Below are 42,940 nucleotides of genomic sequence, written 5' to 3'. Positions count from 1 at the left end.
GTGGACGACGTTGACCCGGATGCCCTTCGGCGCGAGCTGCGGCGCCAGCCAGTTGGCGTACATCGCGAGCCGCGCACCACGCGCGGGGCGGGCCGCGGCCGTCCACAGATCCTAGGACGCGTCCGCCTCGGAGAAGAGGAAGATCCCGGCCAGCACCAGCGCGGCCCCGCCGTACTGCCAGGCGTCGATGCGCTCGCCCAGCAGCCCCACCGCGAAGGCGAGCCCGAACACCGGGACGACGTTCAGCAGCACGCCCGCGGTGGTCACCGGGGTGCGGGTCACTGCGCGGTTGTACATCAGGAACGCGAGGGCCAGCCCGCCGCCGCAGACCCCGGCCGCGACCAGCCAGTGCAGCGGCCGGGCCCCGCCGGTGGTCAGCCCGCCGCCCAGCAGCCACTGACCGGCGATCAGCGGCAGGGTGAACAGCAGCCCGAAGCCGAACTGGTAGGCCGTGGCGACCAGCGGATCGGTGTCCCGGACGATCCGCCCGGTGAGGATGGTCGCGGCCGCGGCGGCCACCGTGCCGAGCAGCACCAGGAGGTCTCCCGTGCCGAGCCCGAACACGGCATGGCTGCCGCCCAGCGCGGCGACGCCCACCGCGCCCAGCAGCACGCCGCCGACGGCGCGCGGCGTGGGCGCCCGGCGGTGGACCAGCGCGGCCAGCGCCACCACGAAGCAGGCCTCGGAGCCGCGCAGGATCGAGGCCTGGGTCGCGTCGATGTGCGCCATCCCCAGCCCGATCGCCCCGTACCCCACCATCGGCTCGAACAGCCCGAGCAGGGCGAGCCGGCCCAACTGGGCGCGCGGCGGGCGCCGGTGGCCCCGGAACAGCAGGACGGCCCAGGGCAGGGCGGCGGCGGTGGACAGGGAGACGGCGAGCACCGTCAGGACGGGCAGCCCCCGGAGCGCGTACTTCTCCGCGGTGGTCCACAGGCCCCAGATCGCCGAGGCACCGAGCAGGGTCAGCGTCCCGCCGGGGTGGCGGACGGCGTTGCCGACCACCCCGGTGGCGGAGCCCCGGGGCCGGGTCGGGCGGGCGGAGTCCGGCGGGCGCGGGGAGGGCTCGGTGGCCATGGGCCGGCGGTTCCCTTCGGCGTCGGGCGGTGCGGTGGGGTGCGGTGCGGTACGCGTCGGGCCGGGCGCCGGTGGACGGTCAGTCCGTGCTGCTCCGGGGCGGGTAGGTGTGGGTGACGCCCCACGGGTCGGTCACGGTCCCGTCGCCGTTCAGGTAGGACGGCCCGATCGGCACCTTGCCGTGGCCGCCGGGGATGTCCAGCACGTAGGTGGGCTGGCACATGCCCGAGACCCGGCCGCGCAGCTGCCGGACGAGCGCCTGGCCCTCTTCGATGGTGGTGCGGAAGTGGCTGGTGCCGACCGCGAGGTCGCCGTGGTGGAGGTAGTAGGGCTTGACCCGGTTCACGATCAGGGTGCGGAACAGGTCCTCCAGCGCCTCGGGGGTGTCGTTGACGCCCTTGAGCAGCACCGTCTGGCTGACCAGCGGGACGCCGGAGCGGGCCAGCAGGCCGAGCGCCCGCCGGGCACCGGGGCCGATCTCCTGGCTGTGGTTGGTGTGCACGACGACCCACACCGGGGTGTCCAGGGTGAGCGCCGCGACCAGGTCCTCGGTCACCCGGTCCGGGTCCACCACCGGCACCCGGGTGTGGAAGCGGATCACCTTGACGTGCTCGATCGCGTCGAGCGCCGCCAGGATCGGCCGCAGCCGGTTCGGGGACATGATCAGCGGGTCGCCCCCGGTGAAGATCACCTCCCAGATCCGCGGGTGGTCGCGGATGTAGTCCAGCGCGGCCGCGAGCTGGTCCTCCTTCAGCATCGCGTCGCCGGGGCCGACCACCTCCCGGCGGAAGCAGAACCGGCAGTACACCGGGCACACCAGCACCGGCTTGAGGAGCACCCGGTCCGGGTAGCGGTGGGTGACGCCCTTGACGGGGGTGAACGGATCGTCGCCGATCGGGTCCAGCCGCTCCTCCGGGTAGGAGGTCAGTTCGGCTCCGGTGGGCACGAACTGACGGGCCACCGGATCGTCCACGTCGACGATCCGTCCGTGCATGGCGGGGGTGATGCTGAGGGCGTACCGCTTGGCGACGTCGGTGATCGTCGCGAATTCGTCCTCCGGGATCAGTTGCTGGGCGAGCAGTTCCTTGGGCGTGCGAATCGGGCGCGAGGCGACCATGTCTTCAGCTCCTGGGGAAACCGATGAGGATCGTTCGGCGGGCGGCGTCCTGCCGCGTTTCGACGGACGGCGAAATTCCCGCGAGCGACATCATCACGGGATTTGAGGAGGGCTTCGGAAAGCGATTCGGCGGTGACGCGAGAAGGCCGACGAATGACGACGCTAGTCCGGTGGCATAAACGCGTCAAGTTTGGATTGTGACAATATCCGGGAGGTCGCGTCACCGGTTGTTAACGATCCCGGTACGACGCGCTCCGGGCGTCCGCCGTTCAGGCGGAGAGCGCCTCGTCGTCCTCCGCGGGGGCGCACGCGGCCGCCAGCTCGTCCAGTGAGAGGTCGAGCGCGAAGGCCAGTGCGGCGATGGTGAAGAAGGACGGCGTCGGGGCCCGGCCCGTCTCGATCTTGCGCAGCGTCTCGGCCGAGACGCCGGCCACCGCCGCCACCTCGACCATGCTGCGCCCGCCGCGCGCCTCGCGCAGCAGCACCCCGAAGCGCTCGCCGCGCTCGCGCTCCCACGGGGTCAGCGGAGTCCTCACCATGCCCCCGAGTCTAGGGCCTCCCCCTGCCGGGCGGTCCACACCCCTCGACCGTGATACAAATACCGGTATAAGAATTGGTTCAGGGGAGAGATGTGCCATGGTCGAACTCAAGTCGGACACCGGGCTGGCCGCGATGCGCGAGGCCGGGCGGGTGGTGGCCCGAGCGCTGGCGGCCGTCCGCGAGCAGGCCGCCGTGGGCGTGAGCCTGCTGGAACTGGACGAGGTGGCGCGCGGTGTGCTCAAGGCCGCCGGGGCCACCTCGCCGTTCCTCGGCTACCGCCCCGCCTTCGCGCCCGTCCCGTTCCCCGCCGTCATCTGCGCCTCGGTGAACGACGCGGTGGTGCACGGCATCCCGACCGGCTACCGGCTGCGCGACGGCGACCTGGTCAGCATCGACTGCGGCGCCGTCCTGGACGGCTGGGCCGGGGACTCGGCGGTCAGCTTCACCGTCGGCACCGCCCGCCCCGAGGACACCGCCCTGATCGAGACCACCCGGCGCGCCCTGGAGGCGGGCATCGCCGCCGCCGTGGCCGGCAACCGGACCGGGGACATCTCCCACGCCATCGGCACCGTCGCCCGCGCGGGCCGGTACGGCCTGCTGGACGGCTACGGCGGCCACGGCATCGGCCGCCGGATGCACGAGGACCCGCACGTGGCCAACGAGGGCCGCCCGGGCCGGGGCTACCCGCTGCGCCCCGGCCTGGTGCTGGCGATCGAGCCGATGCTGCTGGCCGGCGGCCGGGACGACCACCGCACCGACCCCGACGGCTGGACCCTGCGCACCGTCGACGGCCGCCGGGCCGCCCACATCGAGCACACCGTCGCCGTCACCGAGGACGGCCCGCGCATCCTCACCCTGCTCTGATCCGGCGGGCGGCGGGCGGCGGGCGGCGGGCTGTCGGCGGCCGGGCGGCCGGGCGGCCGGACCCGGAGAGCGGTGCGGCCGGGGTGACGGAGGACACGCGGTGGGGCCACCGGGGCCGGGAGTACCGTGCGGGGCATGAGTGATCAGGACTTCACCACGCACATCACCGTCCGCGGGTACGAGACCGACTCCCAGGGGCACCTGAACCAGGCGGTCTACCTCCAGTACGCCGAGCACGCCCGCTGGGAGTACCTCCGGGCGGCCGGGATCCGCCAGGCGGACCTGGTCGCCGCGGGGATCGGCCCGGTGGTGCTGGAGACCACGGTCAAGTACCTGCGGGAGCTGCGCGCGGGCGACGCGGTGGCGGTCAGCTGCTCGTTCACCTGGCGGGACGGCAAGACCTTCCAGGTGGTGCAGCGGCTGGTCCGCGAGGACGGCGTGCTGGCCGCGGAGATCACCGGGGTCGGCGGCATCCTCGACCTGACGGAGCGCAGGCTGGTCGCGGACCCGCGCGAGCCGCTGCGCGCCCTGGCCGCTGACCCGGGCCTGCTCGGCCTCTGAGCCGGCGTCCGGTCCCTTCCCCCACCACACCCTCCCCGACCGGAGACCGCGGCCACCCGGAAGCGGTCTCCACCCCCTCGCCGGGGGGATATCCCCACCCCGGACCGGCCCGCTGCCCGCATGGGCCCAAGTGCCCTGCCCCAGCAGACTCTTGGGCATGTCGAAACCCACCAGCGCACCCACCGGCAGGACCGCCCGCACACCCACCCGCACGATCACCGCCGCGTTCACCGCGGCCGCCGCGCTCGCCGTCACCGCGCTGAGCGCCGTGCCCGCCGACGCGGCCGACTCCCAGCGGCCCGGACGGGACCGCCTCGCCTGGACCGACTGCGCGGGCGAGGCGAAACGGGGCCAGAAGTGCGCCGACCTCACCGTCCCGCTGGACTACCGTGATCCGCACGGCCCGCGGATCACGCTCGCCGTCTCCCGGATCGCCACCGCCAAGCCCGCCCTGCGCCGGGGCGTCCTGCTGATCATCCCGGGCGGCCCCGGCGACACCGGCGTGGACCGCCCGTCCACCCAGTTCGACCAGATCCCGGAGCCGGTCCGGGACCGCTACGACCTGGTCGGCTTCGACCCGCGCGGGGTCGGCCGCTCCACCCCGGTCAGCTGCGGCGTGGACCACGCGGACCTGGCCTGGGTCAAACTCCGGCCCTGGCCCGCCGCCGACGGCTCGATCGACGAGAGCGTCTCCACCGGACGCCGGTTCGCCGAGACCTGCGCCCGCAACGGCGGCCCGGTGATGCGCAGCATCTCCACCGCGAACGAGGCCCGTGACATCGACAGCATCCGGCGCGCGCTCGGCGAACCCCGCCTCTCCGCCTGGGGCACCTCGTACGGCACGTACGCGGGCGCGGTCTACGCCAGCCTGTTCCCCGAGCGGACCGACCGGATCGTGCTGGACAGCAACGACGACCCGGACCCGACCCGGGTCGGGCGCGGCTGGCTGGCCGCCTTCGGCCAGGGTGTCGAGGACCGCTTCCCCGACTTCGCCACGTGGGCCGCCGCACCGGGCAATCCGGACCGGGTCGCGGACACTCCCGAGGAGGTCCGCTCGGTCTTCCTCGACCTCGCCGCCCGCCTGGACCGCGCGCCGATCCCCTGGCAGGGGGCCAATCCGGCAGAGCTGAACGGCAACGTCCTGCGCGAGACCATGGTGCAGTCCATGATCGCGGACAAGCGGTTCCCCGGCCTCGCCCGGCTGATGCTGGCCGGGCTGGGCCGCCGTCCGCTGCCCGCGGCGCCGGCCCAGCTGCCCGACGAGGTGATGCAGAACCACATCGCGGCCTCGGCCGCCACCCTCTGCAACGACGTGAGCTGGCCCGCCGACCCGGCCGGCTACGCCCGGGCCGTCGCCGCCGACCGCGCCGCCCGTCCGCTCACCGCGGGCATGCCGGTGAACGTGATGGCCTGCGCGTTCTGGCCGTTCGCGCCCGCCGAGCCGCCGGTGCGGGTCACCGACCGGGGCCCGGCGAACGTCCTGCTGGCGCAGAACCTTCGTGACCCCGCCAGCCCGTACTCCGGCGCGCTCAAGCTGCGTGCGGCGTTCGGGGACCGGGCCCGGATGGTGACGGTGGATTCGGGCGGCCACGACGTGTACCGGGCCAACGGGAACGCCTGCGGCGACCGGGTGGTGACGGACTACCTGGTGACCGGCGAGCGCCCGGCCCGGGACGTCTTCTGCCCGGCCGGCTAGGGAGGGGGCACCGGGGCAAGGGTCGTGAGCGAACGGCCCGTGTCCCGGTGCGCCGGCCCCGGGGACCCTCGGGAATGAGGCGAATCCGTCGCGATTTTGTGACAATCCTTCGCCAACACCCGCTCCCCAGGGCCTGTTCACGGCCGTAATGTTCGATCTATGTCACCGAAGAGCCGCAAAGCCGCCTCGGACCCGGGCGACACCTGGGTGCCGCGACCGAGGCGCCGCGAGACCCCGTTCGGCATGCTGCGCCACGCGGCCACCTTCCTCGGCGCCAGCGTGCTGGGCGGCGTCCTGCTGGCGGGCGTGATCCTCCCGGCGGCGGGCGCGGTCGGACTCGGCGCGAAGAACGGCGCCGAGGGTTTCCAGAACATCCCCGACGACTTCAGGACCCCGCCGCTGAGCCAGGCGACGCAGATCTTCGACGCCAACGGCGGCCTGATAGCCAAGGTGTACGAGCGCGACCGCACCGTCATACCCGCCGACCAGATGTCCCCGCTGATCCGCACGGCGCAGGTGGACATCGAGGACGCCCGCTTCTACGAGCACGGCGCCGTCGACCTCAAGGGCGTCCTGCGCGCGATCACCAAGAACGCGGAGAGCGGGGCGGCCGTCCAGGGCGCCTCGACGCTGACCCAGCAGTACGTGAAGAACGTCAACGTGGAGAAGGCCGGCGACGACCAGGCGGCCGTCCTGGAGGCCCAGCGCAAGACCCTGGGCCGCAAGATCCAGGAACTCCGGTACGCCATCAAGCTGGAGGAGGACCTGACCAAGGACCAGATCCTCACCAACTACCTCAACATCACCTTCTACGGCCACCAGGCGTACGGCATCCAGGCCGCCTCCCGGCGCTACTTCGGCAAGGACGCCAAGGACCTCAGCCTGCCCGAGGCGGCGATGCTCGCGGGGCTGGTGCAGAACCCGTCCCAGTACGATCCGAAGCTGCACCCGGTGGCCGCCCAGAAGCGCCGCGACACCGTCATCGACAAGATGGTGGAGAACAAGCACATCACCGCGGACCAGGCCAAGGAGGCCAAGGCCGCCCCGCTCGGCCTCAACTACCAGGACCCGCGCAACGGTTGCATCACCGCGCAGGCCGGCATGGGCTTCTTCTGCGACTACGTGCGCCACGTCGTCAAGCAGGACCCGGCCTTCGGCAAGAGCGCGGCCGAGCGCAAGAAGCTGTGGGACACCGGCGGTCTGAACATCTACACCACGCTGGACCCGGACAAGCAGGCCGCCGCCCAGAACGCCGTCTCCACCAAGGTGTACGTCACCGACCCGGTCTCGGCGGCGATGACGATGGTCGAGCCCGGCAGCGGCAAGATCCTGGCGATGGCGCAGACCCGGCCGTACGGCCTGGCCAAGGACAAGAACGAGACCGTCGTCAACTACAACGTGGACGCGGCGATGGGCGGCGGCATGGGCTTCCAGCCCGGCTCCAACTTCAAGCCGATCGTGGCCGCGGCCGCCCTGGAGGCCGGTCTGTCGTCCACCCAGCGGTACGACTCGCCCAACCGGATGGACTGGCCGACGATGAAGACCTGCGACGGCACCTGGAAGAACCTCAGCAAGGGCAAGAAGGAGGGCACCATCCCCAACGAGAGCGCCTCCGAGACGGGCCCGTACGAGCTCAAGCAGGCCATGGCGCTCTCGGTGAACACCTACTTCGTGCAGATGGAGCAGGAGATCGGCCTCTGCGCGGTCAAGCAGATGGCCAACAAGCTGGGCATGCCGGGCAAGGCGGACGGCTCACCGCTCCAGGAGGTGCCCGCGCTCGGCCTCGGCACCCAGGAGGTCAGCCCGCTGACCATGGCCAACGTGTACGCGACCTTCGCCGCGCGGGGCACCTACTGCGCGCCGATGGCGATCAACCGGATCACCACGGTGGACGGCGCCGACGTCCCGGTGCCCCCGGCCCGGTGCGGCGAGGCGATGTCCGAGGACACCGCCGACGTGATCAACAGCGTGCTGCTCGGGGTGACGGAGAAGGGCGGTACCGCGCGCGACCTCGGCCTGGACGACCGCCGCCAGATCGCCGGCAAGACCGGGACGACGGACGAGAAGAAGTCGGCCTGGTTCACCGGCTACACGGGCAACCTGGCCGGCTCGGTCTGGCTGGGCAGCCCGGGCACCAAGGTGCCGATGCGCAACATCCGGATCGGCGGCGCCTACCAGGCCGAGGTCTACGGCGCCACCGGCCCCGGACCGATCTGGCAGAAGGCGATGAGCGACGCGGTGCGGACGATGCCGGAGAAGGACTTCACCACCGTCCACATCCCGGACCCGGTGCGCCGCGACCCCGCCTGCGCCACCCCCACGGCCTCGCCGGGCTCGGCGAGCTGCACCGGCGCCCCCGCCACCGGCGGCCCGGGGAACGGCGTCCGGCCGCGCGGCGTCAACCCGGCGCCCAGCCGCGGCGGTCCGTCCGTCCCGCCCGGCGCCACCGACCCCGAGGACCAGTGAACCGTCCGCCCCCGGCGCCGCCCGGCGCGCACCACCGGTGAGACGCCCGGCCCCGCATGAGTACCCGTACTCATGCGGGGCCGCGTCCGTTCGCGGACGATGGCCGCATGCCGCACAGCATCCTCGGCGTGCCCGCCGTCCTCTGCCCCTCGATCGGCTACCTGGCCGGCTACCTGGTGATCGGCCTCGCCGCCGCCCACGAGCTGCGCGCCGAGCCGCGCACGGGGGCGGGTGCGACAACGGGTGCGACAGCGGGTGTGACAGCGGGTGCGGCGACGGGCGCCGGGCCGGGCGCCGTGCGGCGGTGGGTCGCGGTCGTGTGGACGATGCCGGGGTTCCTGCACGCGAACACCCTCAGCCCGCTCCCGGACGGCACACCGGCCCGCTTCCTGTCCGCCACCGCCGCGGGGGCGGCCGGCAACGCGGTCCTGCTGGTGCTCGGCGCCCACGCCCTGGGGCTGGGCTGAGCGGCCGCCGGGGCCGGTCCGCCGCGGTCTACCGCGCCTCGACCGGTTCCCCGCTGTCCTGGTCGAGGTTGAACACCCGCCGGTAGGAGTCGGTCACCACGGTGATCTGCGAGCGCCCGGTCCAACTCGCCGTCACCAGCCGGGCGTCGCCCCGGCTCCCGCCGATGTCCGCCAGCGACCAGCGCCGGGCCGACCAGCCCTCGCCGCTCTCCAGCAGCACCTGCCAGCGCTCGTCCGTCCCCGGCCCGGTGGCGTACGAGCGGTGCACCACCACCAGGGCGCACTCGGCCCCGGCCGGGGCGTCCTCCCGGCTGCGCGTCTCGGCCGCCGACACCTTGTGCGCGGCCAGCACGCCGAGCAGGAACACCACCCCGGCGGTCACCGTGACGGTGCGGGTGGCCGTCCGTACGGCGGCGCGCAGATCGCCCAGCCAGGCGGCCGCGATCAGCGCCGCCAGCGCCCCGCCGAGCAGCAGCTCCGGCCGGTTGAGCAGGTCGGCGACCAGCATCCGCCCGCCCGAGCGGCTCTCCCACTGCCCCTCGGTGTAGAGCAGGACGGCGGCCAGCCCGCCGAGCGCCAGCAGCCGGACCAGGACGCGCCTGCGCCGGGAGGTCCGCCGGCCCGGCGCCCCCCGGTCGGTCCTTCCCCGGTTCATCGTCCCCCCGTCCCCCCGTTCCCCCGTGGTCGCGGTCACAGTTCGGCGAGCAGTTCGCGGCCCTCCGGCCAGTCGCCCAGTCCGGAGTCGGAGTTGAGGTGCCCGTACGCGCCCGGCTCGACGTACCGGGCGCCCCAGGCGGCGGCGAACGCGCGGGCCCGCTCGGCGGAGACCCACGGGTCGTCGGTCGAGGAGACCACGACGGTCGGGAACGGGAAGCGCTCCAGGGCCACCGGGCGGAAGCCCGTCAGCTCCGGCACCTCGGCGGTGTCGACGTCCGCCGGGGCGACCAGCAGCGCGCCCCGGACGGCGGCGGTGCGCTCGGCGGAGGCGGTGGCCACCCAGTGGGCCGCCGTGACGCAGCCCAGGCTGTGGGCGACCAGCACCACCGGGCCCGCGGCGGCGGCCGCGGCCACCGCCGCGTCCACCCGGGCCACCCAGTCCGTCCGGTCCGGGCGGTCCCAGTCCGCCTGCTCGACCCGGCGGAAGGACTCGGGCTCGGCCGCCTCCCAGCGGGACTGCCAGTGCCCCGGGCCGGAATTCTGGTAGCCGGGGAGGACGAGGTGGGTGGTGCGGTCGGGCATGGGCTCCTCCGGGAGCGGTCGGGCCGGGCAGCAGGAGTCTAGGCCGCGGGCCGGCGGCACCCGCAGCCGGGCGGGCCGCCGGGCGCGCACTCCCCGCAACCGGCGCGCGAACGTCCGGATGCGCCGTCGTGCGCCCGGTGCGCCCCGTTGCCAACGGTGTCCGCGGTACGGGAGGTTGGACCGGGCCCGGGCCGGCCCGCCGCCGCCCCGCGCCGCCACCGGACCTGAGTCTCGACCACGTGGAGGGATGTCGGCGATGACATCGAAGATCCTGCTCGTCACCGGGGACGCCGCCGAGTCACTGGAGGTGTTCTACCCCTACCAGCGACTGCGCGAGGAGGGCTACCTGGTCGACATCGCGGCCCCGACGAAGAAGCTCCTCCAGTTCGTGGTGCACGACTTCGTCGAGGGCTTCGACACCTACACCGAGAAGCCCGGCTACACCTGGCCCGCGGACCTGGCCCTCGCCGACGTCGACCCGGCCCACTACGCGGCCCTGGTCATCCCCGGCGGCCGCGCCCCCGAGTACCTGCGCAACGACCCCGACGTCCAACGGATCGCCCGGCACTTCTTCGCCGAGGACAAGCCCGTCGCCCAGATCTGCCACGGCCCGCTGATCAGCGCCGCGGCCGGCGTGCTGGACGGCCGCCGCACCTCCGCCTACCCGGCGCTGGCCCCGGACATCACGGCGGCGGGCGCCGAGTTCGTGGACGGCGAGGCGGTGGTGGACGGCACGGTCGTCTCGGCCCGGGCCTGGCCCGACCACCCGGCGTGGCTGCGGGCCTTCATCGAGGTCCTGCGCACCAAGGCGCCGCTCTCCTGAGGCCCGCCGCCGGAGCCGGACCCCGACACGTCCCCGGGGTCCGGCTCCGGGATCCCTCGGGGTCGGGACCCCCTCCCCAGGGGGACGACCCGGCGTGGCCGATCCGGCAGGGTGCCAAGTGAGCACCATCCAGCAGGAGTCGACCACACCGCAGACCCCGGAACAGGGAGGACGGCATGACCGCCGACCCGACCGCCCCCGCCCGCCGCCGGCCCCTGCTGCGCGCGGCCCTCGCCGCCGCCGTGGGCGCGGGACTGCTCACCGCCCTCTCCCCGGCCGCCTTCGCCGGACCGGGCGACCGGTCGTCGGCGGCGGGTTGCCGCGGCGCCGTACACCTCGCGGTGACCCGCGCGGACGGCACCGCCGCCGACGGGCCGACCGCCGACGGGCCGACCACTGACAGGACGGCCGCCGAGGGCACCACCGATCCGACGGCCGCCGAGGGCGCCGCCGCCGAACGCCGGACCGGCGACTGGACGGCCGCCGACGCCGCCCTCGCCGGGATGACCGACCCCGGCTACTCCGTCTCCGCCCTCGGCGCCGTCCGCGAGAACGGCCGGCTGGGCTGGCGCCACGCCACCGGCGTCGCCGAACTCGGCACCGACGAGCCCGCCGACCCCCGGGGCTCCTTCCGGATCGGCAGCGCCACCAAGACCTTCGTCGCCACCACGCTGCTCCAGCTCGTCGGCGAGCACCGGCTGGACCTCGACGACCGCCTGGAGTGCCTGCTGCCCGGCGTCGTCCCGAACAGCGCCGCGATCACCGTCCGGCAACTCCTCGACCACACCAGCGGCGTCGCCGAGTACGCCCAGGACCAGGCCTTCGACTTCCAGCGGCCGCAATGGCTCGACGGCGGCCGCTTCAGGCACTACGGCCTCCAGGACCTGGTGGACATCGCCAACCGCTACCCGCCCGACTTCCCGCCCGGCCAGGACTGGCGGTACTCCAACACCAACTACGTCCTGATCGGGATGGTCGTCGAGAAGCTCACCGGCCGCAGCTGGAACGAGGAGGTGACCCGCAGAATCATCCGCCCGCTCGGCCTCTCCGGCACCCGGATGCCCGGCGACTCGCCCGTCCTCCCCGGCCCGCACGCCCACGGCTACCTCAAGACCGCCACCGGCCCGGTCGACGTCACCCTGCTCAACCCCTCGATGGCCGGCCCGGCCGGCGCCGGCGTCTCCACCACGGCGGACCTGACCGCCTTCCTCGACGCCCTGCTCGGCGGCCGCCTGCTGCGCCCGGCCGAACTCGCCGCGATGAAACGGACCACCGCCCACGGCGAGGGCCGGACGTACGGCCTCGGCCTGCAGCGCCTCGACACCCCCTGCGGCTCCTTCTGGGGCCACGCGGGCGGCGTCCCCGGCTACAGCACGATGATGCTCGGCGCCCCGGACGGCGGGCGGGCGTTCGCCGGGAGCACCACCGTCCACGACGCCCCGGAGGCGCCCGCCAACGCCGCCTGGAACACGGTGATCGTGACGGCGCTCTGCGGCGCCCGGCCCGCGGCCCCCGCGACCGCCCCCGGCGCGGCCGGACCCGACCTCGCCCGCACGGCACCCTGACCGACCCCCTACGCTGACCGGCGACCCAACGGCCCACCGTCACCAGGAGGACGAGCCATGGCAGAGCCGCTGATCGCCGCAGTCGGGGGCAGGGAGCCCGCCGTCGACCCGGGAGCCTTCGTGGCGCCCAACGCCGTCGTGGTCGGGGACGTGACCGTCGCCGCCGGTGCCGGCGTCTGGTACGGCGCGGTGCTGCGCGGCGACGCCGAGTCGATCAGCGTCGGCGCGGGCAGCAACATCCAGGACAACTGCACCCTGCACGCCGACCCCGGCTTCCCGCTGGTGGTCGGCGAACGGGTATCGGTCGGCCACAACGCCGTGCTGCACGGCTGCACGGTCGAGGACGACGTCCTGGTGGGCATGAACGCCACCGTGCTCAACGGCGCCCGGATCGGCACCGGCTCGCTGGTCGCGGCCGGCGCGGTGGTGCCCCAGGGCATGGCCGTCCCGCCCGGCTCGCTGGTCGCCGGCGTCCCGGCCAGGGTCCGGCGCGAGCTGACCGAGGACGAGAGGGCGGGCATCAAGGCCAACGGCGCCGGCTACCAGCTGCTCGCCGAGGCCCACCGGGAGATCTAGACCGCCGTCACCTTCCCGTCGACGGCCACCGCGGTCACCCCGGCCGCCGCCGGTTCCGTCGCCACGGGGGCGGGCCGGCGCCGGTCGGCCGCCCAGGCGAGCACCGCGATCAGCGTTCCCGCGGCGGCCAGGCCCGCGCCGACCAGCGTCGGCGCGGTCCAGCCGAACCCGGCGGCCAGCGCCAGCCCGCCGAAGTACGCGCCCTGGGCGTTGGCCAGGTTGAAGGCGCCCTGCACCGTCGCCGAGGCCAGGGTCGGGGCGCTGCGCGCCTTCTGGAGCACCAGGGTCTGCACGGCCGGCACGATCGCGAAGCCGAACAGCCCGATCAGCACCACGGTGACGGCCGCCGACCAGCGGGCGTGAGCCGTCACCGCGAACAGCGCCAGGGTGGCGGAGAGCAGCACGAAGGCCGCGCAGACGGTCGGCCGCAGCGCCCGGTCGGCGGCGAACCCGCCCAGGACGTTGCCGATCGTCATGCCGACCCCGAACAGCGCCAGCACCAGCGTCACCGAGCCGGTGGCGTACCCGGAGACCTCGGTGAGCAGCGGCGCGATGTAGCTGTAGCAGGCGAAGAAGCCGCCGCAGCCGAACACCACGGTGGCCAGCGCCAGCCAGAGCTGCCCGCTGCGGAAGGCCCGCAGCTCGTGTCGGAGCCCGGACTGGCCGGGGGAGGGGAGCGCGGGCACCAGCCGGGCGATGGCGGCCGTCCCGGCGGCCGCGATCAGCACGACCACCAGCATGGTCGCCCGCCAGCCCAGGTGCTGGCCGAGCAGGGTCGCGGCCGGGACGCCGACGATGTTGGCGACGGTCAGTCCGGAGAACATCACGGCCACCGCCCGGGCCCGCCGGTGCGGCGCGACCAGCTCGGCCGCCGCCACCGCGCCGGCCCCGAAGAAGGCCCCGTGCGGCAGCCCGGTGACCAGCCGGGCGGCGGCCAGGGTCCAGAAGTCGGGGGCCAGTGCGCACAGCAGGTTGCCGGTCGCGAACAGGCCGGCCAGCGCCACCAGGACGGCCTTGCGCGGCCGTCCGGAGGCCAGCGCGGTCAGCAGCGGCGCACCGACCACCACCCCCAGCGCGTACGCCGAGATCAGCCAGCCCGCCTGCGGGATGGAGACGTGGAGGCTGTCGGCGACCTGGGGGAGCAGGCCCATGGCGGCGAATTCGGTGGTTCCGATGGCGAACGCGGTGACGGCCAGCGCGAGCAGCGCGAGAGGCAAGGGGGGACTCCGGAGTGATGCCGACGGACCGGGGAAGCGCGCGGCGGGGCGAAGGGCGGGGCGGGGCGAAGGGCGGGGACGACGGGTGGAACGGGCGGCCGGACGAAGCGGGACGAATTCGTTCGTCCGGCATCCTAATCCGGCCGGGTGACGGCGTCGTGAGGTGCGTGTGACGAACGGGGGTCGCCGACCCGGCCGAGGCGCGCGAGACTGGGAGCATGTGCCGCAACATCAAGACCCTGCGACCTCCCGTCACGCCCGACGCCGACGAGGAGGACTTCCACGCCGCGGCCCTCCAGTACGTCCGCAAGGTGTCCGGGTTCCGGGCCCCCGCGGCGCACAACCGGGAGGCCTTCGACCGGGCCGTCGAGGCGGTCGCGGAGGCCACCGGGCGGCTGCTCGCCGAGCTGGAGGTCCGCGGCCCGCACGCCCGGGCCGCCGTGCCGGCCGAGGCCGCCGGGTAGGCGGGAGCCGGTGTGATGAACCGTGCCGAGCGCTACGCCCTGACCTTCCCCGGTACCCCCGGCACCCAGGCCCCGCAGGACGTCGTGGTGGTGACCCGCACCGACGCGACCGGCCCGGGCGGCCACCCCGTGTACGAGGACGAGACCGGCATCGTCCGGGCCGAGATCAGCGCCGCCGGCGAGGTCCGGATGCTGGCCAGCGGCGGCCACCAGGAGCCGAACGGGCCGGTGCACGCCCACCCGCTGTCCTGACCGGAAGCAGCGGCGCGGAACACCTCCGTCAGGCACAATCGCGTTATGACCACAGCGAGTTGGCAGGGCGTCGTCATCGCCGAGAGCGACGACACCGTCGTCGTCGAGGGCAACCACTACTTCCCGGCCGAGGCGGTGCGCACCGAGTACCTGCGCCCCTCGGAGACCACCACGGTGTGCGGCTGGAAGGGCACCGCCGGCTACTGGACGGTGGAGGTCGAGGGGCGGACCAACCCGGACGCCGCCTGGTTCTACGCCGACCCGATGCCCGGAGCCGAGCACGTGCGCGACCGGGTGGCCTTCTGGCGTGGGGTGGAGATCGTCGAGTAGGCGGCCCCGGCCCCCGGGCCGTGCCGCCGCCCAGCGAAAGGGGCACCGGATTCCCATGGCAGTCTTCCGCAGGCCCGGCCGCTCCCGGCCGGCCGTCGAACCGGATCCCGCCGGCTCCGGCCCGACCGAGCCCGACCGGGCCGGAGCCGAGCTGACCGAGCGGCTCGCCGAACTGGTCGAGGAGTCCGAGCGGCCCGTCGGCGAGGGCCCGGTCGCCGCGTACACGGCACGGCGGCGCGGCCGCGGCCGCGCCCTGGTGCTGCACACCGCCCGACTGCTGGGCCAGGGCGGCCGGGCCGCCGCCAGGGGAGCGGCCAAGGGCGCCGCGTACGGCGGGAAGGCGCTGACCGAGCAGCTGGTGCGGACCGCGCCGCGGATCCCGGTGCGCGACCTCGCCACCCTGCGGGCGCAGCACCCGGACGCCGCCTTCCCCGAGCAGCTGGCCGATCTGCTGGTGGCCGGCGCCGTCCGGGCCTCCGGCGCGCTCGGCGCGGGCGTCGGCGCGGCGGCGATGCTGCCGGTGCCGCCCGCGATGCCGGCGGAGATCGCGGCCGAGACGCTCGCGGTGGCGGCCGTGGAGGTCAAGCTGATCGCCGAGCTGCACGAGGTGTACGGCACCCCGGCCGTGGGCACCGCCACCCAGCGGGCCGGCGCCTACCTCGGGGCCTGGGCCGACCGCCGGGGGATCGACGCGAGCCTGCTGGTGCGGCCCGCCGGCTTCGCCGCGCTGGCGATCGGCTCGGAGGTGCGCCGGAAGCTCGGCCGCCGGCTGACCCGCAGCTCGCTGCGCCACCTGCCGGCGGTGACGCCGCTGCTGGTCGGCGCGGGAATCGGCGCCACCATGAACCGCCGCGACACCCGCCGGCTGGCCGACGAGGTGCGGGAGGACCTGCGCGGGCGGCGGCCGGTGGACGGCGACTACTGGGCCGCGACCGCCCCGGCGCCGGTGGGCGGGACGGCCCAGCCGGGGGAGCGGGGGAAGGCCCGGTAGCCGCGGGGGAGCAGCAGGACGGCGCGCCCGGGACCGGTCACCGGCCCCGGGCGTGCCGTCGTCGCGCGGGCTTCCTAATGCCTCGGCGGCGCCGGGGCGCCCGCGCCCCGGCCCTCCTTGACGCCGTTCACCATCGCCTGGTGGATGGCCCGCGCGGTGGTCTCGTCGTGCGCCGGCACCGGGCTGCCGGCGACCGTGTACCAGTCCAGCGCGCCGGTGTACTGGACGGTCAGCCTGGCCTCACCGTCCACCCAGGTGGTGTGCACGGTGAGGTCGCCGGAGATCGGACCGACCTCGGCGGTGGTCACTCCTCCGGGGCCGCTGATGATCGATTGAGTGGTCCAGGTCGCCCACGACGTGCGCGGGTCCGCGGGCGGCCGGGCCTGGCGGTTGCCTTGGTCGTGTTCGGTCATGCGCCTATCCTCCCCCGCGGGTGGCTCGCCGCCGGAGCAGCGACACCCGCGGTCGCGGCGACCGCCCGGTTCCACCGGGCGGTCGAGTCGGTACGGCGGACGGTCAGCCGGGCTGGCCGGGCTCGTCCAGCATGGGGGCGCCCTCCGCCCGGGAGGTGTCCTGCGCGTGCAGGTTCTGCATCGAGGGGATGCCCTCCTCGGGGTCCGCGGCGCGGATGTCCTCGTCCTCCTCGGTGCTCGGCTTGGACCGGTCGCTCATGTCGGTCATCGCGGGCTCCGTCTCCTCGGCCGGTCCTGGCGCGCCGAGTCGCGGGGCGCCAGGACCGGTGGTGTCTCTTCGCCCCTCCAGCCTGCCTCCGCCCCGGGGTTGCGGCCAGCCGAGTGACCGGGGAGGAGCCCGCGGACCGCACCAGGACCCCGTACCGGCGTCACCAGGTGACGGGCAGTGACCGCATGCCGTAGATGAACGAGTCGGTGCGGAACGCCAGCTCGTCGCGCGGGACGGTCAGGCGCAGCCCGGGCAGCCGCCGGAACAGGGTGGCCAGCGCGATCTGCAGCTCGGCGCGGGCCAGCGGCTGGCCCAGGCACTGGTGCACGCCGAAGCCGAAGGCCATGTGGCGGCGGGCGTCCCGGTCCAGGTCCAGTTGGTCCGTCGCCCGACGGCCGGCGCCGCCGAACATCTCCTCGTCCCGGTTGGCGGTGGAGAGCATCGCGATCACGCCCTCCCCGGCTCGGACGGTGGTGCCGCCCAGGTCCACGTCCTCCAGCGCCACCCGGGGCACCCCGGTGTGGATGATGGTGAGGAGGCGCAGCAGTTCCTCCACGGCGCCGGGCAGGGCGGCCGGGTCGGCGAGCCTGGCGATCTGCTCGGGCCGGTCCAGCAGCAGGGCGGTGGAGAGCGAGATCATGTTCGCGGTCGTCTCGTGCCCGGCGATCAGCAGCAGGATGCCGGTGGCGGCGACGTCGTGCGGGGTGAGGTCGTCCCGGACGGCGAGCCGGCTGAGGATGTCGTCCTGCGGCTCCGCCCGCTTGCGGGCCGCGAGTTCCTCCAGGTACGCCAGCATCTCGTCCCGGGCGTCCACGCGCTGCTCGAGCGTGAGGGCGTTGCTGAGCAGCGTCCGGCTGATGGTCTGGAAGAACCCGTGGTCCTCGTACGGGACGCCGAGCAGCAGGCAGATCACCAGGGACGGGACGGGCAGCGCGAAGTCGGCGACCAGGTCGGCCTCGGTGCGGCCCTCGGTCATCGCGTCCAGCGCCTCGTCCACGATCCGCTGGATGTCCGGGCGCATCGCCTGGACGCGCTTGACCAGGAAGTCCCCGGTGACCATCCGGCGCAGCCGGCCGTGCTCGGGGTCGTCGAGGTTCAGGAAGCTCGGGTTCTCGGTGATCCGCTCCCGGCTGCCGGCGACCAGCAGCGGGAAGGACGGGTGGCGCACGTCCGCGCTGAACCGGCGGTCGGACAGCACGGTGCGGACCTCGGTGTAGCCGGTGGCCAGCCAGCAGGACTCTCCGCCGGGCAGTTCGGCGCGGGTCAGCCGGGCGGTGGCGGCGGCCTCGGTGTACGCGGGCGGCGGGCCGAACGGGCAGCCGGCGGAGTGCCGGGCCGGCAGCGGGAGGGCTGGGACGGTGGGTGTGCTCGTCAAGGCGGGGTCTCCTTGCGTCGCGATGGTTCTCCGGTGGGGGAGGTGGTCGCCGGACGCCCGTCGGCCGTGGTCGCGGCCTCGGTCGCGGGAGCGGTGCGGGTTCGGTGGTGGCTTCGGTTCCGGTTCCCGTCGTGGCCGGGCCGGTCAGCCGTCGACCGAGGTGGCCCCGGTCTCCGTCGGCTCGTCCTCGACCACGGTGATGGCGCCGCCCGGGCAGAGCTGGGAGGCGAGTCTGAGATCCTCGAACTGGTCGGGCCGGAAGGTGGTCTGACGGAGTCTCACCAGACTGTCGTGGTCGTCCTGGTCGAACACCTCGGGAACGTTCGTGACGCACATCCCGGAGCTGCAGCAGCGGTCCCGGTCGATACTCACCCGCATGGTCGGGTACCTCTCGCCAGTGCGCCGCCGGCTGCCCGGCGGCCGCCTCTCGTTGTCATTGCCAACCTAACCGCCGCTGATCCGTCCACGGAGGGTGCGGTCACGGGATCGCCGAGAATGGCCGATTCGGTCCCCGTCGGAGCCGCCGGGAGGCGGGGCAGGTTTGAAGCGGCGCGACCGGGACGGTCGGGTGCGCGCCCCGGCACCCGGCCCCGGCCCATCGCCTCCGGCCCCACCCGGCGCCCGGTCCCGGGCGGTCGCCGGCCCGGCTCACAGCCCCTCGGCGGCGGCGATCTCCCGTACGGTCGCGACGGTATCGGCCTCGGCGGCGGACTTGTCCGGCCGGTAGCGCACCACCCGGGCGAACCGCAGGGCGAGACCGGCCGGATAGCGGGGGCTGCGCTGCACCCCGTCGAAGGCGATCTCGACGACCAGTTCCGGTCGGACCCGCACCGTCCGCTCGTCCCGCCCGGTCTCCCGGGCCAGCAGTTCCGTGGTCTGCCAGGCGAGCGTCCCGTCGGTCAGGCCCTTGAAGGTCTTGCCGAGCATCACCCACGGGCCCAGTCCCGGCTCGCCCGCGGCCCGGGCGCCCAGGTGCAGGTTGCTGAGGAAACCGTGCCGGCGCCCGCTGCCCCACTCGGCGGCCAGCACCACCAGGTCCAGGGTGTGCCGCGGCTTCACCTTGATCCAGCCCGCGCCGCGCCGCCCGGCCGCGTACGGGACGGCCGGGTCCTTCACCAGGACGCCCTCGTGGCCGAGCGCCAGCGTCTCGCGGAAGAAGGCCAGTGCCTGGTCCGGGTCCCCGGTCTCGACCCGGGCCACCCGCAGGCCGTCCGGCACCGCCCCGGCCAGCGCCGCCCAGCGCTCCCGGCCGGGGCGGTCCACCAGGTCCTCGCCGTCCCGGTGCAGCAGGTCGAAGAAGTAGGCGTCGAGCGGGACTTCGGCGCGCAGCCGGTCCGGGTCCCGCCGGGAGGCGGCGCGTGCGGCGGTCTCCTGGAACGGGCGCGGCCGCCCGTCCGGGCCGAGCGCGACCGCCTCGCCGTCCAGCACCGCCGACCCCAGCGGCAGCGCCAGCGCGGCCTCGACCACCTCGGGGACGCGGGCGGTGATGTCGTCCAGGCCGCGGGTGAACACCGCGACCTCCCCGCCCTCCCGGTGCACCTGCAGCCGGATGCCGTCCAGCTTCCACTCCAGCGCGGCCGGACCGGTGCGCTCCAGCGCCGTGGCCACGTCCGGCGCGGAGGCCGCCAGCATCGGCCGCACCGCCCGACCCACCTCCAGGCGGAACGCCGCCAGCGCCGCCTCCCCGCCGGTCAGCGCCGCCTCCGCCACCGCGCGGGCCGACCCCCGGAACATCACCGCCCGCCGCACCGCCGCCGCCGGCACCCCGGCCGCCCGCGCCACGGCGTCCCCGACCATCGCGTCCAGCGCGCCCTGCCGCAGGTCCCCGACCAGCACCGCCCGCAGGAACCCCTGCTCCACCGCGGTCGCCCGCGCGAACAGCCCGTGCAGCAGCCGCCGCCGCTCCGCCTGCGCGCCCGCCCCGTGCACCCCCGCGATCCGCTCCAGCTCCCGCTCCGCCTCCCGCACCCCGAGCGAGGCCTCCGCCGCGGGCTCCGGCAACCCCCGCAGCGCCGCCGGGCCGATCCCGGTCCGCAGCCGCTGCGACTCCCCGGACAGCAGCGCCACGGCGGCAGCCCCGTCCACCGGCCCCAACCCCCGCAGGCAGGCGGCCAGCAGCTCCGTCTTCGCCCGCCGCCCCGGCTCCGCCGCGACCTCCCGCGACACCGACGCCAACCGCGACAACCCCGGCACACCATCACCTCCACCCTCCTCAGCATCCGGCCCCGCCCCCGTCCCCGCACGACGACACCGGTCCTCGTGGCCGGCTGCCCGTCCCGCCCCCGCATGACGACGTCCACCCCCGGGACCGGCTGCCCGCCCCGCCCCCGCATGACGACGTCCACCCCCGGGACCGGCTGCCCGCCCCGCCCCCGCATGACGACGTCCACCCCCGGGACCGGCTGCCCGCCCCCGTCCACCGGCGCCGGCGTCAGGGAGGCGAAGCGCCGCCCGTCGGGTCCGGCCGGCCGCCTCGCGCGACCGCAGGGGCGGGGCGCTCCGCAAGGCGCCGGAGTGGCACAGCGGGCGGGCGGTCTTGGCCGGGGCGGTGATCAGGGGAGGACCGACGGGGCGTCATGCTGGGGGCTCGCACTGCCGCCCGAGTGATGGAGACCGAGATGAGCGACACCCCCACGACCGACTGGACGATCGGCGCGCCCGAGGCCGGTGACTACGCCGCCTGGCGTGAACTCTTCCGTGGGTACTGCGAGTTCTACCGGGTGGCGATCCCGGAGGAGAAGGCCGAGCTGGTGTGGTCCTGGCTGATGGACCCGGGGCACGAGCTCGCGGGGCTGCTGGCGCGGGACGGGGACGGCCGGCCGGTCGGCCTGGCGCACTACCGGCCGTTCGCGCGTCCGCTGCACGGGGCGGTCGGGTGCTTCCTGGACGATCTGTTCGTGGCGCCGGAGGTCCGCGGTGGCGGAGCGGTGGACGCGCTGTTGGGCCGGCTGCGGGAAATCGCGGCGGAACGTGGGTGGGTCACCGTCCGCTGGATCACCTCCGAGGACAATTACCGGGCCCGTGGCAAGTACGACCAGGTCGCCACCCGGACCAGGTTCATCACCTACGACATGGCTCCGGAGGCACCGGTCGGCTGAGCCCGCGGGCCGACCGCCGGACATTCGTTCGGAATTTCTGTTATCGGCGCCCCGCCGGGAGGTCTCCCCAGTGTCGGCACCCGACCAGTCGACCCGGAACAGAAAGCGTGGCCACGTGAACAGCGACGACAGGACGACCATCCTCCCGGCGAGCGGGGGCGGTGCCGGAAGCGACAGCGGGAGCGGAACCCGGGGCCGCTCCGGCGGCCGGGCGGCGCGGCGGGCTGCCGAGCGGCACACCGGTCGGGGCCGGCGCGGACGGCGGCGCGGCGGGATCGTCCCGGTGACCGCCGTCGTCGCGGCCGTGGCCGGCACCGGGCTGATCGCCGCGCTGGCGGGCGCGGGCTACGCGGCGTTCGGCGGCAAGCAGACCGACCGTGACATCGCGGGCCAGTCGCTGGCCGCCGACATGCTGATCGCCGCGGAGCTGGGTACCCACGAGGGCATCCAGGTGCCCGGCGCCGGGGGGACCAACCCGGACGTCCAGCCGGGGGCCGCCGCCACCACCGCCACCGCCGGTCCGACGGCCGCCCCGAGCACCCCGGCCGCGCCGGCCCCGGCCACCACCGCGCCGGCCGCCCCGACGGCTTCGGCCTTCGCCTCCCCGAGCGCCGCTCCCACCCCCACGGCCGCCGCGGCCAAGGCGACTCCGCCCCCCACCCGCACCACCGCTCCGGCCCAGACCGCCGCCAAGCGGGCCGCCGCCCAGCCTGCGGGCGGGGGCGCGTCCCCGTCGGACGCCCAGCAGGTCGTGAACCTGGTCAACGCCGAGCGTGCCAAGGCGGGCTGCGGACCGGTCAGCGCCGAGCCCCGGCTGGCGAGCGCGGCCCAGTCGCACAGCGACGACATGGCGGACCGCAACTACTTCGACCACGCCAGCCCCGAGGGCGACCACGCCGACCACCGGATCGAGGCGGCCGGCTACAGCTGGAGCACCTGGGGCGAGAACATCGCCCGCGGGCAGAAGGACCCGGCCGCCGTGATGGAGTCGTGGATGAACAGCCCCGGCCACCGGGCCAACATCCTGAACTGCTCGTTCAAGCAGCTCGGAGTGGGCGTGCGGACCGGCGCCAACGGCCCGTGGTGGACCCAGGTGTTCGCCGCCCCGGCGTGAGCCGGCCGTCGAGCGGCTGTCGAGCGGCCGCGAGTCGGCCGCGTACCGGCCACGAGCCCGCCGTGAGTCCGTCTTCGGGTGAACCGCGTCCGAGGTGAACCGCGCCCGCCCCGCGCCCGCCCGTTTCCGCACCTGACCGCGCGTTTCCGTACCTGACCGCTCGTGGTCCGGCCCGTTCCCACTACCGGGCCGGACCGACCGGTCCGGCCCGATTTTCCGATTCCGTGCACATTGTTGTTATCTGATCACTCCCCAAAGGTCTCCGAGGAGGCAGCGGCGGACGGAAACACGGCAAGACGGAGTGCGGACCATGAACGCTGATGTGCAGAACAGGACCGGGACCAGCCTGGTGCTCGCGGCGCAGGCAGGTGACCGGCAGGCCCAGGAGGCGCTGGTCGCCGCCTGGCTGCCGCTCGTCTACAACGTGGCCGGCCGCGCCCTCGGCGGCCACGCCGACGTGGACGACGTGGCGCAGGAGACCATGATCCGGGCCCTTGACGGCCTGGACGGGCTCCGCGACCCGGAGTCCTTCCGGTCCTGGCTGGTCGCCATCACCATGAACCAGGTGCGGCGCCGGCACGCCGCCGGCCAGCAGCAGCCGACCGTCGGAGGCCTGGACGAGACTTGGGAGGTCGCCGACCCGCGTGCCGACTTCACCGATCTCACCATCCTGCGCCTCGGCCTGTCGGGCCAGCGCCGCGAGGTGGCCGAGGCCACCCGCTGGCTGGACCCCGACGACCGCGAACTGCTCGCCCTCTGGTGGCTGGAGGCCGTCGGCGAACTGACCCGCGCCGAGCTGGCCGAGGCCCTCGACCTGAGCCCCCAGCACACCGCCGTGCGCGTGCAGCGGATGAAGAAGCAGCTCGAAGCGGGCCGTGTCGTCGTCCGCGCGCTCTGCGCGTACCCCCGCTGCCCCGGGCTGACCGAGCTCACCGCGGGTTTCGACGGCACCCCGAACTCGGTCTGGCGCAAGCGCATCGCCCGTCACATCCGTGACTGCGCCGACTGCGGCGGTCTCGGTCGGGACCTGTTCCCGGCCGAGGGGCTGCTGGCGGGCCTCGCCCTGGTGCCGATCCCGCTCGGCTCGCCCGTGCTGCTGCACTTCCAGCACACCGCGGCCGCCGTCGCCTCCTCGACCGCCGCCGCCGGAGCGGGCTCCGGAGCGGGATCGGGTGCCGGGGCCCATGCCGGTGGCGCGCACGCGGGAGCGGCAGGGCACGGCGGTTGGGCCGGCACCGCGGCCCGCAAGGCCGTCCTGGTGAGCGGCGCCGCCGCGGCCGTCGCCGTGACCACCCTCGCCCTGGTCTGGCCGCAGACCGACGGGCCGTCGCAGGGGGCGGCACCGGAGCCGACCGCCCCGGCCGCGGCCCTGGACGCAACCGCTGCGGCCGCCGCACCCGTTGCCGTCACCCCGACGCCGACCCCGACACCCGGCGAGACCCCGGCACCTACGGAGACCCCGACGGCGACGGCGGCGCCCACACCGACGCCGACCGCGATCCGTTCCGCCTCCGCGACACCGCAGGGCAACCCGGAGCGCCAGCTGGTCGACCTGGTCAACGCCGAACGTGCCAAGGCCGGTTGCGCCCCGCTGCGGATCGATCCCCGGCTGCACGGCTCGGCCCAGAAGCACGCGGACGACATGGCCACCCGCGCCTTCTTCGACCACGTCAACCCGGACGGCGTCCGAACCGAGGCCCGGATCACCGCCGCCGGTTACCGCTGGTCCCAGTGGGGCGAGAACCTCGACCGGGGGCCGACCACTCCGGCCGCCGTCTTCGCCCGCTGGATGGACGGCGGAATCCACCAGTCCAACATGCTCGACTGCGGGTTCAAGGACATCGGCGTCGGCTTCGCCACCAGCTCCGCCGGCACCCCGTACTGGACCCAGGACCTCGGAGCCCCGCTGTCCTGAGCCGTCCCGAGCCGCCGGACGGGACTACGCGGGCGTGGCCGCCACCAGTCCGTTCGCCGAGCCGGTCACGTAGCCGGTGGCCTCCCCGAGGACGCCGCCCGCGTCACCGACCTGCCCGGGCGCCACGTCCGGAGCGCTGCTCAGCGGCCCGGGCAGCCCCTCCTGCCCGCCCAGGGCACTGGCATGCGCACTCGGCGCGGTGAGGGAGGCCACGACGCCAACGGCGAGCGAGGCGACGGCGAGCATGCTGCGCTTCTTCATGGCCGGTCCAACGACGCTGCGCCGGAAGGGTTACGGCCCACCGCGCCCGGCCGCCCCCGCCGCCCCGCCCCGCCTCGCCGCCGCGAACGGCGCCGGCCACGGGACCGGCCCCGGCACGGTGCGCGCGGCCGGGGTGGGAAACGCCACACTCCGGGGTCCTGAGCGTGCCGGTGCTCGCCGCCCGGCCGGCGGCCGTGGACACTGATCGCCGTGACTGACGTGCGTGAAACCCTGGACTACCAGACCTTCGGACGAGCGGTGCGCGAACTCGCGCAGACGATCGCCGACGACGGATACGAACCCGACCTCGTCCTGAGCATCGCCCGCGGCGGCGTGTTCGTGGCGGGCGGCCTGGCGTACGCGCTGGACTGCAAGAACATCCACCTGGTGAACGTCGAGTTCTACACGGGTGTGGGCACCACCCTCGACATGCCGATCATGCTGGCGCCCGTTCCCGCCGCGATCGACTTCACCGACAAGAAGGTCCTGATCACCGACGACGTCGCCGACACGGGCAAGACCCTGAGGCTCGTGCACGACTTCTGCCTCGACCACGTCGCCGAGGTCCGCTCCGCCGTCATCTACGAGAAGTCGCACTCCCTGGTGAAGTGCGAGTACGTGTGGAAGCGCACCGACGACTGGATCGACTTCCCGTGGTCGGCGGAAGGACCGGTCGTCAGGCGTGACGGCCAGGTGCTCGACGCCTGACCGGACAACGACGCTCCCTCCGGCCCGTACCTCCCGTACCCGTGGCGCCGGAGACCGTCATACCCGGGTATCACGGGGGACTTGATACCCGGGTGTGACGGTCTCCGCCCCTCCTCGTCCGTACCTTCGCCCCTGTTCGGAGCGAGACGGAACCCACGAGGAGGAACGGCGATGAACAGGCGGGGACGGGCCGTGGCGGCGGTGCTGCTGGCGGCGACAGCGACAGCGACGGCGACGGCGGGCGGGGTCGGCGCACCGGGCGCGGTGGCGGCGCCGGAGCGGGGCACCGGGCAGCAGGCCAGGGCCTGGCTGCCACGGCCCACCGGGCCGTACCCGGTCGGCACGACGTCCCTGCAGCTGACGGACGACCGCCGGGACGATCCCTGGAAGCCGGGGCAGCCCCGCAGGCTGATGATCAGCCTCTGGTACCCGACCACCCGGCCCGCCACCGGCGACGACCGCGCGCCGTACATGCTCCCCGCCGCCGCCGAGCACTTCGGCAGTGCCGGGAGCGCCGCCCAGAGCGCCCACGGGTTCGAGCCCGGCCGCACCGACTGGGCGGGCATCCGCACCCACGCCCGGGCCGGCGCGCCCGGGCTGCCCGGCGGCAAGCGGCCCGTCGTGCTGTACTCGGCGGGCTTCGGCGACCCGCGCACCTGGGGCACCGGCCTGGTGGAGGACCTCGCCTCGCGCGGCTACACCGTCGTCACCGTCGACCACACCTACGACGCCTCCGAGGTCGCCTTCCCCGACGGGGACCTCGCCACCTCCGTCCTGCCCGCGCTGATGGCCCGGCCCGGCGCCGACATGGGAGCCCTGCTGCGCAAGACGCTGCAGGCCAGGGTCGACGACACCCGCTTCGTCCTGGACCGGCTCGCCGGGCTGCGCGACGACGAGCGGCTGCCGGTCGGCCTCGCCGCCTCGCTCGACCTCGACCGGATCGGCATGGTCGGCCACTCCGGGGGAGGCTCCACGGCCCTCCAGACCATGCACGACGACCCGCGCGTCAAGGCCGGCGTCAACATGGACGGCCAGCTGCACTTCCCCGGCCCGGACGGGAGGACCGGCGTCTTCCCGACCAGCGCCGCCGAGGACGGTCTGACCCGGCCCTTCCTGCTGATGGGCACCGGGGCCGACGACTCCGGCAGCTACCACCGGCAGCCCGGCTGGGACGCCCTGTGGCGGCACAGCACCGGCTGGCACGCCGACGTGACCCTCACCGGCTCCCGCCACGGTTCCTACACCGACGCCCAGTCCCTGCTGCCCCAGCTCGCCCGCCAGGGCGCGATCGGCGCGGAGACGCTGACCGACGACCTCGGCGACGTCCGCCCGGACCGTGCGGTGGCGGCCACCCGCTCGTACGTCGCGTCGTTCCTCGACCGCTGGCTGCGCGGCCACGACGACCACCTCCTGGACGGCCCCTCGCCGAGCTTCCCCGAGGTCGTCCACGAGCGGTGAGCGGGACCGGACCGGAGCGCTCCCCTGTGACCCGGATTACTTGTGTCACGACACATGTGTTGTGTAACGTGTCCGATATGAACGCTTTGGAGAAGAATCCGACCCTGGTCTTCGTGCCGTGCTTCTCCGGCGCTCCGTGGAGCGCCGAGCAGCTCGCCCCCTACGGCGACGCGCCCCGGCGGACGCTGCGCCTGCCCGAAGGCGTCGACGACATGGAGCGCTACGCCGACCACGTGGAGGAGGTGGTCGCGGACCTGGACGACTGGGTGCTGATCGGCGACTCCTTCGGCGCGAACATCGCGCTGGCGCTCGCCACCCGCCGCCCGCAAGGCCTGCGTGCCCTCGTCCTGTCCGGCGGCTTCGCGGCCAACCCGGTCACCTCGAAGCCGTGGAAGGCCCTGATGCGGGTGATCGGCAAGGCCCGCGGCCCGCTCTACCGGCAGCTGACGCTGCGGGCCCACGCCCACCGACTCGCCTCCCCGTTCGACGGCGAGGGGCAGGTGCCCTGGAGCGAGGAGCGCAGCCGCGAACTGTTCCTCGCCAACACCCCGGCCGCGTCCTTCGGCGCGCGCGTGCGGGCCGTCCTCACCGCCGACTACGTCGACGCGCTCGGCCGGGTCCGGGTCCCGACCTTGATCCTGTCGCCCTCGCACGACGTGCTGATCGGCGAGGACGCCGCCAAGATCATGCTCGACGGCATCCCCGACGCCCGGGAGGTCGTCCTGCCGCGCACCGGCCACATGTTCCGCTTCTCCCACCCGGCCACCTACGCCGGCGCGGTCGAGGACTTCCTCGCCGCCGTCCTCCCCGGATTCCGGGCGGGTGCCGGTGCGTAAGGCCGAACACCTGCGGTTCGCGATCCTGGCGGCCCAGCGCGAGGGCAACCGGCTCCTGATCCAGGCCCTCAAGCCCCACGGCATCACCCCGTCCCAGGCCGAGGTGCTGCGCCTGCTCCAGCAGCACGGCACCTTGAGCCTGAGCGGGCTCGGCCAGCTCCTGGTGTGCGAGAGCGGCACCAACCCCAGCCGGCTGGTCGACCGCGTCGTCGCCGCGGGGCTGGTCGAGCGCCGCACCGACGCCGAGGACCGCCGCTACGTCCATCTCAGCCTCACCCCCGAGGGCGTACGCCTGGCCTCCGAGGTGGCCGGCATCGAGGAGTTCCTCTACGCCGCGATGGACGCCGCCTGCGAGGGCCTGGAGGTCGACTCGATGCTCGCGTTCCTCCACAACTTCATCGACCCCCTACCCTCGGGCGAGGCCCTCAACAAACGCCTCGACCTCGATTGAGGCCACAGCCTCGACCAACGCCACCACCGCACGGGAGCCGGCGGCCGCGCGCCGGACCAAGGACCGACCATGCGATTCGAGAACACCCTGACCATCCACGCGCCCGTCGGCGAGGTCTTCGCCTACCTCGCGCGGCCCGAGAACCTCCCGCGCTGGAACTACGCGCTCGACCGCACCGAGCAGACCTCCCCGGGGCCGATCGGCGTCGGAACGACCTGCGGAACTGGGTCAGGCCCAGAACTCCCGCAGGGCGGCGTTGACGGCGGCCGGCTCCTGGGTGTGCGGGTAGTACCCGGGCACCCGTAGGAGGCGGCCGCCGAGGGAGTCCGCGAGGGACTCGGCCACGGCCATGAGGGGGAGTCCCACGTGCTCCCGGTACGCGGCCGGCGCGCGTTCCCAGGTCCCGCAGATCACCAGGACCGGCAGGGCCGCGTCCAGGATCGGCTCCAGCGGGATCTCCGCCTCCCAGACCGGCCGCTCTCCCATGGAGGTGGCGACGGCGCGGAGCCGGCGCGGCGTGGGCTCGGGCATGTCCATCCCCAACCCCTCGGTGGACGCCCGCAGGTACTGCTCCGGCGTGACGCCGTCCAGGGCCCCCGGAGCGCCGTCGCGCACCCGGTCGAGGAGGGCGGCGACGACCGGATGGCGCGCGGCGGCGGTGAAGGCGGAGGGCTGGACGAGGGCGAGGGAGCGGACCAGGTCGGGTCGGCGCGCGGCGGCGATGAGCGCGGAGACGGCGCCGTTCCCGTGCCCCACGAGATGGGCTCCGCCGAGCCCCGCGGTGGCGGTCGCGTCACCGAGGACCTCCACGACGTCACCGGCGTCGACGTCGAAGTCGCTGCGCGCGGTGTCCGGGCTGTCGCCGTAGCCCCGCCGGTCCATCAGGAGGAGCCGTCGGCCGTCCGCGAGGGGCCGCTGCCCGGCGAACCCGTACGCCGGGTCGCTTCCCCAGGTGAAGATGGTGTGGACGAAGACGGCCGGGGCGGCGGGGGCCGTCGGGGCCCCGCCAGTTCCGGCCCGATCGCGGTCGTCCCACACGGTCACGTGCACATCCATGGTCCGCTCTCCCGGAGTCGAGGAACACCGACTCCCGGGAGACTAGCCCCGTCCCGCCCCGCACCGGTGGGCGGGACGGAGCCCGGTACGGCGTCCGGTCAGGACAGCAGCTGCGCGGGGATGTCGGTGGCCCGGGTGTACACCGAGATCGGGAGCTGGGTGTCGCAGTACTTGTTCCCGGTGGAGACCACCCCGATGACCACGCCGTCGGCCACCAGCGGCCCGCCCGAGTCGCCCTTGCAGATGCTGTCCGTCGTGCCGGTCCGCGGCAGGGCGCAGACCTTGAGCAGCGGCGAGTCGCCGGGCGAGGTGTACGGGTCGCACGAGGCCGGCGGAGCCAGCGTCAGCTGCGCCTTCTTGAGGTGGGTGCCGGGCCCGTCCGAGCCGGTGCGACCGAAGCCCAGCGCCGTGGCCGTGCGGCCGTACCGGTAGAGCGCCGCGTCCCCCTTCCGGGCCACCCGCACCGGTGCCTGCGGCAGCGGACGGTCCAGGGTGATGACGGCGGAGTCGTGGTCCAGGGCGGAGGTGTAGCGCGGATCCACCCGGTAGCCCTTCACCCGGCGGACCTGGCCGCCGGATCCGGTCAGGTCGGTCCGTCCGGCGATCACCCGCAGCGAGCCCGGGTCGTCCGACTCGGCCACGCAGTGGCCGGCGGTGAGCACCTTGGTCGGCGCGATCAGCGCGCCGGTGCACCACTGCTCGCCCGTGGCGGTCTCCAGGGCCACGACGAACGGGTGGGCCTTGGTCGTGGTGTCCGATCCGCCGTGGACGGCGGCGGCGGGGGCGGCCCCGGCGGCCAGCAGGCCGACGGCTCCCAGCAGGACGGCGATCGGGCGTCGGTTCGTGGTGCGCACGGCAGGGATCCTTCTGGGTCGAGTGGTCCGCGGCGGGGTGTCCGCCGCCGCGGCGGCGCCCGGTGACCGGGCGGCCGGCGGCCCGGCCCGGTGCCGGTCGCCGCCGGACCGAAGACTGTCCCGGAATCCGTCCCGCGCGCCAGGGCTGCCCGGCGATCCGGGACGCTGGAACGGTGAAACCCGCTCTGACCTGCGCGTTCCATGCCCCCTGGAACGCCGCGACGGGACGGGCGGGCGAGCGGCGCCGCGCTTGGCCGGTCCCGTACGGGGGCTTCCGGGCGGTCAGCGCGGCCGGCGGTTCGGGGCCGACCCCGCACCGAGCGCGTGCAGCAGCACCCCCTGCTCGGACACCTCGGCCCGGACCTCGGTCAGGTCCGTCACCGACGCCGCGAGCACCCCGGGAGGCAGGTCGGACAGGCCGTCGCCCAGGCCGACGCAGCGCATCCCGGCCGCCAGGGCCGCTTCGACCCCGGCCCTGGCGTCCTCGAAGACCACGCACGCCGCGGCCGGAGCACCCAGCGCCGCCGCGCCCTTGAGGTAGCCCTCCGGGTCCGGCTTGCCCCGCTCGAAGTCCTCGGCGGCGAGCAGGACGTCCGGCTCCGGCAGCCCGGCCGCGGCCAGCCGCCCCCGGGCGACCTCCCGCGTCCCCGAGGTGACGATGCCCCAGCGGCCGGGCGGCAGCGAGGCCAGCAGGGCCGGGGCGCCGGGGACGGCCCGGATCCCCTCGAAGTCGTGCTCCTCCAGCCCGGCGATGACGCGCGCCTCGTGCGCGGCGTCCAGGTGCGGGGCGACCAGGGCGATCAGGTCGATGTCCCGCCGCCCGTACGACCTGGCCACCGCCTCGTCGTCGTCCAGGCCGTGTCCCACGGCCCAGGCCCGCAGGATCCGCTCGATGAGCGGCAGTGAGTCGACCAACACGCCGTCGAGGTCGAACAGCACGCGCTCGCAGGCGATCGTGCTCATGCGGTGTCACTCATCCTTCCGTACCGGTGGTGTCGAGGCGCCAGACCTCTGCGGGACCGCCGGTCTCCGCCCGCCGCAGCGGCAGCGGGAGCCGGTCGCGCCCGAAGAGGAGCGTCGAGGCGATCGTCCTGCCGAGCGCGCCCGCGTCGTGCCGCCCGAGCCGCGCCGACTCCTCGGGCGGGAGGTCCGGGTGGGACACCTCGACGACCCGGCAGGGGAGTGCCGCGAGGCTCGCGATGTACCGGATCCGGGGCGCGTGGTAGTCGGAGGTCACCAGCAGGACCTCGTCCAGGCCGTGGTGCCGCGCCAGTTCGCGGGTGAACAGGACGTCGTCGTAACTGTGACGGGTCTCCAGGCAGGCGAGGACGGGGGGCCGCCCGCCGGGCCGTGCGGCCAACCAGGCGGCGCAGTGCCGCCAGTGCGGCTGGTCCGTGGTGTTGAACTGCGCGCCGAAGCCCCCGGTCAGGACCAGGTGCGTCCCGGGGGCGTCCAGCAGTTCCACGGCGCGGCGGGTGCGGGTCCGGGCGATGCCGGTCAGCACGCCGTCGGCGTCGTTGGGCGCCGCGAGGACGACCACGGCCCGCCGCCCGTTCCCCCTCGGTGGGGCCTGCGGGGCCGGCGGGGCCTGCTGCCCGGCGACGGCGGCGACGGGCGCGGGCGACGCGGGTGGGGCTGCGGGTGGGGGCCCGGCGGGGTGCTGGTCCAGTGCCGCCAGGTACTCCCGGAAGAGCGGCCCGTCCGCGCGGGTCCGCAGGTCCGTCAGCTCGGACCAGTCGACCGAGAGCCCCACCCCGCCCGACATGGTCAGGGAGGTGCCGGTGACGGTGACGGTGCCCCCGCGGAAGCGCGTCAGCAGGTCGGCCGGCAGCCGGATCCGGAGCCGGGTGGCGGGGGAGTCGCCCCACCAGTGGCCCAGCAGGTCGTCGGCGCCGAAGACCAGTCCGAAGTCCGTGCGGTAGGCCGTACGGTCGGGGGGTCCGCCGCCGGTCACGGTCACCTGGACCGCGAGACGGGCCCGCCGGTCGTCCGGCGCGCAGAACGGCAGGGTCCGCTCCACGGCTTCGAACAGTGGGTCCACGGTGCCCCCAGGCTCAGGAGTCGGCGAACTGACGGTAGTGCACGACCGTCTGCTCCAGGTCCGAGGCCCTGAACTCCGGGTGCCAGCCCAGTGCGTCCCAGCCCTCGCCCTTCGCGACCAGGTCGGCGCTCCGGGTCTCGCCCTTGCGCATCGGAAGGTACTCGATGCCGGCCTTGGACCCCGTCACCTCCAGGACCATCCGGGCGACCTCGTTCACCGTGAAGGAGACGCCGGTGCCGCCGTCGAAGACCTCGCGGTCGCCGAAGCCGAGCGCCTCGACGAGCATCCGCCCGAGGTCCGCCGAGTACACCAGGTCGACGGTCTGCTCGCCGTCGCCCCAGACCGGGATCGGCCGGCCGCTCCACGCCCGCACGGCGAAGGTGGGCACGATCTTCTGCACCCCGTAGTGCTTCTGTCCCTCACCGAAGGCGTTGAAGGCGCGCACGTGGCTGACCGGGACGTCGAAGTTGGCGTGCCAGGCGTAGGAGAGGTTCTGTGCGCACTGCTTGGTGGTCTGGTAGACGTTCTGCCACACCTGCGGCATGGTGATGCCGACGAACCTCGCACCGTTCGCGCGGCACGCCTCCAGCACGCGGTAGGTGCCCTTGATGTTGACGTCGATGGCGTCCTCGACCGAGGAGAAGAGCTCCTCGGTGCCGAGGATCCCCGCGAGGTGGATCACCCCGTCGACGCCCTCGAGCGTGGGCCTGAGTTTGTCCTCAAGCAGGTCGACACCGGAACTGCGGTCGACGGAAACGGCCTCGTGGCCCTGTTCCCGCAGATACCGCATGGCATAACGGCCGATGAATCCGTCGCCGCCGGTCACCGCATAGCGCATGTCATTCCTCCGTCTCGGCATGGAAAGGGATGAGTGCATCGCAGTACGTAGTAGCAGTATCTTTATGGCAGACGGCGGTCGACCCGGAAAGGGGACACGAGTCCGTCGATCTGTCACCCAAAAGGGATGTTTCGACTGGAAGACAGACGGATGAGGTGGGCGAAATATCCGATTTGATGCCCGCTGGCACCGTACGGCCCGTGATACACATCACGGAACGTGCCCGTTTGACGTTGCGCCTCCCCAGCCGCCACCAGGCTCGTTGGGAATCCCCCGCACCACCCGCCCCAGACCGGCAGGAGCAACAGTGCGCGCAGGCATCAAAACGGCCGAAGGCTATTTTCCGGCCCTTTTCCTCCTGTTCCTCGTGGGAATTTCCCAATCCAGCACGGGACCGCTGCTCCCGTTGTTCGAAAGGCGCTACTCCTCCGGTGCGGCGAACGTTCCCTACCTGATCACCGCCTACTTCGCCGGCTGTCTGGCGGCCATGGCGATCGCCTCGGCCGTCCGGTCCGTCGGCCGCCGGATGCTCCCGGTCGCCACCGTCGTCTACGCCGCGGGCTGCGCCGGGATCTTCCTCTCCGGGAACCTCGCCGTCGGCCTCGTCGCCTGCGTGCTCGCCGGATTCGGGGCGGGGAACGTCGTGCTCACGGTGAACGACGTCTTCGCCCGCCAGGACGACGGCGTGGGGATGGTGAACCTCCTCAACGGGGTGTTCGCCCTGGGCACCGTGGCCGGCCCCCTGCTGGCCGGAGCCTCCCTCACCTGGGGCCGGCCCTACGGGTTCCTCCTGGTGGCCGCCGGAGCGGTCCTCTGCCTCCGGGTGACCAGGGTCGCGGCCTGGAGAACCCGAGACGAGGGCCCTGACGGGAACGCGCCGAAGGGGCTCGGCAGGAACACGCTGGCGGGCTTCCTGCTGCTCTACCTGGGATACGGAGGGCTGGAGACCGGGATCGGCGCCTGGGCCGCCAAGGACATCCAGAGCCAGGGCCACACCGCGGCCGTGGCGGCGGGCATCGTCGCGGTCTTCTGGGGTGCCACCGCGGTGTCGAAGTTCGGCACGGTGGCCCTGGCCCGCAGGGTCACGACGGCGAGCCTGGTCATCACGGGCCTCGCCGGGACCAGCATCGCCCTCGCCGTCGCGTCACTGCCGCACGGCGCGGTCGCCGGATACCTGCTCGCCGGACTGGCGCTCGGGCCGGTCTTCCCCACCGGTCTCGCCTGGCTCGCCCAACGCGGCGGGGACCGCCGGTCGGTGGGACTCGTCATCTCCTCCTCGATGACCGGCAGCATCCTCTTCCCGGCGGCGATCGGCTGGTTCGTCGCCTACGACGTCCGAACCATCCCCTGGGGGCTGGCCTTCGTCGGGGCCTTCGCGGTCCTCGCGGCCGTCGCCGTGCACCGCACGGCCGCCGGGGCGCGCCGCGCGCCGGTCGGCACCGGCCTCGGGGACCGACGGACGGCCGGGTAGCGGCACGGGTGCCGAGCCCGGCGGTGCGGGCGGCCGCGACCGCCCCGCCGGGCCGCGCGTGGAACGCGACGGGCCCGCCGCCGACGGTTCTCGGCGGCGGGCCCTGGCTGCCGACATGAGCCCTCGTCACTCGATCGGCAGTGAACTCCGGGGCGTCCTGGTACTCCAGCGCGACTTCGCGATCTACGTGCCTGCGGGGACGGAGAGCCGCCGCCGGTAGTGGCTGCGAGGTGCCGAAGCTTGGTGACTTCTGCGCCGGTCTGGACGCCCGCTGAGCCGCGGCCCTTCTTCTTTCGGCAGGGGTGAATTCGCGACAGGTGACATGTCACACCCTATTGATAGCTCCGCCGGTCCTGTGAGACGGTGCGTCACGCGCTTCGGATGCCTCCCCACCTTCCGACGTCCGTGGCGCTCCGTTCGCGTTTCCCCCACAAAGGAATAGACGATGCGTCCGCTCTCAGGCATGCCCAGGCTGCTGGCCGCAGCTGCCGCGGCAGGCACCGTCCTGCTCGGCATATCCGCCGCGCCGAGCCAGGCCGCCCCCACGCCGGTCACCCCCGCACCGGTCGCCGCCAGCCCCCAACAGCCGTCCGGCAGCTCGTCGGACGTTCCCGGCAGTCCGTTCGCCGATCCCGAGAGCCCGGGCGCGCCGCAGGCCCGCCGGCTCACGGCCGCGCAGCTGCCGCTGGTCAACCCGCCGTCCGTCACGGCGCCGGCGGAGACCGGCCCGGACAAGGGCCTGGCCAAGGCCGCACCGCGCGCGCTCGCGGCGGAGCCGGTCGCCACCCAGTCGTGCACCCCGGCCGACTTCGCCGCCAGGACCGGGGCCGCTCTGGTGTCCTACGTCAAGGCCTCGACCCCCCAGTGCATCGGCTCGCTGTTCTACACCGCGGGAAGCCCGTACGCCTCGGCCCTGTTCCGCCAGAGCCAGATGGCGACGATGGCCGACGCCTTCCAGAGCGCCGCCGCCTCCTACCCCGGCGACAACTCCGCCGCCACCTGGCAGGTCGTCCTCTACCTGCGCGCGGGCTACTACGTGCAGGACAAGGACCTCGCGCACGTCGGCCCCTACGACGCGACGCTGACCGCCGCCGTGACGCGCGGCATCGACGCCTTCCTGGCCGCCCCGCACGCCGCGGACGTCACCGACGCGAACGGCCAGGTCGCCAACGACGTCATCATCCTCACCGACAGCGCCGGTCAGCAGGGCCGCTACCTGAACACCTACCGGCAGGTGCTGAACGGCTACACCAGCGCGTACGACAGCTCGAAGAACCTGCTCACGTACGTCAACAGCGCCCTCGGCGCGCTGGACCGGGGCCACGAGAGCAAGTCCTTCGCCGACGCGGTGACCGCGGACCCGGGCATCATCGACACCCTCGACGCGTTCACCCGCACCCACCACGACCTGCTCGGAACCTACCCCGGCTTCCTGGTCTCCAACGCCGCCATCGAGCTGACCCGGTTCGTCAAGTACCCGGCGTTCCAGGCCAGGATCCGCCCGCTGGCCAAGGCCCTGCTCGACAGCTCGTCGATGACCGGCCCCACCGCCCCGCTGTGGGTCGGCACGGCCAACACGGCCGCCTTCTTCGACAAGGACCAGTGCTCCTACTACGGCGTCTGCGACCTGAAGCAGCGGCTGACCAAGGCCGTGCTGCCGATCAGGCAGACCTGCAACGCCACCCTCACCGTCCTGGCCCAGGACCTCACCGCGGCCGAACTCGCCGCCGTCTGCGCCGACCTCAAGGGCGAGGACGCGTACTTCCACGGCCTCGTCCGCGACAACGGCCCCATCCCCGGCCAGTACGAGTCGTCCGTGCAGCTCGTGGTCTTCGCGAGCCAGGCCGACTACCAGACCTACGCCGGCGCGATGTACGAGGCGAACACCAACAACGGCGGGGTCACCCTGACCGGGACCCCGAGCGACCCGGCCAACCAGCCGGTCTCCCTCATGTACCGGCACCCGAACGAGAACGGCTTCACCGCCCGGATCTGGAACCTCAACCACGAGTACGCCCACGTCCTGGACGCCCGCTACGACATGAAGGGCGATTTCTACCAGCAGACCAGCGTGCCCGACCTGTGGTGGATCGAGGGCGTCGCCGAATACGTCTCCTACACCTACCGCGGCGTCACCGACCTCAACGCGGTCGCCCAGGCCCCCAAACACACCTACGCGCTCAGCACCCTGCTCCAGAGCACGTACCTGAACAGCGACGTCGTCCGGACCTACCACTGGGGCTACCTGGCCGCCCGCTACATGATCGAGCGGTACCCGGGCGTCGTCCAGACCATGCTCGGCTACCTCCGCACCGGCGACTACGCCCGCGCCTACGCGTACTACAACGGCATCGGCACCGCCTACGACGCCGACTTCACCAGGTGGGTCGACACCTGCGCCACCGACACCTGCCTCACCGCGGGCACCCCGAAGGCGGCCTTCGACGCCACGACGCGGGGCCTGAACGTTCAGCTGACCGACCGCTCCACCGAGACCGCCGGCAAGGGCAGCATCACCGGCTGGGCCTGGAACTTCGGCGACGGCACCACCGGTACGACGGCCTCCCCGTCGAAGTCCTACCGCGCTGCCGGTACCTACACCGTCACCCTCACCGTCACCGACAGCAACGGCAGGACCGCCACCGCGACCCGGACCGTCACCGTCACCGCGCCGGCCGCACCCGCGGCCTGCACCGACCCCGACGCCCGGAAGCTGGACTACAACTGCTTCCGCACCGGCCGCTCCGCCGACGCCGGAAGCTCGGACCAGATGTACATCTACATGCCGGCCGGCACCACCACGCTGACCGTCTCCACCACCGGCGGCACCGGGACCGCCTACCTCTACTACAGTCCGGACCGCTGGGCCTCCAACGCGGACTACGCCGCCTCCTCCACGAACGGTGGCACCACCCAGACCGTGACCGTCACCAACACCACGGCCGGCTACCGCTACATCACCCTCTACGGCAAGACCGCCTTCAGCGGCGTCACCGTCACCACCCAGTACTGACGCGGCGCGTGGGCCCGGATGCCCTGGCTCACGCATCCCCGGGGATGCGTGAGCCAGGGCATCCATCCGGGTCTCCGTGGCGGACGAGGTCCATGCGGGCCGCCGCGGCGGCCGAGCCCAGGATGTCGACAACTCCCGGGCTGTGCATTCACATCGATGAAGCGTCAGCAGGTCACCGGAACTTCCACCACCGGCCGAGTGCCCCATGGGCCGCTTCCCTGCACCGTGAAGGTCGCACGCACTGTCGAACCGCACGGGGCGGTGGCGGTGAAGCCGTCCACCCGGATCCCGGTGGAATGGAACGGCGTGCTCCCGCTCACGGAGCCGAGCGAGTTGCCGCCGACCACCTCGGCCGACAGATCGGTGTACAGAGTCTGCCACGACACCGGCCCGTCGGGCGGGCCGGCAAGGCCGATCTTCCCGTAGATCACGATGCTGCTGCCGGTGACGTCTGCGCAGGCGTAGGTCGCCAACCCGGCCTGGAGACTGTACTTGCACGTCGTGGCCGTGGCGGTGTCAGTGCCGGTCGCGGCGGCGAAGGTCGGCACGGGCGCCGTGAGCAGGGCGGCGGCCCCGGCGGCGCCCACCGCGATGCGGGTGATGCGGTTCATCGGCCCTGCCGGGTCAGCTCGGTCACGACCTGTCGGCCGATGAAGCCGGTGCCGCCGACGACCGGGACCCGTGGTGGCGTCACGGGTGCCGTCAGTCCTTGTGGGTGGGGGCGGCCGGGCGGTCGAGGATGAGGTCGCCGGCCCGGGCGAGGACCTCGGCGCGGGTGCGGCCGGGGTGGTCGGCGGCGAGGAAGTGGTTGCCGATGGCCACGCAGAAGGCCAGCAGGCTGCGGGCCTCGATCTCGGCGGGGTCGGTGCAGACGGTGCCGATGGCCGCGCGCAGCAGTTCCATGCGCCGGTTGTCCACGCGGCGCAGGCGCTCGGCGACGGCCGGGTCGCGGCGGGCCCAGTCGCGGACGGCGAGGTCGATGGGGCGCAGGCGGTCGGAGAAGGTGAGGTGTCCGGCGAGGCGGGCCCGGTCCAGGGTGTCCGTCACCTGGTGCTCGATCCGGTCGAGGACGTCGTCGGTGGCCTCCCACTCCCAGGTGTCCAGCATCTCCGTCAGCAGGGCGTCGCGGTCGGCGAAGTAGCCGTAGAACCCTCCCTTGGTCACACCGAGGGACTTGGCCAGGGCCTCGACGCGGACGGCGTCCACGCCGCCCGCGGCCAGTGCCCGCAGGCCTTCCTCGACCCACTTCTCTCGTGGTGTGCGCAACGCGCCCATGGTGTGACCCGCCTCACGGTCCCGAGTGTTGTACGAAGCCGTACAACAGTCCTAGCCTCTGGTTATACGCAATCGTACAACGCAAGGGGGAAGCATCATGTCGTTCGGTTTCGTCGCCTACCACTACCCGAGGCCCGAGAGCGTCGAGGAGTTCGTCGGCCGCTGCCACCGGGTCCGCGAGGTGCTGGCCGCGCAGCCGGGATTCCTGCGCGCCGAGGTCTGGGTCACCCCCGGGGGCGACGCCGTCGTCACCACCGGCGAGTTCGGGGCCCAGGAGGCGTTCCAGGGGGCCTTCGCCGCGGTGGCCCGGGAGGCGGGCGAGGCGGTCGTGTTCGACGAGCGCGAGGTCAGGCCCCGCGAGGTGCACACCCTGCTGTCGCGGTGAGGGAGCGAGCCCACCCCGGGCGGGCCGGGGCGTGAACCCGGCCCGTCACAGGTGCCGGAGCAGGTCCCGTCCGCACCGCCGGGACCTGCTCCGGGTCGAGGGCCTCGGTCAGCAGGCGGCCGTAGCGGATCTTGCGGCCCGACTTCGTGCCGAGGAAGCGCCGCATCCGCTGCTGCGGCGGACGGTCCCGCTGGGCGGGCTGGCGCACGAAGGTCCGCCAGGCCGGGAGGTCCCCCTCGGTCCGGAGGACCTCCTCGACCTGCGGCACGCCCAGCGTTCGGATCAGCTCGTCCTCCAGGTCCGCCGTGCACACGAAGATCCCGTCAGCCGTCCCGCCGGCCCGTTCGAGCCCCCGCTCGTAGAAGCCCTGTTCGTTCTCGTCGCACAGCCCGGCCAGGCGCAGCCCCAGCCCCGCCGGCCCGAGCAGGCCGGCGAACCGCCCGACGTTCATCGCCCCGCCCATCGGCAGGACGCAAACCCCCTCGGCGGCCAGGTCCCGGCCGTGGCGCGCGGCCAGCGCCTCGACGGCCTCGAGGTCGCTCGGCCCCTCCAGCAGCACGGCCGTCCGCACGCCCAGCAGCTCGGCCGACTCGGCCGCCGTGGCGCCGGATCCCCCCGCCGCCCAGCCGATGGCCGCCTCCCGGAACGTCCGCATGTCCGCCATGCGGCGATTCTGCCCCCGCCGGGGCCGGTCCGGCCACGGACTTTCCGCCGCGGGCAGGTCCACGGGCCTCGTCCGACGGGTCACCGGACAGTGGGCGCGGTCCCCGAGGGAAGAGCCGGGAGCCGGGGGCCGGGAGCCGGGAGCCCGCGCCGCGGGCCGGGCTCACCGATCGCGCAGCAGGGCGTGCAGCGGAAGGGCCGCCGCCTGTGCCGCGGGCCGACTCAGGTGCAGGGCCGTGTGGAAGCAGCCGTCGGTCTCCTCGCCGCGCGGGTCGTCGCCGGCCGCGGACACCGCGGCGAGGGCGTACCGCTGTTCGTCGGGGTCGGTGAAGCGCCGCTGGCGGTAGGTGCGGGAGGTGTCCTTCTCCGTGGTCATGCCCAGTGCGGCCAGCCCGTCGGCGGTGTCCCGGTAGGAGCCCGTTCGCAGGACGAACGCGGCCACCCACGGCAGCTCCCTTCGGCCCTCCAGCAGCGGACGGAAGGTGCGGGCGGACAGGAAGCTCGACCCGCCCGTCACGGTGATCAGTCGGGTGCCGCGGGTGGCCCGGTGCAACTCCGGGCTGGGCGGGGCGGTTTCGAGGTTCTCGACGAACCCCTCGTCGAGCAGGCCGACGGCTCGGCCGTAGGCGACGGCCGGCGCGGCGATGTCGAGGCCGACGGCGGGCACGGCGTCCGTACGGCGGCGCGCCGCGTAGTACGCGCGGTCCGACTCGATCAGTTCGGCGGCGGTCAGCTGGGCGACCTGCGGCGAGGTGTAGCGCTTGTACAGCTCGTCCAGCGTGACATGGTGGTTGAGCAGGGCCGCGTTGACGCCGTACGAGCAGCAGAGTCCAGGACGGTGGCCGGTGGCTCGCTGCCCGGGCGTTCGGGGACTCCGGGAGCTTCCGCCGCTTCGGGAGGGCCGACCAGCGGCAGGAGGCCGCGGAAGACCCGCTGGGCGTGATGGAGCGCGCCCCGGTGGCAGTTGTGCGAGTCAGCGCTTCTCGGGGGCCTGCGCGGCCCGGGACCAGGGGGCGGCCCACAGGGGGAGCACCTCGACGGCGCCGGCGCGGCCGCGGGCGGGGAGCTCGCCGGTGCGCCCGGTCGCGGTGGCCGGTCCGACGGTCGTCGGGAAGGAGGTCATGCTCGTCACGGAGGTCATGTACGGCAACGTACCGGTGGGCACTGACACTGACGCCCTGTCGGGCGGCGCGGAGGAGCACACGGAGACGTTGGACGGCCCGCGAGCCGACCGGGGCTCTGCCGGGCGGCGGGCGGGCCGTGGGAACCACCATGGCCCCACCCGCCCCTGCCGGTCAGGGGCGCGCGGTGCGCGACCGGACGCACGGCGGCGCGCCGGGCGTGCACCAGCAGTCCCAGCCGCGCCGTCAGGGCGTCCCGGAGCCGCGCGCCACCACGGGCACGCCCGCCCCTGCGGCCCCACCCCCGGAAACCGGGCCCCCGGAAGCCGGGCCCCCGGGAACCGGCCCGCCGGGAGCGGTCGCCCCCGGAGCCGCCCCCACCAGGCCCACCGGGCCGACCACCCAGTCCGGGTGCCCCGGCATCGGCGGCGTCCGCAGCCCGTACAGCCAGTCGTCGAGGAAGCCCCGCAGGTCCTGCCCGGACACCGCCGAGGCCGTCCGCATGTAGTCCTCGGTGGTCGCGTTCCCGGACCGGTGCGCGGCGAGGAAGGCGCGCTCGATCCGCTCGAAGGCCGCCGCCCCGACCTTCTCCCGCAGCGCGAACAGCACCAGCGCGCCGCCCTTGTACCGCTGTCCGCCGAAGAGGTTCGCGGCGGTGGGGGAGGCGACCGGCCCGGAGTCGTGCCGCCACTGGTCGCCCAGCCCGTAGAGGTGGTGCATCCGGTCGGCCAGCGTGGCGTCGCCCTCCTCCGGCCACCCGCGCTCGTAGCGGTAGACCAGCTCGTAGAACTCGGCGTGGCCCTCGTTGAGCCAGAGGTCGGACCAGGTGGCGGGGGAGACGCTGTTGCCGAACCAGGAGTGGACGACCTCGTGCCTCATGTGCGAACCGATGGCCGGCTCGGGTTGACGCAGGAAGTTCGGCTTGTACAGGGTGAGCGTCTGGGTCTCCAGCCCGGTGAAGGCGAACGCGGCCGGATCGTCGGTGTTGACCGGCAGGAGCCCGTACGTCTCGAACGGGAAGGCGCCCAGGTGGGCCTCGGCCCAGGCGAGTTGGCCGGGGGTGAGGGCGAGCGCGGGCTCCAGCTCGGCGGCGCGGGCGGTCGGCACCACGTCGCGCAGCGGCAGGCCGTGCGGGCCGGTGCGCCGGCGCACGGTGTAGTCGCCGACGGAGACCTGGACCAGTTCGGTGGCCATCGGCTCGCGGGAGGCGTACCGGCGGGTGGTGCGGCCGTCGCCGAGCCGTTCGGTGGCCGTCAACTCCCCGTTGGCGACGCCCAGGAGGGCGTCGGGGGCGGTCACCGCGATGGTGAACCGGGCCTTGTCGCTCGGGTGGTCGTCGCACGGGAAGACGGTGTGCGCGCCGTTCGGCTGGCCGGCCACCGCGAAGCCGTCCGGGGTGGGGATCCAGCCGGTGTGCGGCACCCGGGCCCGGGGGTCGGCGGTGTACTCGACGGTCAGCCGGGTGACGGCGCCCGGGAGGAACGGCGCGGCCGGAGTGACCGTCAGCTTCTCGTCGTGGGTCGCGAAACCCGCCGGCCGCCCGTCGACCCGGACGGCGCGCACGGCCAGCCCGAGCGCGTCCAGCTCCAGTCGGGCGAGCGTGCGGTCGGGCCGCAGGGTGAGCACGGCCGTGCCGTCCACCGTCCGGGTGTCGGCGCGGTAGTCGAAGGCCAGGTCGTACCCGAGTGTCCGGTAGCCGGTGTTCCCGAGCGAGGGGAAGACCGGGTCGCCCAGCCCGTCGGCGGCGCCGGCCGTCGGCACGCTCGCGGAGAGCAGCACCGCACTGAGCGCGAGCGACGGCACGAGACCGGTGCGGGGCCGGGAGGAACGGGGCCGGGACGGCCGGGACCTCGACGAGCGGGGCCTGAGCAAGAGGGATCACCGCACTTCACGGGCGGGAGCGGGAGCGGAGGCGGGGACCGCCGGAACGGGCGGGCCTGGCCACGGATGCTAGGGCGTGTCTGACAATTCCCGCCGGGCGTGCGACGCCGGGGCACGCACCTCGCCGCGTTGTCGTCGGTCGCCAATGCTCCGCAGTGGCTCCCTCCTCCGCCTTGCGATGCACGCACCCCAACGCCGCACGC

46 protein-coding genes are annotated in these 42,940 nt (G+C 74.2%); 23 read left to right on the top strand and 23 right to left on the bottom strand.

From position 1 onward, the window contains the following. Positions 1 to 111 precede the first annotated feature (111 nt). The 3 genes from ACWD4P_RS27200 to ACWD4P_RS27190 all read right to left on the bottom strand — a co-directional run bounded on the left by ACWD4P_RS27200 (position 112) and on the right by ACWD4P_RS27190 (position 2,730). Entirely contained in the window at positions 112 to 1,074 is a 963-nt protein-coding gene (locus ACWD4P_RS27200; RefSeq protein WP_449781398.1) for a DMT family transporter, read from the bottom strand. A gap of 79 nt (positions 1,075 to 1,153) precedes the next feature. Then, complete coding sequence (locus ACWD4P_RS27195) at positions 1,154 to 2,191, bottom strand: lysine-2,3-aminomutase-like protein (RefSeq protein ID WP_449781397.1); 1,038 nt, start codon at positions 2,189 to 2,191, stop codon at positions 1,154 to 1,156. A gap of 269 nt (positions 2,192 to 2,460) precedes the next feature. Beyond that, positions 2,461 to 2,730 carry a helix-turn-helix domain-containing protein gene (locus ACWD4P_RS27190; RefSeq protein ID WP_359829826.1) on the bottom strand — a complete coding sequence of 90 codons (270 nt, stop codon included), beginning with the start codon at positions 2,728 to 2,730 and terminating at the stop codon, positions 2,461 to 2,463. A 97-nt stretch (positions 2,731 to 2,827) separates the two neighbouring features. On the opposite strand from ACWD4P_RS27190, the gene map reads away from it, so the two are divergent. The 5 genes from map (at position 2,828) to ACWD4P_RS27165 (ending at position 8,785) form a co-directional block, all read left to right on the top strand. After that, entirely contained in the window at positions 2,828 to 3,595 is a 768-nt protein-coding gene (map, locus tag ACWD4P_RS27185) for a type I methionyl aminopeptidase (RefSeq protein WP_359829825.1), read from the top strand. 135 nt (positions 3,596 to 3,730) lie between these two features. Further along, positions 3,731 to 4,156: an acyl-CoA thioesterase gene (locus tag ACWD4P_RS27180; protein WP_449781396.1), complete on the top strand. Its 426-nt coding sequence runs from the start codon at positions 3,731 to 3,733 to the stop codon at positions 4,154 to 4,156. 157 nt (positions 4,157 to 4,313) lie between these two features. Then, positions 4,314 to 5,852: an alpha/beta hydrolase gene (locus ACWD4P_RS27175; protein ID WP_449781395.1), complete on the top strand. Its 1,539-nt coding sequence runs from the start codon at positions 4,314 to 4,316 to the stop codon at positions 5,850 to 5,852. Between the two features lie 159 nt (positions 5,853 to 6,011). Beyond that, entirely contained in the window at positions 6,012 to 8,318 is a 2,307-nt protein-coding gene (locus ACWD4P_RS27170) for a transglycosylase domain-containing protein (RefSeq protein ID WP_449781394.1), read from the top strand. A 107-nt stretch (positions 8,319 to 8,425) separates the two neighbouring features. After that, positions 8,426 to 8,785, top strand: a complete 360-nt coding sequence (locus ACWD4P_RS27165) for a hypothetical protein (protein WP_449781393.1) — start codon at positions 8,426 to 8,428, stop codon at positions 8,783 to 8,785. A 28-nt stretch (positions 8,786 to 8,813) separates the two neighbouring features. Here the strand turns inward: ACWD4P_RS27165 and ACWD4P_RS27160 are convergent, their stop codons facing one another. Both ACWD4P_RS27160 and ACWD4P_RS27155 read right to left on the bottom strand, forming a co-directional pair. Continuing rightward, positions 8,814 to 9,440: a hypothetical protein gene (locus tag ACWD4P_RS27160; RefSeq protein ID WP_449781392.1), complete on the bottom strand. Its 627-nt coding sequence runs from the start codon at positions 9,438 to 9,440 to the stop codon at positions 8,814 to 8,816. Between the two features lie 35 nt (positions 9,441 to 9,475). Beyond that, positions 9,476 to 10,024, bottom strand: coding sequence for an RBBP9/YdeN family alpha/beta hydrolase (locus ACWD4P_RS27155; protein ID WP_359831662.1), 549 nt, complete (start codon positions 10,022 to 10,024; stop codon positions 9,476 to 9,478). A 256-nt stretch (positions 10,025 to 10,280) separates the two neighbouring features. On the opposite strand from ACWD4P_RS27155, the gene ACWD4P_RS27150 reads away from it, so the two are divergent. The 3 genes from ACWD4P_RS27150 (at position 10,281) to ACWD4P_RS27140 (ending at position 12,988) form a co-directional block, all read left to right on the top strand. Next, positions 10,281 to 10,847 carry a DJ-1/PfpI family protein gene (locus ACWD4P_RS27150; RefSeq protein WP_359831664.1) on the top strand — a complete coding sequence of 189 codons (567 nt, stop codon included), beginning with the start codon at positions 10,281 to 10,283 and terminating at the stop codon, positions 10,845 to 10,847. A gap of 176 nt (positions 10,848 to 11,023) precedes the next feature. Further along, positions 11,024 to 12,412 carry a serine hydrolase domain-containing protein gene (locus ACWD4P_RS27145; protein WP_449781391.1) on the top strand — a complete coding sequence of 463 codons (1,389 nt, stop codon included), beginning with the start codon at positions 11,024 to 11,026 and terminating at the stop codon, positions 12,410 to 12,412. Between the two features lie 57 nt (positions 12,413 to 12,469). Next, positions 12,470 to 12,988 (top strand): gamma carbonic anhydrase family protein, encoded by a 519-nt coding sequence (locus tag ACWD4P_RS27140; protein WP_359831010.1) that lies wholly within the window; start codon positions 12,470 to 12,472, stop codon positions 12,986 to 12,988. On the opposite strand, the gene ACWD4P_RS27135 is transcribed toward ACWD4P_RS27140, so the two are convergent. Beyond that, a complete protein-coding gene (locus tag ACWD4P_RS27135) occupies positions 12,985 to 14,205 on the bottom strand; it encodes an MFS transporter (protein WP_359831008.1) in 1,221 nt (406 codons plus the stop codon). The genes ACWD4P_RS27140 and ACWD4P_RS27135 overlap by 4 nt on opposite strands. A gap of 218 nt (positions 14,206 to 14,423) precedes the next feature. On the opposite strand from ACWD4P_RS27135, the gene ACWD4P_RS27130 reads away from it, so the two are divergent. Genes ACWD4P_RS27130 through ACWD4P_RS27115 form a run of 4 tightly spaced genes read left to right on the top strand, consistent with a single transcriptional unit; the run spans position 14,424 to position 16,242 of the window. Then, positions 14,424 to 14,669 carry a DUF2277 domain-containing protein gene (locus tag ACWD4P_RS27130; RefSeq protein WP_359831007.1) on the top strand — a complete coding sequence of 82 codons (246 nt, stop codon included), beginning with the start codon at positions 14,424 to 14,426 and terminating at the stop codon, positions 14,667 to 14,669. 15 nt (positions 14,670 to 14,684) lie between these two features. Continuing rightward, entirely contained in the window at positions 14,685 to 14,921 is a 237-nt protein-coding gene (locus tag ACWD4P_RS27125; RefSeq protein WP_449781390.1) for a DUF6296 family protein, read from the top strand. A gap of 45 nt (positions 14,922 to 14,966) precedes the next feature. Beyond that, on the top strand, positions 14,967 to 15,251 hold the full coding sequence (locus tag ACWD4P_RS27120; protein WP_359831004.1) for a DUF427 domain-containing protein: 285 nt from the start codon (positions 14,967 to 14,969) through the stop codon (positions 15,249 to 15,251). Between the two features lie 55 nt (positions 15,252 to 15,306). Next, entirely contained in the window at positions 15,307 to 16,242 is a 936-nt protein-coding gene (locus tag ACWD4P_RS27115) for a hypothetical protein (RefSeq protein ID WP_449781389.1), read from the top strand. Positions 16,243 to 16,316: 74 nt separating this feature from the next. Here the strand turns inward: ACWD4P_RS27115 and ACWD4P_RS27110 are convergent, their stop codons facing one another. From ACWD4P_RS27110 to ACWD4P_RS27090, 5 genes are all read right to left on the bottom strand, one after another. Then, positions 16,317 to 16,655 carry a hypothetical protein gene (locus ACWD4P_RS27110; RefSeq protein WP_359831422.1) on the bottom strand — a complete coding sequence of 113 codons (339 nt, stop codon included), beginning with the start codon at positions 16,653 to 16,655 and terminating at the stop codon, positions 16,317 to 16,319. 103 nt (positions 16,656 to 16,758) lie between these two features. Further along, positions 16,759 to 16,923, bottom strand: coding sequence for a hypothetical protein (locus ACWD4P_RS27105; RefSeq protein WP_449781388.1), 165 nt, complete (start codon positions 16,921 to 16,923; stop codon positions 16,759 to 16,761). 160 nt (positions 16,924 to 17,083) lie between these two features. Continuing rightward, entirely contained in the window at positions 17,084 to 18,298 is a 1,215-nt protein-coding gene (locus ACWD4P_RS27100) for a cytochrome P450 (RefSeq protein WP_449781387.1), read from the bottom strand. 144 nt (positions 18,299 to 18,442) lie between these two features. Then, positions 18,443 to 18,676 (bottom strand): ferredoxin, encoded by a 234-nt coding sequence (locus ACWD4P_RS27095; protein WP_359831416.1) that lies wholly within the window; start codon positions 18,674 to 18,676, stop codon positions 18,443 to 18,445. Positions 18,677 to 18,946: 270 nt separating this feature from the next. After that, entirely contained in the window at positions 18,947 to 20,491 is a 1,545-nt protein-coding gene (locus ACWD4P_RS27090) for an ATP-dependent DNA ligase (protein ID WP_449781386.1), read from the bottom strand. A 425-nt stretch (positions 20,492 to 20,916) separates the two neighbouring features. Here ACWD4P_RS27090 and ACWD4P_RS27085 point away from each other — a divergent pair, with 425 nt between their 5' ends. The 3 genes from ACWD4P_RS27085 (at position 20,917) to ACWD4P_RS27075 (ending at position 24,425) form a co-directional block, all read left to right on the top strand. Next, positions 20,917 to 21,396, top strand: coding sequence for an N-acetyltransferase family protein (locus ACWD4P_RS27085; protein WP_449781385.1), 480 nt, complete (start codon positions 20,917 to 20,919; stop codon positions 21,394 to 21,396). 283 nt (positions 21,397 to 21,679) lie between these two features. Then, a complete protein-coding gene (locus ACWD4P_RS27080; protein WP_359831115.1) occupies positions 21,680 to 22,510 on the top strand; it encodes a CAP domain-containing protein in 831 nt (276 codons plus the stop codon). Between the two features lie 310 nt (positions 22,511 to 22,820). Further along, entirely contained in the window at positions 22,821 to 24,425 is a 1,605-nt protein-coding gene (locus ACWD4P_RS27075) for a sigma-70 family RNA polymerase sigma factor (protein ID WP_449781384.1), read from the top strand. 24 nt (positions 24,426 to 24,449) lie between these two features. On the opposite strand, the gene ACWD4P_RS27070 is transcribed toward ACWD4P_RS27075, so the two are convergent. Continuing rightward, positions 24,450 to 24,686 carry a hypothetical protein gene (locus tag ACWD4P_RS27070; RefSeq protein ID WP_359831111.1) on the bottom strand — a complete coding sequence of 79 codons (237 nt, stop codon included), beginning with the start codon at positions 24,684 to 24,686 and terminating at the stop codon, positions 24,450 to 24,452. 210 nt (positions 24,687 to 24,896) lie between these two features. On the opposite strand from ACWD4P_RS27070, the gene ACWD4P_RS27065 reads away from it, so the two are divergent. The 5 genes from ACWD4P_RS27065 to ACWD4P_RS27045 all read left to right on the top strand — a co-directional run bounded on the left by ACWD4P_RS27065 (position 24,897) and on the right by ACWD4P_RS27045 (position 28,445). Further along, positions 24,897 to 25,394: a phosphoribosyltransferase gene (locus ACWD4P_RS27065; protein WP_359827810.1), complete on the top strand. Its 498-nt coding sequence runs from the start codon at positions 24,897 to 24,899 to the stop codon at positions 25,392 to 25,394. Between the two features lie 171 nt (positions 25,395 to 25,565). After that, complete coding sequence (locus tag ACWD4P_RS27060) at positions 25,566 to 26,852, top strand: alpha/beta hydrolase family protein (RefSeq protein WP_449781383.1); 1,287 nt, start codon at positions 25,566 to 25,568, stop codon at positions 26,850 to 26,852. A 77-nt stretch (positions 26,853 to 26,929) separates the two neighbouring features. Next, on the top strand, positions 26,930 to 27,688 hold the full coding sequence (locus tag ACWD4P_RS27055; RefSeq protein ID WP_449781382.1) for an alpha/beta fold hydrolase: 759 nt from the start codon (positions 26,930 to 26,932) through the stop codon (positions 27,686 to 27,688). After that, positions 27,675 to 28,139 carry a MarR family winged helix-turn-helix transcriptional regulator gene (locus ACWD4P_RS27050; protein WP_449781381.1) on the top strand — a complete coding sequence of 155 codons (465 nt, stop codon included), beginning with the start codon at positions 27,675 to 27,677 and terminating at the stop codon, positions 28,137 to 28,139. Before ACWD4P_RS27055 ends, ACWD4P_RS27050 begins: the two co-directional genes overlap by 14 nt. Before the next feature lie 69 nt (positions 28,140 to 28,208). Continuing rightward, a complete protein-coding gene (locus ACWD4P_RS27045; RefSeq protein WP_449781380.1) occupies positions 28,209 to 28,445 on the top strand; it encodes an SRPBCC family protein in 237 nt (78 codons plus the stop codon). Here ACWD4P_RS27045 and ACWD4P_RS27040 read toward each other — a convergent pair. The 5 genes from ACWD4P_RS27040 to ACWD4P_RS27020 form a co-directional block, all read right to left on the bottom strand. Then, positions 28,368 to 29,195 carry an alpha/beta fold hydrolase gene (locus ACWD4P_RS27040; RefSeq protein WP_449781379.1) on the bottom strand — a complete coding sequence of 276 codons (828 nt, stop codon included), beginning with the start codon at positions 29,193 to 29,195 and terminating at the stop codon, positions 28,368 to 28,370. The genes ACWD4P_RS27045 and ACWD4P_RS27040 overlap by 78 nt on opposite strands. Before the next feature lie 98 nt (positions 29,196 to 29,293). Then, complete coding sequence (locus tag ACWD4P_RS27035; RefSeq protein WP_449781378.1) at positions 29,294 to 30,049, bottom strand: S1 family peptidase; 756 nt, start codon at positions 30,047 to 30,049, stop codon at positions 29,294 to 29,296. A gap of 282 nt (positions 30,050 to 30,331) precedes the next feature. Then, positions 30,332 to 31,012 (bottom strand): HAD-IA family hydrolase, encoded by a 681-nt coding sequence (locus tag ACWD4P_RS27030; RefSeq protein WP_449781377.1) that lies wholly within the window; start codon positions 31,010 to 31,012, stop codon positions 30,332 to 30,334. A gap of 10 nt (positions 31,013 to 31,022) precedes the next feature. Further along, positions 31,023 to 32,090 (bottom strand): YdcF family protein, encoded by a 1,068-nt coding sequence (locus ACWD4P_RS27025; RefSeq protein WP_449781376.1) that lies wholly within the window; start codon positions 32,088 to 32,090, stop codon positions 31,023 to 31,025. Between the two features lie 13 nt (positions 32,091 to 32,103). After that, positions 32,104 to 32,928 carry an NAD-dependent epimerase/dehydratase family protein gene (locus tag ACWD4P_RS27020; RefSeq protein ID WP_449781375.1) on the bottom strand — a complete coding sequence of 275 codons (825 nt, stop codon included), beginning with the start codon at positions 32,926 to 32,928 and terminating at the stop codon, positions 32,104 to 32,106. A 307-nt stretch (positions 32,929 to 33,235) separates the two neighbouring features. Here ACWD4P_RS27020 and ACWD4P_RS27015 point away from each other — a divergent pair, with 307 nt between their 5' ends. After that, positions 33,236 to 34,399: an MFS transporter gene (locus ACWD4P_RS27015; protein ID WP_449781374.1), complete on the top strand. Its 1,164-nt coding sequence runs from the start codon at positions 33,236 to 33,238 to the stop codon at positions 34,397 to 34,399. Between the two features lie 445 nt (positions 34,400 to 34,844). Further along, positions 34,845 to 37,412 (top strand): collagenase, encoded by a 2,568-nt coding sequence (locus ACWD4P_RS27010; protein WP_449781373.1) that lies wholly within the window; start codon positions 34,845 to 34,847, stop codon positions 37,410 to 37,412. Between the two features lie 164 nt (positions 37,413 to 37,576). On the opposite strand, the gene ACWD4P_RS27005 is transcribed toward ACWD4P_RS27010, so the two are convergent. Next, positions 37,577 to 38,023 carry a hypothetical protein gene (locus tag ACWD4P_RS27005; RefSeq protein ID WP_449781372.1) on the bottom strand — a complete coding sequence of 149 codons (447 nt, stop codon included), beginning with the start codon at positions 38,021 to 38,023 and terminating at the stop codon, positions 37,577 to 37,579. 91 nt (positions 38,024 to 38,114) lie between these two features. Next, a complete protein-coding gene (locus tag ACWD4P_RS27000; RefSeq protein WP_449781371.1) occupies positions 38,115 to 38,687 on the bottom strand; it encodes a TetR/AcrR family transcriptional regulator in 573 nt (190 codons plus the stop codon). Between the two features lie 97 nt (positions 38,688 to 38,784). On the opposite strand from ACWD4P_RS27000, the gene ACWD4P_RS26995 reads away from it, so the two are divergent. Then, positions 38,785 to 39,072, top strand: a complete 288-nt coding sequence (locus tag ACWD4P_RS26995; RefSeq protein ID WP_359827788.1) for an antibiotic biosynthesis monooxygenase — start codon at positions 38,785 to 38,787, stop codon at positions 39,070 to 39,072. On the opposite strand, the gene ACWD4P_RS26990 is transcribed toward ACWD4P_RS26995, so the two are convergent. From ACWD4P_RS26990 to ACWD4P_RS26975, 4 genes are all read right to left on the bottom strand, one after another. Then, positions 39,035 to 39,736 carry a TOPRIM nucleotidyl transferase/hydrolase domain-containing protein gene (locus ACWD4P_RS26990; RefSeq protein WP_449781370.1) on the bottom strand — a complete coding sequence of 234 codons (702 nt, stop codon included), beginning with the start codon at positions 39,734 to 39,736 and terminating at the stop codon, positions 39,035 to 39,037. The genes ACWD4P_RS26995 and ACWD4P_RS26990 overlap by 38 nt on opposite strands. A gap of 162 nt (positions 39,737 to 39,898) precedes the next feature. Continuing rightward, positions 39,899 to 40,402, bottom strand: a complete 504-nt coding sequence (locus ACWD4P_RS26985; protein ID WP_449781369.1) for a hypothetical protein — start codon at positions 40,400 to 40,402, stop codon at positions 39,899 to 39,901. A 306-nt stretch (positions 40,403 to 40,708) separates the two neighbouring features. Continuing rightward, positions 40,709 to 40,876: a hypothetical protein gene (locus tag ACWD4P_RS26980; protein WP_449781368.1), complete on the bottom strand. Its 168-nt coding sequence runs from the start codon at positions 40,874 to 40,876 to the stop codon at positions 40,709 to 40,711. 226 nt (positions 40,877 to 41,102) lie between these two features. Next, a complete protein-coding gene (locus ACWD4P_RS26975) occupies positions 41,103 to 42,659 on the bottom strand; it encodes a M1 family metallopeptidase (RefSeq protein WP_449781367.1) in 1,557 nt (518 codons plus the stop codon). Positions 42,660 to 42,940 lie beyond the last annotated feature (281 nt).

It is taken from the genome of Kitasatospora sp. NPDC002543, from assembly GCF_053594915.1.
The sequence above is the reverse complement of the archived record's forward strand: the minus strand, read 5'-3'. Positions and strand labels throughout refer to the sequence as shown.

Excerpts from the sequence above, each read along its gene's own strand:
- ACWD4P_RS27000 (WP_449781371.1), bottom strand. The coding sequence starts at position 38,687 with ATGGGCGCGTTGCGCACACCACGAGAGAAGTGGGTCGAGGAAGGCCTG.
- ACWD4P_RS27110 (WP_359831422.1), bottom strand. The coding sequence starts at position 16,655 with ATGACCGAACACGACCAAGGCAACCGCCAGGCCCGGCCGCCCGCGGAC.
- ACWD4P_RS27075 (WP_449781384.1), top strand. The coding sequence starts at position 22,821 with ATGAACGCTGATGTGCAGAACAGGACCGGGACCAGCCTGGTGCTCGCG.
- ACWD4P_RS27190 (WP_359829826.1), bottom strand. The coding sequence starts at position 2,730 with ATGGTGAGGACTCCGCTGACCCCGTGGGAGCGCGAGCGCGGCGAGCGC.
- ACWD4P_RS27155 (WP_359831662.1), bottom strand. The coding sequence starts at position 10,024 with ATGCCCGACCGCACCACCCACCTCGTCCTCCCCGGCTACCAGAATTCC.
- ACWD4P_RS27130 (WP_359831007.1), top strand. The coding sequence starts at position 14,424 with ATGTGCCGCAACATCAAGACCCTGCGACCTCCCGTCACGCCCGACGCC.
- ACWD4P_RS26995 (WP_359827788.1), top strand. The coding sequence starts at position 38,785 with ATGTCGTTCGGTTTCGTCGCCTACCACTACCCGAGGCCCGAGAGCGTC.
- ACWD4P_RS26980 (WP_449781368.1), bottom strand. The coding sequence starts at position 40,876 with ATGACCTCCGTGACGAGCATGACCTCCTTCCCGACGACCGTCGGACCG.
- ACWD4P_RS27085 (WP_449781385.1), top strand. The coding sequence starts at position 20,917 with ATGAGCGACACCCCCACGACCGACTGGACGATCGGCGCGCCCGAGGCC.
- ACWD4P_RS27030 (WP_449781377.1), bottom strand. The coding sequence starts at position 31,012 with ATGAGCACGATCGCCTGCGAGCGCGTGCTGTTCGACCTCGACGGCGTG.
- ACWD4P_RS27095 (WP_359831416.1), bottom strand. The coding sequence starts at position 18,676 with ATGCGGGTGAGTATCGACCGGGACCGCTGCTGCAGCTCCGGGATGTGC.
- ACWD4P_RS27115 (WP_449781389.1), top strand. The coding sequence starts at position 15,307 with ATGGCAGTCTTCCGCAGGCCCGGCCGCTCCCGGCCGGCCGTCGAACCG.
- ACWD4P_RS27180 (WP_449781396.1), top strand. The coding sequence starts at position 3,731 with ATGAGTGATCAGGACTTCACCACGCACATCACCGTCCGCGGGTACGAG.
- ACWD4P_RS27175 (WP_449781395.1), top strand. The coding sequence starts at position 4,314 with ATGTCGAAACCCACCAGCGCACCCACCGGCAGGACCGCCCGCACACCC.
- ACWD4P_RS27160 (WP_449781392.1), bottom strand. The coding sequence starts at position 9,440 with ATGAACCGGGGAAGGACCGACCGGGGGGCGCCGGGCCGGCGGACCTCC.
- ACWD4P_RS27105 (WP_449781388.1), bottom strand. The coding sequence starts at position 16,923 with ATGACCGACATGAGCGACCGGTCCAAGCCGAGCACCGAGGAGGACGAG.
- ACWD4P_RS27195 (WP_449781397.1), bottom strand. The coding sequence starts at position 2,191 with ATGGTCGCCTCGCGCCCGATTCGCACGCCCAAGGAACTGCTCGCCCAG.
- ACWD4P_RS27150 (WP_359831664.1), top strand. The coding sequence starts at position 10,281 with ATGACATCGAAGATCCTGCTCGTCACCGGGGACGCCGCCGAGTCACTG.
- ACWD4P_RS27005 (WP_449781372.1), bottom strand. The coding sequence starts at position 38,023 with ATGAACCGCATCACCCGCATCGCGGTGGGCGCCGCCGGGGCCGCCGCC.
- ACWD4P_RS27040 (WP_449781379.1), bottom strand. The coding sequence starts at position 29,195 with ATGGATGTGCACGTGACCGTGTGGGACGACCGCGATCGGGCCGGAACT.
- ACWD4P_RS27170 (WP_449781394.1), top strand. The coding sequence starts at position 6,012 with ATGTCACCGAAGAGCCGCAAAGCCGCCTCGGACCCGGGCGACACCTGG.
- ACWD4P_RS27165 (WP_449781393.1), top strand. The coding sequence starts at position 8,426 with ATGCCGCACAGCATCCTCGGCGTGCCCGCCGTCCTCTGCCCCTCGATC.
- ACWD4P_RS27125 (WP_449781390.1), top strand. The coding sequence starts at position 14,685 with ATGAACCGTGCCGAGCGCTACGCCCTGACCTTCCCCGGTACCCCCGGC.
- ACWD4P_RS26990 (WP_449781370.1), bottom strand. The coding sequence starts at position 39,736 with ATGGCGGACATGCGGACGTTCCGGGAGGCGGCCATCGGCTGGGCGGCG.
- ACWD4P_RS27120 (WP_359831004.1), top strand. The coding sequence starts at position 14,967 with ATGACCACAGCGAGTTGGCAGGGCGTCGTCATCGCCGAGAGCGACGAC.
- ACWD4P_RS27055 (WP_449781382.1), top strand. The coding sequence starts at position 26,930 with ATGAACGCTTTGGAGAAGAATCCGACCCTGGTCTTCGTGCCGTGCTTC.
- ACWD4P_RS27045 (WP_449781380.1), top strand. The coding sequence starts at position 28,209 with ATGCGATTCGAGAACACCCTGACCATCCACGCGCCCGTCGGCGAGGTC.
- ACWD4P_RS27060 (WP_449781383.1), top strand. The coding sequence starts at position 25,566 with ATGAACAGGCGGGGACGGGCCGTGGCGGCGGTGCTGCTGGCGGCGACA.
- ACWD4P_RS27145 (WP_449781391.1), top strand. The coding sequence starts at position 11,024 with ATGACCGCCGACCCGACCGCCCCCGCCCGCCGCCGGCCCCTGCTGCGC.
- ACWD4P_RS27020 (WP_449781375.1), bottom strand. The coding sequence starts at position 32,928 with ATGCGCTATGCGGTGACCGGCGGCGACGGATTCATCGGCCGTTATGCC.
- ACWD4P_RS27140 (WP_359831010.1), top strand. The coding sequence starts at position 12,470 with ATGGCAGAGCCGCTGATCGCCGCAGTCGGGGGCAGGGAGCCCGCCGTC.
- ACWD4P_RS27010 (WP_449781373.1), top strand. The coding sequence starts at position 34,845 with ATGCGTCCGCTCTCAGGCATGCCCAGGCTGCTGGCCGCAGCTGCCGCG.
- ACWD4P_RS27070 (WP_359831111.1), bottom strand. The coding sequence starts at position 24,686 with ATGAAGAAGCGCAGCATGCTCGCCGTCGCCTCGCTCGCCGTTGGCGTC.
- map (WP_359829825.1), top strand. The coding sequence starts at position 2,828 with ATGGTCGAACTCAAGTCGGACACCGGGCTGGCCGCGATGCGCGAGGCC.
- ACWD4P_RS27200 (WP_449781398.1), bottom strand. The coding sequence starts at position 1,074 with ATGGCCACCGAGCCCTCCCCGCGCCCGCCGGACTCCGCCCGCCCGACC.